The organism is Pandoraea capi, assembly GCF_902459735.1.
GTDB classification, from domain to species: Bacteria; Pseudomonadota; Gammaproteobacteria; order Burkholderiales; family Burkholderiaceae; genus Pandoraea; species Pandoraea capi.
Genome location: NZ_CABPRV010000003.1, coordinates 682,227 through 739,897 on the forward strand (window position 1 = coordinate 682,227; position 57,671 = coordinate 739,897).

49 protein-coding genes (2 of these 49 cut by a window edge) are annotated in these 57,671 nt (G+C 64.3%); 21 read left to right on the forward strand and 28 right to left on the reverse strand.

What is annotated here, in order from left to right:
* Positions 1–368, reverse strand: partial view of a tetratricopeptide repeat protein gene (locus PCA20602_RS09870; protein ID WP_150721034.1) — the start only. It extends 1,552 nt beyond the left edge of the window; only the first 368 of its 1,920 coding nucleotides appear in the window; the start codon lies at positions 366–368; the stop codon falls past the left edge of the window.
* Positions 369–447: 79 nt separating this feature from the next.
* Between PCA20602_RS09870 and mutM the strand changes: the two genes are divergently transcribed.
* Both mutM and mutY read left to right on the forward strand, forming a co-directional pair.
* Entirely contained in the window at positions 448–1,278 is an 831-nt protein-coding gene (mutM, locus tag PCA20602_RS09875) for a bifunctional DNA-formamidopyrimidine glycosylase/DNA-(apurinic or apyrimidinic site) lyase (protein WP_069340334.1), read from the forward strand.
* A gap of 93 nt (positions 1,279–1,371) precedes the next feature.
* Positions 1,372–2,532 carry an A/G-specific adenine glycosylase gene (mutY, locus tag PCA20602_RS09880; RefSeq protein ID WP_150721035.1) on the forward strand — a complete coding sequence of 387 codons (1,161 nt, stop codon included), beginning with the start codon at positions 1,372–1,374 and terminating at the stop codon, positions 2,530–2,532.
* A gap of 119 nt (positions 2,533–2,651) precedes the next feature.
* Here mutY and rapZ read toward each other — a convergent pair whose 3' ends face one another.
* From rapZ to PCA20602_RS09935, 11 genes are all read right to left on the reverse strand, one after another.
* On the reverse strand, positions 2,652–3,530 hold the full coding sequence (gene rapZ, locus PCA20602_RS09885) for an RNase adapter RapZ (protein ID WP_150721036.1): 879 nt from the start codon (positions 3,528–3,530) through the stop codon (positions 2,652–2,654).
* Between the two features lie 171 nt (positions 3,531–3,701).
* Positions 3,702–4,034, reverse strand: a complete 333-nt coding sequence (locus PCA20602_RS09890; RefSeq protein ID WP_150721037.1) for a PsiF family protein — start codon at positions 4,032–4,034, stop codon at positions 3,702–3,704.
* Between the two features lie 206 nt (positions 4,035–4,240).
* Complete coding sequence (gene hprK, locus PCA20602_RS09895; protein WP_039395509.1) at positions 4,241–5,206, reverse strand: HPr(Ser) kinase/phosphatase; 966 nt, start codon at positions 5,204–5,206, stop codon at positions 4,241–4,243.
* Positions 5,207–5,286: 80 nt separating this feature from the next.
* The gene (gene ptsN, locus PCA20602_RS09900) at positions 5,287–5,796 is read right to left on the reverse strand and encodes a PTS IIA-like nitrogen regulatory protein PtsN (protein WP_069340330.1); all 510 of its coding nucleotides are present in this window, start codon (positions 5,794–5,796) and stop codon (positions 5,287–5,289) included.
* 183 nt (positions 5,797–5,979) lie between these two features.
* Positions 5,980–6,336, reverse strand: a complete 357-nt coding sequence (gene hpf, locus PCA20602_RS09905; RefSeq protein WP_150721038.1) for a ribosome hibernation-promoting factor, HPF/YfiA family — start codon at positions 6,334–6,336, stop codon at positions 5,980–5,982.
* A 141-nt stretch (positions 6,337–6,477) separates the two neighbouring features.
* Positions 6,478–7,965, reverse strand: coding sequence for an RNA polymerase factor sigma-54 (locus PCA20602_RS09910; protein WP_069340328.1), 1,488 nt, complete (start codon positions 7,963–7,965; stop codon positions 6,478–6,480).
* A gap of 94 nt (positions 7,966–8,059) precedes the next feature.
* Positions 8,060–8,830 carry an LPS export ABC transporter ATP-binding protein gene (lptB, locus tag PCA20602_RS09915; RefSeq protein ID WP_069340470.1) on the reverse strand — a complete coding sequence of 257 codons (771 nt, stop codon included), beginning with the start codon at positions 8,828–8,830 and terminating at the stop codon, positions 8,060–8,062.
* Positions 8,831–8,867: 37 nt separating this feature from the next.
* Entirely contained in the window at positions 8,868–9,572 is a 705-nt protein-coding gene (gene lptA, locus PCA20602_RS09920) for a lipopolysaccharide transport periplasmic protein LptA (RefSeq protein ID WP_150721039.1), read from the reverse strand.
* The gene (lptC, locus tag PCA20602_RS09925) at positions 9,569–10,240 is read right to left on the reverse strand and encodes an LPS export ABC transporter periplasmic protein LptC (protein WP_150721040.1); all 672 of its coding nucleotides are present in this window, start codon (positions 10,238–10,240) and stop codon (positions 9,569–9,571) included. The genes lptA and lptC overlap by 4 nt, the downstream gene beginning before the upstream one ends.
* A 24-nt stretch (positions 10,241–10,264) precedes the next feature.
* Complete coding sequence (locus tag PCA20602_RS09930) at positions 10,265–10,819, reverse strand: KdsC family phosphatase (protein WP_150721041.1); 555 nt, start codon at positions 10,817–10,819, stop codon at positions 10,265–10,267.
* Positions 10,820–10,830: 11 nt separating this feature from the next.
* Positions 10,831–11,811, reverse strand: coding sequence for a KpsF/GutQ family sugar-phosphate isomerase (locus PCA20602_RS09935; RefSeq protein WP_150721042.1), 981 nt, complete (start codon positions 11,809–11,811; stop codon positions 10,831–10,833).
* A 214-nt stretch (positions 11,812–12,025) separates the two neighbouring features.
* Here PCA20602_RS09935 and PCA20602_RS09940 point away from each other — a divergent pair, with 214 nt between their 5' ends.
* The 7 genes from PCA20602_RS09940 to phnE all read left to right on the forward strand — a co-directional run bounded on the left by PCA20602_RS09940 (position 12,026) and on the right by phnE (position 19,704).
* A complete protein-coding gene (locus PCA20602_RS09940) occupies positions 12,026–14,008 on the forward strand; it encodes a monovalent cation:proton antiporter family protein (RefSeq protein ID WP_150721043.1) in 1,983 nt (660 codons plus the stop codon).
* Between the two features lie 105 nt (positions 14,009–14,113).
* On the forward strand, positions 14,114–14,665 hold the full coding sequence (locus PCA20602_RS09945) for an adenine phosphoribosyltransferase (RefSeq protein ID WP_150721044.1): 552 nt from the start codon (positions 14,114–14,116) through the stop codon (positions 14,663–14,665).
* A 172-nt stretch (positions 14,666–14,837) separates the two neighbouring features.
* A complete protein-coding gene (locus PCA20602_RS09950; RefSeq protein ID WP_150721045.1) occupies positions 14,838–15,452 on the forward strand; it encodes a LysE family translocator in 615 nt (204 codons plus the stop codon).
* A 114-nt stretch (positions 15,453–15,566) separates the two neighbouring features.
* Positions 15,567–16,322 (forward strand): DeoR/GlpR family DNA-binding transcription regulator, encoded by a 756-nt coding sequence (locus PCA20602_RS09955; protein WP_150721046.1) that lies wholly within the window; start codon positions 15,567–15,569, stop codon positions 16,320–16,322.
* A 528-nt stretch (positions 16,323–16,850) separates the two neighbouring features.
* Entirely contained in the window at positions 16,851–17,726 is an 876-nt protein-coding gene (phnC, locus tag PCA20602_RS09960) for a phosphonate ABC transporter ATP-binding protein (RefSeq protein WP_150721047.1), read from the forward strand.
* A gap of 105 nt (positions 17,727–17,831) precedes the next feature.
* Positions 17,832–18,800, forward strand: a complete 969-nt coding sequence (gene phnD, locus PCA20602_RS09965) for a phosphonate ABC transporter substrate-binding protein (protein WP_150721048.1) — start codon at positions 17,832–17,834, stop codon at positions 18,798–18,800.
* A 97-nt stretch (positions 18,801–18,897) separates the two neighbouring features.
* Entirely contained in the window at positions 18,898–19,704 is an 807-nt protein-coding gene (gene phnE, locus PCA20602_RS09970; RefSeq protein ID WP_150721049.1) for a phosphonate ABC transporter, permease protein PhnE, read from the forward strand.
* 70 nt (positions 19,705–19,774) lie between these two features.
* Here phnE and PCA20602_RS09975 read toward each other — a convergent pair whose 3' ends face one another.
* The 7 genes from PCA20602_RS09975 to phnG form a co-directional block, all read right to left on the reverse strand.
* Positions 19,775–20,920, reverse strand: a complete 1,146-nt coding sequence (locus PCA20602_RS09975) for an alpha-D-ribose 1-methylphosphonate 5-triphosphate diphosphatase (RefSeq protein ID WP_150721050.1) — start codon at positions 20,918–20,920, stop codon at positions 19,775–19,777.
* A gap of 17 nt (positions 20,921–20,937) precedes the next feature.
* Positions 20,938–21,642 carry a phosphonate C-P lyase system protein PhnL gene (phnL, locus tag PCA20602_RS09980; protein WP_246182111.1) on the reverse strand — a complete coding sequence of 235 codons (705 nt, stop codon included), beginning with the start codon at positions 21,640–21,642 and terminating at the stop codon, positions 20,938–20,940.
* A gap of 98 nt (positions 21,643–21,740) precedes the next feature.
* Positions 21,741–22,514, reverse strand: coding sequence for a phosphonate C-P lyase system protein PhnK (phnK, locus tag PCA20602_RS09985; RefSeq protein ID WP_150721134.1), 774 nt, complete (start codon positions 22,512–22,514; stop codon positions 21,741–21,743).
* A 38-nt stretch (positions 22,515–22,552) separates the two neighbouring features.
* Positions 22,553–23,509, reverse strand: coding sequence for an alpha-D-ribose 1-methylphosphonate 5-phosphate C-P-lyase PhnJ (locus PCA20602_RS09990; protein WP_150721052.1), 957 nt, complete (start codon positions 23,507–23,509; stop codon positions 22,553–22,555).
* Complete coding sequence (locus PCA20602_RS09995) at positions 23,506–24,825, reverse strand: carbon-phosphorus lyase complex subunit (RefSeq protein WP_150721053.1); 1,320 nt, start codon at positions 24,823–24,825, stop codon at positions 23,506–23,508. The genes PCA20602_RS09990 and PCA20602_RS09995 overlap by 4 nt, the downstream gene beginning before the upstream one ends.
* Positions 24,825–25,469, reverse strand: a complete 645-nt coding sequence (gene phnH, locus PCA20602_RS10000; RefSeq protein WP_150721054.1) for a phosphonate C-P lyase system protein PhnH — start codon at positions 25,467–25,469, stop codon at positions 24,825–24,827. The genes PCA20602_RS09995 and phnH overlap by 1 nt, the downstream gene beginning before the upstream one ends.
* Entirely contained in the window at positions 25,470–25,961 is a 492-nt protein-coding gene (gene phnG, locus PCA20602_RS10005) for a phosphonate C-P lyase system protein PhnG (RefSeq protein ID WP_083253537.1), read from the reverse strand. It abuts the gene before it with no gap.
* A gap of 93 nt (positions 25,962–26,054) precedes the next feature.
* On the opposite strand from phnG, the gene phnF reads away from it, so the two are divergent.
* The 6 genes from phnF (at position 26,055) to purU (ending at position 32,923) form a co-directional block, all read left to right on the forward strand.
* Positions 26,055–26,816, forward strand: a complete 762-nt coding sequence (phnF, locus tag PCA20602_RS10010) for a phosphonate metabolism transcriptional regulator PhnF (protein WP_150721055.1) — start codon at positions 26,055–26,057, stop codon at positions 26,814–26,816.
* A gap of 14 nt (positions 26,817–26,830) precedes the next feature.
* A complete protein-coding gene (locus PCA20602_RS10015) occupies positions 26,831–27,592 on the forward strand; it encodes a DUF1045 domain-containing protein (protein ID WP_174980943.1) in 762 nt (253 codons plus the stop codon).
* Positions 27,589–28,161 (forward strand): phosphonate metabolism protein/1,5-bisphosphokinase (PRPP-forming) PhnN, encoded by a 573-nt coding sequence (gene phnN / locus PCA20602_RS10020; RefSeq protein WP_150721057.1) that lies wholly within the window; start codon positions 27,589–27,591, stop codon positions 28,159–28,161. Before PCA20602_RS10015 ends, phnN begins: the two co-directional genes overlap by 4 nt.
* A 221-nt stretch (positions 28,162–28,382) precedes the next feature.
* Positions 28,383–30,890: a GcvT family protein gene (locus tag PCA20602_RS10025; RefSeq protein ID WP_150721058.1), complete on the forward strand. Its 2,508-nt coding sequence runs from the start codon at positions 28,383–28,385 to the stop codon at positions 30,888–30,890.
* 97 nt (positions 30,891–30,987) lie between these two features.
* Positions 30,988–31,839, forward strand: coding sequence for an NUDIX hydrolase (locus tag PCA20602_RS10030; RefSeq protein WP_150721059.1), 852 nt, complete (start codon positions 30,988–30,990; stop codon positions 31,837–31,839).
* Positions 31,840–32,050: 211 nt separating this feature from the next.
* A complete protein-coding gene (gene purU / locus PCA20602_RS10035) occupies positions 32,051–32,923 on the forward strand; it encodes a formyltetrahydrofolate deformylase (RefSeq protein ID WP_069340307.1) in 873 nt (290 codons plus the stop codon).
* Positions 32,924–33,176: 253 nt separating this feature from the next.
* Here the strand turns inward: purU and PCA20602_RS10040 are convergent, their stop codons facing one another.
* The 7 genes from PCA20602_RS10040 to PCA20602_RS10070 form a co-directional block, all read right to left on the reverse strand.
* Entirely contained in the window at positions 33,177–34,547 is a 1,371-nt protein-coding gene (locus PCA20602_RS10040; protein ID WP_150721060.1) for a DHA2 family efflux MFS transporter permease subunit, read from the reverse strand.
* Positions 34,548–34,920: 373 nt separating this feature from the next.
* On the reverse strand, positions 34,921–35,400 hold the full coding sequence (locus tag PCA20602_RS10045; RefSeq protein WP_150721061.1) for a DUF488 domain-containing protein: 480 nt from the start codon (positions 35,398–35,400) through the stop codon (positions 34,921–34,923).
* Positions 35,401–35,602: 202 nt separating this feature from the next.
* Positions 35,603–43,510 (reverse strand): autotransporter-associated beta strand repeat-containing protein, encoded by a 7,908-nt coding sequence (locus PCA20602_RS10050; protein ID WP_174980945.1) that lies wholly within the window; start codon positions 43,508–43,510, stop codon positions 35,603–35,605.
* A gap of 489 nt (positions 43,511–43,999) precedes the next feature.
* Positions 44,000–45,133, reverse strand: a complete 1,134-nt coding sequence (locus tag PCA20602_RS10055) for a 2-aminoethylphosphonate--pyruvate transaminase (RefSeq protein WP_150721063.1) — start codon at positions 45,131–45,133, stop codon at positions 44,000–44,002.
* 88 nt (positions 45,134–45,221) lie between these two features.
* Complete coding sequence (locus tag PCA20602_RS10060) at positions 45,222–47,018, reverse strand: putative 2-aminoethylphosphonate ABC transporter permease subunit (RefSeq protein ID WP_150721064.1); 1,797 nt, start codon at positions 47,016–47,018, stop codon at positions 45,222–45,224.
* Between the two features lie 5 nt (positions 47,019–47,023).
* Positions 47,024–48,118 carry a putative 2-aminoethylphosphonate ABC transporter ATP-binding protein gene (locus tag PCA20602_RS10065; RefSeq protein WP_150721065.1) on the reverse strand — a complete coding sequence of 365 codons (1,095 nt, stop codon included), beginning with the start codon at positions 48,116–48,118 and terminating at the stop codon, positions 47,024–47,026.
* Positions 48,119–48,205: 87 nt separating this feature from the next.
* Complete coding sequence (locus PCA20602_RS10070) at positions 48,206–49,246, reverse strand: putative 2-aminoethylphosphonate ABC transporter substrate-binding protein (protein ID WP_150721066.1); 1,041 nt, start codon at positions 49,244–49,246, stop codon at positions 48,206–48,208.
* A gap of 409 nt (positions 49,247–49,655) precedes the next feature.
* Between PCA20602_RS10070 and PCA20602_RS10075 the strand changes: the two genes are divergently transcribed.
* The 6 genes from PCA20602_RS10075 to PCA20602_RS10100 all read left to right on the forward strand — a co-directional run bounded on the left by PCA20602_RS10075 (position 49,656) and on the right by PCA20602_RS10100 (position 56,700).
* A complete protein-coding gene (locus PCA20602_RS10075) occupies positions 49,656–50,372 on the forward strand; it encodes a phosphonate utilization associated transcriptional regulator (protein WP_150721067.1) in 717 nt (238 codons plus the stop codon).
* A 165-nt stretch (positions 50,373–50,537) separates the two neighbouring features.
* Positions 50,538–51,791: a phosphonoacetate hydrolase gene (gene phnA, locus PCA20602_RS10080; RefSeq protein ID WP_150721068.1), complete on the forward strand. Its 1,254-nt coding sequence runs from the start codon at positions 50,538–50,540 to the stop codon at positions 51,789–51,791.
* Between the two features lie 109 nt (positions 51,792–51,900).
* Positions 51,901–53,355, forward strand: a complete 1,455-nt coding sequence (phnY, locus tag PCA20602_RS10085; protein ID WP_150721069.1) for a phosphonoacetaldehyde dehydrogenase — start codon at positions 51,901–51,903, stop codon at positions 53,353–53,355.
* Positions 53,356–53,692: 337 nt separating this feature from the next.
* A complete protein-coding gene (locus tag PCA20602_RS10090; protein ID WP_150721070.1) occupies positions 53,693–55,519 on the forward strand; it encodes a Na/Pi cotransporter family protein in 1,827 nt (608 codons plus the stop codon).
* Positions 55,479–56,027, forward strand: a complete 549-nt coding sequence (locus PCA20602_RS10095; protein ID WP_150721071.1) for a phosphonate degradation HD-domain oxygenase — start codon at positions 55,479–55,481, stop codon at positions 56,025–56,027. The genes PCA20602_RS10090 and PCA20602_RS10095 overlap by 41 nt, the downstream gene beginning before the upstream one ends.
* A 151-nt stretch (positions 56,028–56,178) precedes the next feature.
* On the forward strand, positions 56,179–56,700 hold the full coding sequence (locus tag PCA20602_RS10100; protein ID WP_150721072.1) for a hypothetical protein: 522 nt from the start codon (positions 56,179–56,181) through the stop codon (positions 56,698–56,700).
* A 127-nt stretch (positions 56,701–56,827) separates the two neighbouring features.
* Here the strand turns inward: PCA20602_RS10100 and PCA20602_RS10105 are convergent, their stop codons facing one another.
* Both PCA20602_RS10105 and PCA20602_RS10110 read right to left on the reverse strand, forming a co-directional pair.
* Complete coding sequence (locus PCA20602_RS10105; protein ID WP_150721073.1) at positions 56,828–57,226, reverse strand: RidA family protein; 399 nt, start codon at positions 57,224–57,226, stop codon at positions 56,828–56,830.
* Positions 57,223–57,671, reverse strand: partial view of a threo-3-hydroxy-L-aspartate ammonia-lyase gene (locus PCA20602_RS10110; protein ID WP_150721074.1) — the final stretch only. Its footprint extends 532 nt past the window's final position; the window shows 449 of its 981 coding nt (coding positions 533–981); the start codon falls outside the window, past its right edge — the gene reads right to left on this strand; its stop codon occupies positions 57,223–57,225. The genes PCA20602_RS10105 and PCA20602_RS10110 overlap by 4 nt, the downstream gene beginning before the upstream one ends.

Here is a 57,671-nt window from a genome sequence, read left to right on the forward strand (position 1 = left end):
AGGCTCAGTTCGGCGGCCAGCACTTCGAAGACGATCTCGCTGGTGAGCGCGACGTTCGGCAGCTTCTCACGGGGGACGTTTGCGTTCGGGGCGACGTCTTCGCTATCGACGTCGGCACTCGCACCGCTCGCAGCCTTCGGTGCGCTTGCCTTGGCCGGGGCCGCAGGCGCAGCAGCCGGCGCCGGCTGTGCGGTCTGGGCCAAGGCGTTCGAAGATGGCAGAAATGCCATGATGGCGCTGGCGCAGGTCACGCTGAGCGCCGTGGCTCCGGCCCACGCCCCGCGAGCCAGGGCGCCGCGCAGGCGCAAAACCACGGGTGCCGCAGTCTGGGCAGCGGCAGGAATGGACTGGAATCGGGTGTTCGGCATAGGGATCCACGGCAGGTTTCGAGCGATTGTAGCGCGCCCGATACAATAGAGTCTAAATCCTCAGCAAACGTTCGCAGGCATGCCTGAACTCCCAGAAGTCGAAGTCACCCGCCGCGGTATCGCGCCGCACGTGGCGGGCACTCGTATTGCGCGTATCGACGTTCGCAACGGCGCGTTGCGCTGGCCGGTACCCGACGGGCTCGATACCCTTTTGCGTGGCGAAACACTCGTCGGCGTGACCCGTCGCGGCAAGTACCTGCTGCTCGAATACGCGCCCGGCTGGCTGCTCGTGCACCTGGGCATGACCGGGACGCTGCGCGTCATGCCCGAGCCGATGTCGTTGCCGGCCGCCGGTGTGCACGACCACATCGATCTCGTCTTCGAGCGATGTGCGCTTCGCTATCGCGACCCGCGTCGTTTCGGCGCGGTGCTCTTCCATCCCCGTTCGGCGGGCGACGTGCTCGCGCATCCGCTGCTCGCCGGTCTCGGCGTCGAGCCGTTGACGGACGCCTTCGACGGCGCGCTGCTTTATGCGGGCACACGCGGGCGCACCGTTGCCATCAAGCAGGCGTTGCTCGCAGGCACGATCGTCGTGGGCGTTGGCAACATCTACGCCTCGGAGAGCCTGTTCCGCGCGGGTATCAACCCGCGCATGGCGGCAGGCAAGCTGTCTCGCCCGCGCGCCGAGAAGCTGGCGCAGGCTGTCAAGGTCGTGCTCGCGGCGGCGATCGAGAAGGGCGGCAGCACGTTGCGCGACTTCGTCGGGAGCGACGGCCAGAGCGGCTATTTCCAGCAGGAGTATTTCGTCTACGATCGTGCCGGTCAGCCATGTCGCGTCTGTGGCACGACGATCCGTCAGATCGTGCAGGGGCAGCGATCCACGTTCTTCTGCCCGCATTGTCAGAAATAATGCCAGCGTTCGCAGCGAGTTGAGTCGGCGCCATCTGCCCTCATCTTGCGCGTGACGCAACAAAATAGCGCCCCCAAAGCCCCCTATAACCCCATGAAAGACGCCTCCCACGACATCAAGACCGGCACGCTCGCGGACACCTTCGCCGAGCGCCTGATCGCCTGGCAGGCCGAGCACGGCCGTCATGATCTGCCCTGGCAGAACACGCGCGACGCCTATCGCATCTGGCTGTCCGAGATCATGCTTCAGCAGACGCAGGTCGCCACGGTGATTCCGTACTACGGACGATTTCTGGAGCGCTTCCCCGACGTCGCCGCGCTGGCCGGTGCGCCGCAGGACGACGTCATGGCGCTCTGGAGCGGCCTCGGCTACTACTCTCGCGCGCGCAACCTGCATCGTTGCGCGCAGGTCGTCGTCGCGGAGCATGGCGGACGTTTCCCGTCCGATCCGCAGACGCTCGCGACACTGCCCGGCATTGGCCGTTCGACGGCCGCCGCCATTGCCGCTTTCGCCTACGACGCGCACGCCGCGATTCTCGACGGCAACGTCAAACGAGTGCTCGCGCGGGTATTCGGCATCGAAGGATTCCCCGGCACGCCGAAGGTCGAGCGGGAGATGTGGGCACTGGCCGAATCGCTGCTGCCAGCGAGCGGATTGCCGGCTTACACGCAGGGGATGATGGACCTCGGCGCTACGCTGTGCGGACGCGGCAAGCCGCGCTGCGGCGAATGTCCGTTCGATGGCGATTGCGTCGCACATTCGACGGGACGCGAGCGCACGCTGCCGACCGCCAAGCCGAAGAAGGCGCAGCCGGAGCGCTATGTGGACGTGCTGGTCATTCGCGCGGGCGAGCGGGTGCTGTTCGAGCGGCGTCCCGACAGCGGCATCTGGGGTGGCCTATGGAGTCTGCCGGAGCTCACACCACCGACCGACGCGCGCGACGCCGACGATGCGTTGCTGCGCCAACGTCTGACGGGCCACGCGGCGGCGCTCGGCGCGAAGCTCGGTCCGGTGCAGTCGGTCATGCCGTTGCATGGGCTCACGCATGTCTTCACGCACTTCAAGCTTCACTTGCGCCCGTGGTTGGTGACGCTGTCGGTGTCGTCAACGCCAACGCTTGCGGACGATGCCAATCGTGCATGGCTGGATGGCGCAGGGCTGGCGGCGGCCGGTCTGCCGTCGCCGATCCGGAAGATCGCCGACGCGCTTTGCCTGCACACGTCGGACGACGGTCAGTTGTCTTTGCCGGCCTGATGCGTGAGCCGTACATCGCCGGCCGCTGACAATGGGCCCGCGAATCTGGATCGGGATTGGTGATCGGTCGAATCGGTCGAATCAGTCGAGTCGATTGAATCAGCGAATGCCGACGTCGCCTACGACTTCGCCTCGGAAGGCGGCGCGAGTTCGCGGTGACGCACGAGCACACTGGCCTCGTTGCGGAAGCGCTCGCCCAGCGTCTCGGAGATGAACACCGAGCGATGCTGACCGCCGGTGCAGCCGATCGCGACCGTCAGATAGCTGCGGTTATCGCGCATGTAACTCGGCAACCACTTGTGCAAATAGGCGGCGATGTCGTTGATCATCTCGTCGACTTCGGGGATGGCCGACAGGAAGTCGATCACCGGCTGATCGCGTCCGGTCAGCGGGCGCAACTGCAAGTCGTAATACGGGTTGGGCAACGAGCGAACGTCGAACACGAGATCGGCGTCGAGCGGCACGCCATGCTTGAACCCGAACGATTCGAACATCAGCGTGAGGCCGGTCTGATCGTGCTGAACGAATTCGCGAATCCAGCGGCGCAGCGCACTCGCGCGCAAATTGCTGGTGTCGATCTGGTGACCGAGTTCGGTCACGCTGCTCAGCATCTCGCGTTCTTTCTCGATGGCTTCGACGAGCGAGCCGGTCGCCGAGAGGGTGTCGTCTCCCGTTACCGATAGTGGATGCCGGCGACGCGTCTCCGAGAAGCGCTGCACCAGTGTCTGCGTGGTGGCATTGAGGAAAAGTACACGCACATCGTGGCCGAAGCGTCGCAGTCCGCCGATGATCGGCGGCAGTTCGGCGAGCGAACTACCGCTGCGCGCGTCGATGGCGACCGCGAGGCGTGAGTAATTCTGGGTGCCGAGGTAGATGGCAAGTTCGGGCAAGAAGCGCGACGGCAGATTGTCGACGCAGTAATAGCCTGCATCTTCAAGGACGTTGAGCGCGAGCGACTTGCCGGAACCGGAGACGCCGGTAATCAGTACGATCTTCATGACATTTCCCGAATACACCCATCATGGTAAGCGATTGTGTCGTTCGGGTGTCGAACCGCCAAAAACGAGAACGTTCCATTGAATTTCCCTGCGTTCTCGAGACATCAGGGCTTTTCAACGAAAACGGCGCCCGTTAAGGGCGCCGTCGGGCAATACGGAATGCGTGAAATCTCAGGCAGCCGGCGCATTCGACAGGCATTGCTTCATGAATGCCTTGCGATCGTCGCCCTTCTTGCCGGACGCTTGCGTGTTGCAGGTCTTCATCTTTTCCTGCTGGGTCTGCTTGGCTGCCGGGGCGGCACCGCCTGCCGACAGACACTGCTTCATGAACGCCTTGCGGTCGTCACCCTTCTTGCCGGTGGCTTGCGAGTTGCAAGCCTTCATCTTGTCCTGCTGCGAATTCGTTGCCTTGGGGGCGGTTGCCGGAGCGGCGGCCGTCTGGGCGAACACGGGTGATGCGAGCAGCGGGGATGCCAGGAGCAATGCAGCGAGTGCTTTCTTCATGATCGTCTCTCCATAAGGTCGTGACGCACGGGCACAGGGATGGACCGCGTAGCGATTACAACATGATAGAAAACGCGCCGCAATCACGCGGCGTTGACAGACAAACGCAAAAGTTGCGGTATACCCGGAGGGTTTGGGGCACTTCGACGGGAAACCGGGGGGGGGGCTCGACACCGGACTGCCGACGCACGCCACCCCGCGAGGAATCAGAGCAGCTTGCCCTGCATGCCGTCCGGGTCCTGCATGGCCTGGCGTTGGCGCTCCATGAAGTCCTTGAGCGTATCGATGCCGCGCAACTGCAAGATCGTGTTGCGCACGGCGGCCTCGACCAGCACGGCGAGGTTTCGCCCGGCCGCCACTTGCAGGATCACCTTGTTGATCGGCAGGCCCAGCACGTCGACCGTCTGCGCTTCGAGCGGCAGGCGCTGGAACTCGCCATCGGGGCGGCGCACCAGTTGCACGATCAGTTTGAGCTTCATTTTGCGGCGCACGGCCGTTTCACCGAAGATCGTCTTGATGTCGAGCAATCCCAGGCCGCGGACTTCCAGCAGGTTTTGCAGCAGCGGCGGGCAGCGACCTTCCACGAAATCGGGGCCAAGTCGCACGAAATCTACGGCATCGTCGGCCACCAGGCCGTGTCCACGGCTGATCAGCTCAAGGCCGAGTTCGCTCTTGCCCAGACCCGAATCGCCGGTGAGCAGCACGCCCATCCCGAGAATATCGATGAAAACGCCGTGCATCGTGCATCGCGGGGCAAACACGCGGGAGATATACAGGCGCAGGCTGTCGATGACCGACGCCGTGGACAGCGGCGTGGTGAACAGCGGCGTCGATGAGCGGGTACAGCGCAGGACCAGATCGGGCGGCGCTTCGAGACCGTCTGCCACCACGAGGAACGGCGGTTCCAGTGCGATGACTTCCCCCATATGACGCTTGCGGTTCTCGTCCGTGAGGCGCTGGTAATAGCGCAGCTCGGCCTCGCCGAGCACCTGAATCCGGTTCGGGTGGATGAGGTTCAGGTGACCCACGAGGTCGGCGCTGGAGGTGGCCGTAGCCACGCTCTCGGGCGTGAAACCGCGCTCCCACCCCTCATGGCCCGTGAGCCACGACAGACGCAGCGTCGCCGCGTTGTCGTCGAAAATGCTTTGCGCGTTGATGCCGGTCAGTTCCACCGCGTCGCCTCGTTCGGTTGGATGTGAGAGCTATTGAAGTCGTCTGTGTTCGCGGCGGTTCGTACCGGATGGCGCCTGGATCAGGGCTGCCAGTTCGCGAGTGCGGTATGGATCTCGTTCGCGCTTGGGGCGTTGATCAGTGTCTCGCGCATCGTGCGGTCGGAAAGCAACTGCGCAATTTCGGACAAGATCTCGAGATGCTGCTGCGTGGCCTGTTCGGGCACCAGCAGGAAAAACAGCAGGGACACCGGCTGGCCGTCAGGCGCTTCGAAAGGAATGGCTTCTTCGAGGCGGATGAATGCCGCCATCGGATGCTTCAGCCCTTTGATGCGGCCGTGCGGGATCGCGACCCCTTCGCCGAGTCCGGTGGAACCCAGACGTTCGCGGGCGAACAGGTTGTCAGTGACCGTAGCGCGCAAGAGCTGGGCATTCTTCTCGAAGAGAAGGCCGACTTGCTCGAAGACGCGCTTCTTGCTGGTGACGGACAGTCCAAGCAGGATGTTGGACTCAGGTAAGAGTTTGAATAAACGGTTCATCTTGTAATGCGGGCGAACGCTTAGTCGCCCTCCAACCCCCGATTGACCTCGCATTATAGACCACCCGCCGCCGTGCTCGCGGAGTGACACGGAACTGGGCCGAACCATACAAAAGGGGCCGTACTACGGCCCCGCGGTGGGTGATGCCAGACTTACGAGAGACGGATATTCGCTCGGGGGGTTCCTTGCGGGTTTTCGTCAGTGTCAGTCAATGCGACGACCACGCCTGAACCTGCTTTATTGCAGCGGCTCCGCTTCAGGAGGGAGTTGATGGTGCTTGATCGCCTCGCGACCGTGATCCTGAACCTTATCCTTGTACTGCACTACCTTGCGGTCGAGCATATCGATCAGCTTGTCGATGGCGGCATACATATTCTCGTCACAGTTCTCGACGAAAATTTCCTTGCCCTTGAGATTCACCGTGACGCTCGCGTTCTGGCGTCCCGCCTTCTCCTTGGACTTGTCGACAGAAAGGATCACCTCGACACTAATGACCTGATCGAAATGCCGCAACACGCGTTCAAGCTTGTTGACGACATATTCTTTCAGTGATGGCGTGACTTCGAGATGATGTCCACTGATCTGAAGATTCATAGCTGCTCTCCTTGCTGAAATGCCGAAGTGCACGCCGCGTCCTCGTTGACGCTGGCTGGCATGAGCGCGAGCCATTGACGTGACGCAATGTCGCACTGCGGCGTTATGCCCCAGCCGCCAACATGGCGCACCAGGACTGTCCTACAAAGATTTGCGCAAGTTCACTGCGGGGATTCGCATGGCCTCGCGGTATTTCGCGACGGTGCGCCGCGCCACCACAAAACCTTGCTCTGCCAGCAGTTCCGCGATTCGGCTGTCGGAAAGGGGGCTCTGCGGGTCTTCTGCTCCTATGAGTTGCTTGATGAGTGCGCGGATGGCGGTCGATGACGCAGCGCCTCCGGCTTCCGTTGCCACGTGTGAACCGAAGAAGTACTTGAGCTCGAAGGTTCCAAATGGAGTGAGCATGTACTTACTCGTTGTTACCCGTGAAATCGTGGATTCATGTAAACCCAGCGTATCAGCAATCTCGCGTAAAACCAAGGGCCGCATGCCGATTTCGCCATGCGTGAAGAAGTTCTTTTGACGCTCGACAATGGCCTGCGCGACCCGCAGGATCGTGTCGAAGCGTTGCTGGATGTTCTTGATCAGCCAGCGCGCTTCCTGCAACTGCTGTTGGAGGTTGCCGGTGCCCGGATCGTTCCGGTTGTTTCGCAGAATCCGCGCGTACATTTCGTTGATACGCAGACGCGGCATGACTTCCGGGTTGAGTTCGGCGGTCCAGCCGCTTCCCTGCTTGCGTACCAGCACGTCCGGCACGACGTAGTCGGCCTGCGGCGAGCCATACGCCGCGCCCGGGAACGGGTCCAGCGAGCGGATCAGTTGATGGGCGGCGCGCAGGCCATCCTCGGTCACGCCGAGCAGGCGGCGCAGGCGGGTGTAATCGCGCGCGGCTAGTAATTCCAGGTGATCGGTGACGATGCGAAGCGAGAGCGTACGCACGCTGCTGGCGGGCAGACGCTGAAGCTGCAACCGCAGGCATTCCGCCGGGCTGCGGGCACCCACGCCCGCCGGATCGAAGCTTTGCAGGAGGGCGAGCGCTGCGTTGATCTCTTCGGTCTCGAGCGCCAGTTCTTCGGGCATTTCCGCCTGAATTTCGTCGAGCAGGGAGCCGAGATAGCCGTCTTCGTCGAGCGACTCGATCAGAAACTCCACCAGCGCGCGGTCGCGCGGACTGGCCTTGGTCAGGCGCAACTGGGCCAGCAGATGTTCGCGGAGGTTGGGATGGTCGACGTGCAGTTGCGGGCGCGCGTTGTCGTCGTCGTCCGATGCGCTGCCCGAGCGGGCAAAGTCGTTCAGGCTCCAGTCGCTGCCGTTGTCCTGGGCGTTGTCGTCGAAGCGGGCCTCGCCGTCCAGCTCACGGGCTTCGTCGTGACCATTGGCGGGTTCCGCGCTGTCGTTCGAACTACTGGACGACGAACTCCGCTCGTTGCGCAGCGACCCGTCGGTGCCCACACGCACCGAGCCGGCGAGCCAATCGTCCTCGCGTTCGAGCATCGGGTTCTGGGTGAGGGCGTGCTCGACTTCCTGCTGAAGTTCGAGCGTCGACAGTTGCAACAACCGGATCGATTGCTGCAACTGGGGCGTGAGGGTCAGGTGCTGCGAGGTGCGGAGTTGAAGAGTCGGTTTCATAGCGTGTCTCGCCTTCATTGTAGAGGCTTTGTCACGCCAACGGAACCGGCCTGACCTCCTATCGGAGGCAGGGTTTACATGCGAAAAATTTGCTTTACATCCGGAAATTTTCGCCCAGATACACGCGACGGACGCTTTCGTCCGCGACGATCTGGTCAGGCGTGCCGGCGGCGAGCACCGAGCCTTCGCTGATGATGTAGGCGTGATCGCAGATGCCGAGCGTCTCGCGCACGTTGTGGTCGGTAATCAGGACACCGATGCCACGGTCCTTCAGGAAGCGCACGATGCGCTGAATTTCCAGCACCGCAATCGGATCGACGCCCGCGAACGGTTCGTCGAGCAAAATAAAACGCGGTTGCGTGGCCAGCGCACGGGCGATTTCCACGCGACGACGCTCTCCGCCCGAGAGCGACATGGCCGGATTCTCGCGCAGATGGCTCACCTGAAGCTCGTCGAGCAGCGATTCGATGCGGCGCTCGATCTCGTCGCGCTTGAGCGGCTTGCCGTTCGCATCGACCTGCAATTCGAGCACGGCGCGAATGTTGTCTTCGACCGTGAGCTTGCGGAATACCGATGCTTCCTGCGGCAGATACGACACGCCCATGCGGGCGCGCTCGTGAATCGGCAGTTCGCTGATGAGGTTGCCGTCGAGCTGAATTTCGCCGTCGTCGGCGGGCACCAGACCCACAATCATGTAAAACGACGTGGTCTTGCCGGCGCCGTTCGGTCCGAGGAGCCCGACGACCTCGCCGCTCTTCACGTCGAGCGACACGTCCTTCACGACGGTACGCGCGCCGTACTGCTTCTTGAGCGAGCGTACGACGAGTGCGCTCGGCTTGCCGGCGAGGCCCGCGCCCTGATTGATGGTCGAGGCGTTGCTGCTGGCGGTGCTGTTGGCAGAATTACTCACGCGGATTCCCGATGGACTTGGAGGGCGATAGCGGCGACATATCGCCCTTGGGGGCTGCGGCCGGCTTGCTCGCGCCAGGCGGCGTTGCCTGCGCACCCGTGGCATTGCGCGGGGCGAGGGTGGCGCGCACACGGCCGTTCGGATTGTTGGCGTTGACCTGATCCGAGCCGCTGTTGGCGGTGTAGACCTCATTGTAGGTGTCGTACGTAATCATGCTGCCGTGAATCTCGTCGAGCACTTTGGTACCGCCGGCCAGACGCTTGAGCGTGGCTTGCGTGGTGAGCGTGGCGACTTCGGTCTTGCCGTTGTAATAGATCGTCTGGCCCCACCCGTCGATGTATTCGTCCGTGCCGTCGCGCTTCTGACGCATGTAGGCGAGCGGGCCGCCCGGCTTGTAGTAAGCCGTGGCGTACTGATAGCCCTCCGGATCCTGAGTCACTTCGACGCGATCGGCCTTGAGGAGAATCGTCCCCTTGGTCATCGTCACGTTGCCCGTGAAGATGTTGACCTGCTTGAGGTCGTCATAGCTCATGTGATCCGACTCGATGTTGAGCGGCTTGTCGCGGTCGGCGCGTTCGGCGTGGGCGAGCGGCGAGGCCAGCGCGCCGAGAACGGCGAAGGCGGCGGCCAGCGCGCGCAGGGCACGAAGCGTACGCAGGGACGAGAAGGCGGGTCGCAGGTGAAGGCGATCGGTCATGGGGTCTTGGAGCCCTGTTTAGTCTGAGGTGGCGCGCTCGGCGCGGTGGGCGCAGCGGACTGACGGGGAGGCGGTTTTCCGCCCAGCTCCGCCGGCTGGATCGTGCCGTGGACATTGCCGAGCAATTGTACGGCGCGCGTGATGTTATTGAAAATCATGCCATCGCCGTACATCACGGATGCCCCGCGGAACAACTGCACGGGCTTTTCGGTACGCACGATGTCTTCATTCACGAGCACCTGAAAGTGCTCGGAGAGCGCGCGCATTTCCGGGTCGCGCGGTCCCGGCTGACGCACCACGACAGCGTCGTCGTAGAGATCGACGATCGACATGTCAGCGTTGAGCGTGCCGCGCTTGCCCGTGGCGGTCACCTCCGGCTGATCCGGGGTAAAGGCGCGCACGGCCGGCATCGTCATGGCCGTCGTCTGATCGTCTTCGAAGTGCGTCATGTGAACGGCGTTGACACGGTACTGCGTCGTGCCGTTCGGCGACAACATGGAGATCACCATGTCGTCGGCATAGTAGTCGGGGATGTGTTGCTTCACGTACGGCGCGCGATCGGCGTCCGAGGGCAGCGTGCGCTGCACCAGCCAGTACGTGCCCGCTGCCAGCCCCGCCAGAACGACGATGGCAAGCAGCGTAGACGGAGAGACGCGTTGAATGGCCATGAGTGGATCGGTTCCCTCGACGCGTCAGGCGAGCGCTTCGGCGAGCAGGGCGTCGTAACGCCCCTGCGCGCGCAGGATGAAGTCGCACAGTTCTCGCACGGCGCCTTCGCCCCCGCGCGTGTCGGCGATCCAGTGGCAGCGCGCCTTCACTTCGGCGTGCGCATTGGCCGGGCAAGCCGCGAAGCCCACGCGCGTGAGCACCGGCAGATCGGGCCAGTCGTCGCCGATGTGGCCGCACACGTCGGCCGTCACGGACACCTTGGCGCACAGGTCCTCGAACGCGGCGCGCTTGTCGTGCACCCCTTGATAGACGTGTGCCACACGCAGATCCGACGCGCGTTTGGCGACGATGTCGGATTGACGTCCGGTGATGATCGCCGTGACGATACCGGCTTCGGCGAGCAGCTTCAGGCCGTGCCCGTCGAGCGAATCGAACGTCTTGATGACTTCGCCTGCCGGGCCGTAGCGCAGGCCGCCGTCGGTGAGGACACCGTCGACGTCGAACACCATGACGCGCAGACGCGCCGCCCGTGCGGTGGCGTCGTTAGCGTCGAATGGCGTGGTGCTGGGATGACTCATGGACGGGAAACTCACACGACCTTGGCGGCGAAGAGGTCGTGGACGTTCAGCGCACCGACGAGGCGGTCGTTCTCGGTCACGAGCAGTTGCATGATGCCGAAGCGCTCCATGAGCTCGGCGGCTTCCGCGGCGAGATGATCCGGGCCGATGGTACGCGGGCCGGCCTTCATGACGTCGGCCAGCTTCAGCGAAGTGAAATCGAGCGTACGCTTGAACAAACGACGCAAATCGCCGTCGGTAAAGATACCGACGACGCGGTCATCGGCGTCCACGATCGCGGTCATGCCGAGGCCCTTGGCGGTCATCTCGATCAGCGCGTCGGAGAGATTGGCGTCGGAGCGCACGCGGGGAATGGCGTCGCCGGTGCGCATGACATCGCGCACGAACGTGAGCAGACGCCGGCCGAGCGCGCCGCCCGGATGCGAGCGGGCGAAGTCCTCGGCGCCGAAACCGCGTGCGTCGAGCAGCGTGACGGCGAGGGCGTCGCCCAGCGCGAGGGCTGCCGTGGTGCTGGCCGTGGGCGCAAGACCAAGCGGGCACGCTTCCTTCTCGACGTGGGCGTCGAGATGCACGTCGGACAGGCGCCCGAGGCTGGAGGCGGCGTTGCCTGTCATGGCGATGAGCTTGGCGCCGATGCGCTTGATCATCGGCAGGATACTGACCAGTTCACCCGTTTCGCCCGAGTTCGACAGGGCGACGACGACGTCGTCGGCCGTAATCATGCCGAGGTCGCCGTGGCTGGCCTCGGCCGGGTGTACGAAGAAGGCGGGGGTGCCGGTGCTGGCGAAGGTGGCGGCAAGTTTGCGGCCGATATGGCCCGACTTGCCCATCCCGGTGACGACCACGCGTCCCTTGCAGGCGAGCAGAAGCGAGACCGCTTCGAAGAAGCTGTCGTCGAGGTGCGCGGACACGCGTTCGATGGCGTCGGCTTCAGTGCGCAACACCTCCCGGGCGACCTCTAGTGCCCGGCCTGGATTGATTTTCGCTATCATGCGCGGAGTATATCAAAACGGACGTGGCGTCGAAGGACAGCCGCGCCACGCCTGGCCCAGCGCCTTTCGGGACATCGCCTGAAGCGGCAAGGTTTCCGCTCCAGGCGTGACATCCAGACGTAATCTGGCATGTGTCTTGCATGAGATGTGCCAGACCCATGCACGACAAAACACCCCGCTGACAACGTATCGCTCAGGAAACCGACCCTAGCTGATGGCATCGCCGCTCGAACTCACTCTCGTCCTGTTGTTTGCCGCCTGCGTCGGGGTGGTGCTGTTTCGCATGCTCCATCTGCCGCCGATGCTGGGCTACCTCAGCGTGGGCATCGTCATCGGCCCGCATGCGCTGGGTCTGGCCTCGGATTCGCAACGCGTGCAGTACCTGGCGGAGTTCGGCGTCGTGTTCCTGATGTTCTCCATCGGCATCGAGTTTTCCTTACCGAAGCTCAAGAGCATGCGGCGGGTGGTCCTCGGGCTGGGCGTGTCTCAGGTCCTGGGCACATTGCTCGTGGCCGTCGGGCTGGGCGCGCTCGTCAACCTCTTCTGGTCGTTTTCCTGGCAGGCGTCGGTGGCGCTGGGCGGCGCACTGGCCATGTCTTCGACGGCCATCGTCACGAAAATGCTGGCCGAGCGGCTCGAACTGGAGACGGAGCACGGCCGCAACATCATGGGCGTGCTGCTGTTTCAGGATCTGGCCGTGGTGCCGCTGCTGATCGTGATCTCCGCGCTCGGCGGCAACTCGAAGGCGCTGGTGCTGGCGCTGTCGCTCGCGGCGCTCAAGATCACGGGCGCGCTCGCGCTGCTGCTGTGGTTGGGCCAGAAGCTGGTCGGCCGCTGGTTCCACATCGTGGCGGCGCGCCGCTCGCAAGAGCTGTTCATGCTGAATCTGCTGCTGCTCACGCTCGGACTGGCTTACATCACGGAGCATCTGGGGCTGTCGATGGCGCTGGGCGCATTCATCGCGGGCATGCTGATCGCGGAGACGCCGTTTCGCCATCAGGTGGAAGACGACATCAAGCCGTTTCGCGACGTGCTGCTCGGCCTGTTCTTCATCACGACGGGCATGCTGCTCAACCCGACCATCGTGCTCAAGCAACCGTTGCTCGTGCTGCTGTTCTTCGTCGGGCCGCTGATCGTCAAGTTCACGCTCATCGCCGGTCTCGCGCGTTTGTTCGGCAGCCCGCCGGGCACGGCGATCCGCACCGGTCTCGGGCTTGCGCAGGCGGGTGAGTTCGGTTTCGTGCTGCTCAATCTGGTGATCGATCGCAACTTGCTCGACCCGTCGCTCTCGCAGGCGGTGCTCGCCGGCATGCTGCTCTCGATGCTGTGCGCGCCGTTCCTCATCATCAACGCCGATCGCATCGCGCTGCGCTTCGTCGCGAACGAATGGATGATGCAATCGTTGCAGATGACGAAGATCGCCACGCAGAGCATCAAGACCTCGGGCCACGTCATCATTTGCGGTTACGGCCGATGCGGTCAGAACCTGGCGCGCATGCTCGAACAGGAGGGCATCGGCTATGTGGCGCTCGATCTGGACCCCGACCGGGTGATGGAAGCCGCCAGTTCCGGCGAAACGGTCGTGTTCGGCGATGCGGCAAGGCGCGAGGCGCTTGTCGCGGCGGGGATTCACCGCGCAGCGGGGATCGTGGTGACGTACGACAGCACGCCGGCGGCGCTCAAGGTGCTCGCCCAGGTGCAGGCGCTGGAGCCGACGCTGCCCGTGGTCGTGCGTACCGTCGACGACACGCATATCGACGACCTGATCGCGGCCGGGGCGACCGAAGTCGTGCCGGAGATCGTGGAGGGCAGTCTGATGCTCGCGTCGCACGCGCTGGTGCTCATGGGGGTGCCGATGCGCCGCGTGTTACGCCGTGTGGCACAGGCCCGTAACGAGCGCTACAGCCTGCTGCGCGGCTACTTCCATGGGCTGGATGACGAAGACGAAGACGGCGAGCGCGAGCAGGTGCGTCTGCAATCGGTGCCGCTCACGCTCAATGCCGAAGCGGTCGGCCGCACGCTCGGCGAGCTTCGTCTCGACAAGCTTGGCGTGACGGTCACGGCGATCCGCCGGCATGGCATTCGCGGCGTGGAGCCGGTGGCGGAGACGCGTCTGATGGCTGAGGACATCGTCGTGCTGCGCGGCTTGCCCGACAAGCTCGTCGAAGCGGAAATGCGCTTGCTCGGGCGGGAATAGTCAGCAATCGTCGGTAATCGTCAGCAATACGGGAATCGATAGGGACATCGGGCCTTTTTGGCATAATGTGGCGTGTTCCCTATCAGTACCCAAAGAAGGATCCCCGTGCAGATCGACGAGTCCCCTGCCGCCTATATCAAAAGCCAGATCCGCACCGTGCCGGACTGGCCCTCGCCCGGCGTGCAGTTCCGCGACATCACCCCGTTGCTCAAGAACCCGCGCACCTTGCGGGTGCTCATCGATGTGTTCGTGCATCGCTACATGGCGCAGCGGCCTGACTACATCGCGGGTCTCGACGCACGCGGCTTCATTCTCGGCTCGATCCTCGCGTACGAGCTGAACATCGGATTCATCCCCATTCGCAAGAAAGGCAAGCTGCCGTATCAGACGGTTGCCGAAGAGTACGAGCTGGAATACGGCAGTGCGACGGTCGAGATTCATGCCGACGCGTGCGGCCCCGGTGACCGCGTGTTGCTCATCGACGATCTGGTCGCCACGGGCGGCACGATGCTCGCGGGCAAGAAACTGCTGGAGCGGCTCGGTGCCACGGTCATCGAAGGCGCGGCCATCGTCGACCTGCCGGAATTAGGCGGATCGCGCCTGATTCGCGACGCCGGTCTGGAGCTCTTCCTGCTGTGCTCGTTCGAAGGGCATTGAGTCGTGCCTGCCCCGGCCATGGCCCGGGTCATGCCTTGATCATTGCCCGGGAACGCCTTGGTTATCGCCGCAGTTATCGCAATACCCAACCCAGACGCTGTCTCCTGAAACTGCCGCCGGCTTGCGATTTCGCTGCCGAACTCGCCTCCGGCCCCACGATCTGAACGCTCCGATGCCCAATCTCTGGTTGTTCCTGCTGACCTCGGTGGCGATCACGCTCGCGCCGGGCCCCGACAACATGCAGGTCATTGCGCGCGGCATCGCTCAGGGGCGTCGTGCGGGTCTGGCGGCGGCTGCCGGTTTCACGTTCGGCTGCCTCTTTCACACGACGATTGCTGCCGTCGGTCTGGCAGCCGTGCTGCGCTCATCGCCGTGGGCATTCGAGGCGATCAAGCTGGCCGGCGCGGCGTACCTGATCTGGATCGGCATCAAGGCATTGCGCGCGCGCGGCGCACTGGCGCTCGCGAACGACGCCACGCCGCAGCCGCTCATGGCCGTGTTTCGCCAGAGCGTGTTCGCGAACATGCTCAATCCGAAGGTCACGCTGTTCTTCCTCGTATTCCTGCCGCAGTTTGTCAGTGCCGATGCGGTCCATCCGGGCTGGCAGATGCTGTTGCTCGGCCTCGTGTTCATGGGGCAGACCATCGTCGTGTTCAGCGCATACGGCTGGTTCGCAGGCGTGCTGGGCACGTGGCTCAAGCGTCGCCCCGGCGCGGGGCGCTGGCTCGATCGCGTGGCCGGTGCGATCTTCATCGGTCTGGGCCTGCGCGTCGCGTTGCAGGGGTAAGCCGGTGTGCGCCCGCACTCGCGACGCATCTGTCGCGTCTGCCGGATCTCCCGGGTGCTGAAGTCCGGTCCTCAAGAATTCGCAGTTCAATCGTTTCACTGACATTGTCCGATCATGCTCGCCGAACAACGCCAACAATACGTGCTTGAACAACTCGCCAAGACCGGCGCGCTCGCCATCAGCGATCTGGTGCGGGAGTTGGGTGTCTCGCGCGAGACCGTGCGACGCGACCTCAACACGCTCGCCGCCCGTGGATTGCTGCTCATGACGCACGGCGGCGCACTGGCGGCCGATCGCAGCGAGCCCGACTGGACGCTGCGCGAGAACGTCAACGCCGTGGGCAAGCGCGCCATCGGCGTGCGCGCAGCGGAGCTGGTGCCCGACGGTGCGTCGGTGATCATCGACTACGGCACGACCACCCGTGCCGTGGCGCAGGCGCTGCTCTCGAAGCATCGCCTGCGCATCTACACGAACGACTGGCAGATCGCGCGTTTGCTCGGCCGTCATCACGACAACCGCGTCACGCTGCTCGGCGGCGAGTTGCAGGACAACGAAGACGCCGTGCAGGGCTGGGACGCCATCAACCAGATCGCCCAATACCATGCCGACTTCGCCTTCATCGGTGTCGGTGGCTTGACGGAGGACGGTGGCATCACCGACTTCAACCGGGCTGCGGCCGAACTGCGTGCGCGCATGTTGCTGTGCGCGAACGTTGCCGCCGTGGTCGCGGACCACACCAAGTTCGGACGTGTCACCCCGGTGCGCATCCGCCATTTCGAAGCCGCGCGCTACCTCATCAGCGACGCCGCGCCGCACAAGAGCATGCTGGCCCAACTGCGTGCGCGCGGTCCGGAACTGCTGATCGCCTGACGCTGGCCGACGCGCACCAACGCGCCGCAACCCGCCAGAATCTCGGCATCGGGGAGCGCGCCATACGTCGCCACACCACGCCACACGTCGCCAAGACGTGTGCGCTTCACCGCAAAAGTCTCGTCGTCTATACCTTTTGGGAAGCCTTGCGGCGCGGCCTTTTGCTGCCGTTTCTCCAGTCAATACACGTGCGGCGGTTTTTCAAAAATATGTAGACAAAGTGCCTTCGTCGCTCGACGAACGGTGCCGCACAATCTCATCCCTCCTGACGGTCCCGTCGGCGTTGCGAAGTCCCTCGTGCGCCCTGAAACATTGGCAACTCGTTGAGTAGATAAGGGTTTTCGCCATCCCGGAAAAAGCTGATCGATTGTCACTGTGTTGTCATCCGCGCTTTTTAGACTGCGTTCACTTTTGGCACAAATTGCCACAAAACAGCTAGTCGAGCGATGCGGCACCGACACCCCGGGTGGGGATGTCGCCAGCCACCGGGCATCGGGGCCGACCGGCAATCTGACTGACAGGTGAACCGTGGACGAAGCGATTCGAATCGAGCGACTGACCAAGACTTTCGGCAGCGGCCGCCGTGCTCTGGACGAAGTGGCACTCAAAGTCATGCCGGGCGAAATGGTCGCCCTGATCGGGGCGTCGGGCTCGGGCAAGTCGACGCTGATGCGTCACATTGCGGGCTTTGTCCCGGCCGACCAGCAGCCGGGCAGCATCGAGATTCTCGGTCGCCCGATTCAGCGCGACGGACGCATCGTGCGCGAAGTGCGTCAGATCCGCCGCGACATCGGCTTCGTCTTCCAGCAGTTCAACCTCGTTGGCCGTCTGCCGGTCATCACCAACGTGCTGACGGGCCTGCTCGCCCGCGTGCCGCTGTGGCGCAGCCTGATGTTCCGCTTCACGTCGGCCGAGCGTCAGGCCGCACTGACAGCGCTCGCAGAAGTCGGCATCGCCGATCTGGCGTTCCAGCGCGCGAGCACGCTCTCCGGCGGTCAGCAGCAGCGCGCGGCGCTCGCTCGCACGCTCGTGCAGGGTGCAAAGATCATTCTCGCGGACGAACCGATTGCGTCGCTCGATCCGGAGTCGGCACGCAAGGTGATGGACATGCTCGCGCGCATGAATCGCGATCACAAACTCACGGTCGTGGTCTCGTTGCACCAGGTGGACGTGGCCATGCGTTACTGCGTGCGCACCGTCGCGCTGCATCAGGGTCGCGTGGTGTACGACGGTCCGTCGTCGGCGCTCACGCCGGACCTGCTGCGTCGCCTGTACGGCGTGCAGGCGAGCGAGTTGCTCAACGAATCGACGGACGAAGCGGAAGGCGCCGCCGTCGACGCCAGCGCGAAGCCGGCCGAGGCCGAAGCCCCGTTCCTGACGTCGATGTCGCTGAGCCTTTCCTGAACCTCGCGCACGACTCACCCATTTCGTCTCAAACCGTCTCAAACCGCCTCAAACCGTCGTACTTAAGCCTTAACCAAGGCCTTATCTGACCAGGAGCTTGCTCTCATGAAATTGTGGAAATCCCTGCTGGCCGGCGCGGCCATGATCGCCTCGGTGGCGGTGGTACACGCGCAGGAAATCAACTTCGGCATCATCTCGACCGATTCCAGCGCCGCGCTGCGTCAACGCTGGCAGCCGCTGATCGACGACATGGAGAAGCAAACGGGTCTGAAGGTGACGCCGTTCTTTGCCACCGACTACGCCGGCGTGATCGAAGGCATGCGCTTCAACAAGGTGCAGCTCGCGTGGATGGGCAACAAGGGCGCGATGGAAGCCGTGGACCGCTCACAAGGCGAAGTCTTCGCGAAGATCATGTACGCCGACGGCACCGAAGGCTACTACTCTCTGCTGATCTCGAACGCATCGAGCCCGTACAAGACGCTCGAGGACGTGATCAAGAACGGCAAGAAGATCAACTTCGGTCTGGGCGATCCGACCTCGACGTCGGGCACGCTGGTGCCGGGTTACTACGTCTTCGCCAAGAACAACATCGATCCGCGCACGTACTTCAAGACGGCGCGCAGCTCGAATCACGGTGCGAACCTGATGGCGGTCATCAACAATCAGGTGGACGTGGCGACGAACAACACCGAAGAGCTCAACAAGCTCGAAGCCACACAGCCGGAGAAGGCCAGGCAGGTTCACGTGATCTGGAAGTCGCCGCTGATTCCGTCAGACCCGCTGCTGTGGCGCAAGGACCTGCCGGACGGCACGAAGAAGAAGATTCGCGACTTCTTCCTCGCCTACGGCAAGGACGCGCACGAGAAGGAAGTGCTCAAGAACATTTACAACTACGGCGGCTTCCGTGCCTCGTCGGATGCGCAACTGCTGCCGATCCGTCAGCTCGAACTCTTCAAGCAGAAGGTGCAGCTTGAGCAGGACGCCAATGTCGATGCGGCCAAGAAGAAGACGCAACTGGCCGATCTCGACGGCAAGCTGGCAGCGCTCGACAAAGAACTGAACAAGACGAAGTAAGCAAGGCTTGTGGTGGCAGACGGTCGACCGGCAACGGTCGGCCGTCTTAATTTCCTCACCGGCGGCTACCGAGCCGGTACGACTCGTGGTACTCGACATGAACACCAGCGCATCTATTACTGCCAATGGCCGACTGCCGGGCGAGCCGCCCAAGCGTTCGTGGCTCTCCCTCATCAGCTGGGGCATCTTTTTTCTGGTCCTGGTGTGGTCGTGGAGCGGCGCCGACATGCGTCCGCTCGATCTGATTCGCGATTCGGGCAACATGAGCCAGTTCGCGCACGATTTCTTCCCGCCCGACTTCCACGACTGGCGGGTGTACGTCCACGAGATGATCGTAACGATTCACATCGCAGTCTGGGGCACGGCGCTCGCGGTGGTGTGTTCGATTCCGATGGGGTTGCTCAGCGCGTCGAACATGGTGCCGGCGTGGGTCTACCAGCCGGTGCGTCGCGTGATGGACGCTTGCCGCGCGATCAATGAAATGGTGTTCGCGATGCTCTTCATCGTGGCCGTCGGTCTCGGTCCGTTCGCCGGTGTGCTCGCGCTGTGGGTGCACACGACGGGTACGCTCTCGAAGTTGTTCGCCGAGGCGGTCGAAGCGATCGATCCGCGTCCGGTCGAAGGCGTGCGTGCCACGGGCGCTCGCGCCATCGACGAGATTCTGTACGGCGTGCTGCCGCAGGTCATGCCGCTGTGGATTTCGTACACGCTGTACCGCTTCGAGTCGAACGTGCGCTCCGCGTCGGTGGTGGGCATGGTCGGCGCCGGCGGCATCGGCGTGGTGCTCTACGAAGTGATCCGCAGCTTCCAGTACGCGCAGACGTGTGCGGTGATGGTCATCATGGTCATCGTCGTGACGTGCATCGACATCTTCTCGGCGCGCGTGCGCAAGATGGTGATCTGACGTTTCGCAAGTGGTGTCGTAACGAAAAAGGCCGCATCAGCGGCCTTTCTCATGAGATGACGTACGGGGCTCAGGCGATGCGCTGCCCGACCATATACGTCTCACGCGGAATCGGCGGCATGCCGGGGCGGGTGGCCACGCGCACCATGTCGGCGCGCAGACCCGGTGCGATGCCGCCGCGATCCGTCAGGCCGGCCGATTGCGCCGGGTTCCACGACACCGTGCGCATGGCCTTCGACAGGGTCCAGCCGCAGTCGGCATGATCGTTGTGCAACTGGAACGCCGCTTGCAGCAGACTCGCCGGCACATAGTCCGACGACAGGATGTCGAGCACGTCGTTGCGCGCGAGTTCCGCGGCCGCCACGTTGCCCGAGTGCGAGCCGCCACGCACCACGTTCGGCGCCCCCATGATCACGCCGATCGACTTCTCGTGCGCTGCGCGGGCTGCCACCAGCGTCGTCGGGAATTCGGACAGCGCCACGCCGTCGCGCTCGGCCTCTTCCACATGTTCGAGCGACGTATCGTCGTGGCTCGCGAGCGGCAGGCCACGCGCACGGCTCATCTCGACGATGGTGCGACGATGCGGGATCGCATACTTCTCCTGCTGCGCCTTCAGATCGGCGAGCATCGCGTCCCATTGCGCGTCGGGCACCTTGCCGTTGCGCTCGTGATATTGACGATGCAGCACCGGATCGTGCCACTGACGCTGACCCGGCGTGTGATCCATCACCGACACGAGACGCAGCAACGGGTGATTGCACATGTCGGCGAACGTGTCCGCCGCGTCCTGCGTGGCGATCTCGCAGCGCAGATGCAGAAAGTGATCCGCACGGAAGAGCCCGGCGGCAATCGTGTCGAGCAGCGCCTGACCGCACTCCGCCTGCACCTTGCGGCTGCGCAGACCGGAGGCGTCGCGCTCGCCGATCACCAGCGAATCGAAGACGGTGGTGATGCCGGCGGCTGCGACCTGCGCGTCGTGAATGGCGAACGCGGCGTGCGTGTTCCAGTACACCCCGGGGCGCGGCGCCAGATGCTTTTCCAGGTTGTCGGTGTGCAACTCGACCAGACCCGGCACCAGATAGTCGCCTTCCCAGTCGATGGCCTCGGCGGCCTGCGTGGTGCCTTCTTCGGCCGAGTGGATGAGACCCTCGCGCACTTCTACGACCCCTGTGAAGGTGGTATCGGGCGTGACGATGCGAGCGTTCTTGATAAGCATGGACAAACTCCGGGGGATCAATGAGCGGGACGAAGCACGGGACGCATGGCGAGCGTGCGCGTCGCCACTTCGTCGCGGGTCGCCTCGTCGTGGAAGATGCCCACGATGGCGCTACCTGCGGCACGGGCTTCGGTAATCAGTTGCGAGACCACGGCGCGGTTCCGGGCGTCGAGCGACGCGGTCGGCTCGTCGAGCAGCAGCACGGGGGCGGCGGCAATCAGCCCGCGCGCGATGTTGATGCGCTGTTGTTCGCCGCCCGAGAACGTCGCCGGCGCGAGCGTCCAGAGGCGCTCGGGAATGTTCAGGCGCGCGAGCAGGTCGCGCGCACGTCCCGTTGCATCGGCTTCGCCGTGGCCCAGACGACGCAGCGGTTCCGCCACGATGTCCAGCGTGCTCACGCGGGGAATCACGCGCAGAAACTGGCTGACGTAACCGAGCGTCGAGCGACGCACGGACAGGACTTCGCGCGCGGTGGCGGTCGTGATGTCGACCCAGCGCTCGCCCTGACCGGTATCGTGACGAATCTCGATGCGGCCCTCGCCGGCGAGGTAGTTGCCGTACAGACAGCGCAGCAGCGTGCTCTTGCCCGAGCCCGAAGGGCCGACGAGCGCGACACATTCGCCGCGCCGTACCGTCAGATCGATACCTTCGAGCGCGGGAATCGCGGCGCCGCCCTGCGCGTGCAGGCGGAAGGTCTTGTGCAGACCGTGCGCGCGCAGCATGACGTCGTCCTCGCGCGTGCCGGGCGTGAGCGCTGCATCACCGAGTGAAGTTGCCGAAGTGGTCGAGGTGGCCGACGGCGTGAATTGAGTTCCGGAGTTCATACGGGCAGCACCGAGGAGACCAGCAATTGCGTATAGGGATGTTGGGGATCGTCGAGAACCTGATCGGTCAGCCCGGCTTCGACCACGCGGCCCGCCTGCATCACGATGAGACGGTGCGCAATGAGTCGCGCCACACCGATATCGTGCGTGACGATGATGGCGGCAAGATGAAGGCGCTCCACGAGCGAGCGCAGCAGGTCGAGCAGACGTGCCTGCACCGAGACGTCGAGACCGGCGGTCGGCTCGTCCATGAACACCAGACGCGGTTCGGTGACCAGATTGCGCGCGATTTGCAGACGTTGTTGCATCCCGCCGGAGAACGCGCCGGGCATTTCGTCGACCCGTGACGGATCGAGTTCGACCTGCGCCATCCAGTGACGCGCCTTCTCGCGAATGTCGCCGAAGTGACGTGCGCCGACGGCCATCAGACGGTCGCCGATGTTGCCGCCGGCGGAGACGTTCATGCGCAGTCCGTCACGCGGGTTCTGCTCGACGAAACCCCACTCGGTGCGCAGCAGGCGGCGCTTGTGCGCTTCGTCCAGCGCGCACAGATCGTGCAGCGTGCCGTCGGTGCCGCGATAGTGCAGCGAGCCTGCGTCGATCTCGTGGCGCAGGGCGAGCGCGTTGAGTAGCGTCGACTTGCCCGAGCCGGACTCGCCAACGACACAAACCACTTCACCCGGCCACAGATCGAAGCTCACGTCGGCGCAGCCGATGCGATCGCCGTAATGCTTGCCCAGCCCTGCGACCTGGAGCAGCGGCTCGTCCATCGGCGCCGCAGCGCGCAGCGCTGTATCAATGACCGCGTTCATGCGTTCTCCTTTGCGGCTTTCGACGCGTGGGCGGCATGGGCGGCATGCGCGACGTCGGCCATGCTGGCCGAAGCACGATCGCCGCAGTAATCGCTGTCCGAGCACACGTACATGCGCGAGCCTTCGTCGTCGGTGATGACTTCGTCGAGGAAGCTGTCGGTCGCACCGCACAGGGCGCAGTGCGCGTCCCACTTCTGGATCTCGAACGGGTGATCGTCGAAGTCGAGACTCTCGACCGACGTGTACGGCGGAATCGCGTACAGACGTCGTTCGCGTCCCGCGCCGAAGAGTTGCAGCGCCGGGTTCATATGCAGCTTGGGGTTATCGAATTTCGGAATCGGTGACGGCGACATCAGGTAACGGCCGTTGACGATCACCGGATAGTCATAAGTCGTGGCGATCGCGCCGTGACGCACGATGTCTTCGTACAGACGTACGCGCATGAGGCCATACTCGCCGAGTGCGTGCAGCTTGCGCGACTCGTTGATGCGCGGCTCCAGGCGATACATGGGTTCGGGCATCGGCACCTGAAACACGAGGATCTGACCGTCGTGCAGCGCAACTTCGGGAATGCGGTGACGGGTCTGGATGACGGTGGCTTCCGACGTCTTCGTCGTGGTGGCCACGCCCGCCGTGCGCGCAAAGAAGCGGCGGATGTTCACGGCGTTGGTCGTGTCGTCTGCGCCCTGATCGATGACCTTGAGCGTGTCGTCCGAGCCGATCACGGCGGCGCTGACCTGAATGCCGCCCGTGCCCCAGCCGTAAGGCAGCGGCATCTCGCGGCTGCCGAACGGCACCTGATAGCCGGGAATCGCCACGGCCTTGAGCAGGCTGCGGCGAATCATGCGTTTGGTGTGCTCGTCGAGGAACGCGAAGTTGTAGCCGTCGGTGGTGGTCGATGCGCTCCGGGTCGCGGTGTCGGGGGTGTCGTGCAATGTGGCGGCGGGGTTCATGCTGCCTCCTGAGTGTTCTGGACGGCAGGCGTGGTGACGCTGCCCTCGGTCCGGGTTCCTTCGGTGCCGGTGCCGGTGCCCGTGTCGTTGGCATCGCCTGCGTCGGCACGGCTTCCATCGACATGGCTGCCGTCGATCTGCGTGCCGTACTTCGCCGCGTGCTCGGCGCGCAGGCGGCGCACCAGTTCCAGCTCGGCCTGAAAGTCGACGTAGTGCGGCAGTTTCAGGTGCTGCACGAAGCCCGACGCCTCGACGTTATCGCTGTGGTACAGCACGAATTCCTGCTGCTGCGCGGGCGAGTTGGCTTCGTCGCCGAGTTCCTTCGTGCGCAGCGCACGGTCGACGAGCGACATCGCCATTGCCTTGCGCTCGTTGTGACCGAAGGCCAGTCCGTAGCCTTGCGTGAACTGGGGCGGCGTTTCCTGATTGCCGCCGAACTGCGTGACCATCTGGCATTCCGTCACGGCGATTTCACCGATGTCGATGGCAAAGCCGAGTTCTTCCGGCTCGATTTCAAGCGAGACGTGGCCCAGACGAATCTCGCCCGCGAACGGGTGGTCGTTGCCGTAGCCGCGCTGCGTCGAGTAACCGAGCGCGAGCAGAAAGCCTTCGTCGCCGCGCGCGAGGTTTTGCAGACGCGCCGTGCGCGATGCCGGCGTGAACAACGGCGAATGCACGAGGTCGTGCGGTTCGGGATCGCTGCTGTCGGTGCTCAGCGCTTCGAGCAGGCCGTCGCGCTTCATGATGTCGGTGATGCGCGTCGTGGCGGCGATGGGCGGCACGTCGGGGATGTCCGGCGCGTTACCCGCATTCCCCATGGCAGCCGGTGCTTCGGTCGCGACACGCGAGGGGGCTGACGTCGTCGCGCTCGTCATGTCTCCCGGCAGCAGGGCGTCCGACGTTTCTCCTTCCGCCAGCAAGGCGAAGTCGAGCAGACGTTGCGTGTAGTCGTATGTGGCGCCGAGCACCTGACCGCCGGGCACGTCCTTGAACGTGGCGGAGATGCGGCGCGACAGGCGCATCGCGGCCGTGTCGATGGGCGTCGTGGTGCCCAGGCGCGGCAACGTCGTGCGATAGGCGCGTAACAGGAAGATCGCTTCAACGAGATCTCCCGCCGCCTGCTTGATCGCGAGTGCCGCAAGCGTTTCGTCGTACAACGCGCCTTCGCTCATTACGCGGGAGACGGCAAGACGCATCTGTTCACGGATTTGCGTCACCGTGAGCGCGGGGACGTCGGGATTGCCGCGTCGCGCTTTGGCGAGCAGGTCCCACGATTGTTCGATGGCGCGCTCGCCACCTTTGACTGCGACGTACATCAGCAAACCTCCACGTGCGTAGTGCGCGGCAACCCGAGCACCGAGTCGCCTGCGACGATCAGCAGATCGAGACCGGCGGGAAAGCGCGGTGCAAGGGCGGCGCGGGCCTGCCAGAAGGCCGCCGTCAGTCCGCCGACGGTGACGTCCGCATGTGTCTGAATACCGGGGCCGCGCAGGCGCAGACGCAGCGCGTCGTTATTCGTGTCGCCTTCATGACCCTCATGAAGCGCGGGCACATCGACGATCAGCGTGGCGCTGTGCTCCGGCGACTCGGCCGTGCCGAACGCGAAGCGCTCCAGCGCCGGGCAGTTCGCGGGATCGGTGAGTAAAGCGAACTGGGCCGTTGCCGGCCCTGCTTCGTCGCCGAGCAGCGGGGCGCCGGTGTGAAAGCGCAGCGCGCTCGACACTTCGCCGAGCGGCGCCTGCAACCACACCGGCGTCGTGGCGTCTGCCAGCGCAAGGAGGATGGCGCGTGCCGCGATGCTGGCTTCGTCACAATGGGCGAGCCGCCCGCCGACACTGCGCAACTGGCCGGGGCGCGCGAGCGCATCGAGCACCGCGCGGAAGACGCCCTGCGCGTCGTGGACCGGATCGTCGAAACCGGGTTGCAGATCCGACCAGTCGGGAATCGTTGCCGTCAGCATTCAGGCCTCCCGGACCATGGTGAAGAATTCGACACGGCTGGCAGCGGCGTCGGCATCGTTTTGCGCTGCGGTGGCAGCCAGACGTTCGGAGATGGCGGTGAGCGCACCGGCCGCGAGCACACTGCGGTGCTGGGGCATCTGCATGAGCGCGTCCAGACGCGCCACGCGCACCGCGCGTTCCGCATCGCGGCCGAGCACGTAACCCGTGCCGACCACGCCATCCTGCTGACGTAGCGTGCAACGCGTGACGGTTGTCTCGCCGAGGTTGAAACGGTCGCCGCTGCCGCCTACGCGGCCCTGCACCAGCACCAGGCCGGTCTGCGGCGCACGCAGCCAGATGAAGGACGGGGCGTCGGGGCAACGGGCGATAGCGGCGTCGAGTTCGTCGCGCGTCGCGCGTGCAAACAACGCGAGCCACTTGGCGCGGTCGGTCCGCTGTTGCGGGGCGCCGCCGTCCTCGTCACGCGTTGTGTCGGAAGATGTGATTGGCATAATTGTCTAGTCGTATAGACGTGTGTATGATCGCAATAACTTCGATGGGGTACTGCTCGCGGCCTCATTACAACTTTCCGGGGTGTCAATTTGATGACAGCACAACTCGAACGGGGCGGCGGCGTTGCGGTCTGGCGGCAGATCGCGCAGATTCTTGCCACAGAGATCGGCGAGCGCCGTTACGGCGAAGGCTTGCCTGATGATCGTCTACCGAGCGAGACGGATCTCGCGGTCCGTTTCGGTGTGAATCGCCATACCGTGCGACGCGCCATCCTCGGGCTCGCCGAGCAGGGGTTGGTCAACGTCGAACACGGCCGCGGCACGTTCGTGCAGGCGGCCGCGATCGGTTACGTGATCGGGCGGCGCACGCGCTTTACCGAGAACCTCTCGCAGAACAACCTGAAGACGGCGCAGCAGATCGTCTCGGCGTACAAGCTCAAGGCCGAGGGGGCCGTGGCGAAGGCGCTCGGGCTGCGTGTCGGCGCTCCCGTCTATCGACTGGAACTCACGCGGCGCAGCCTCGACCCGCAAGGCATCGAACTGCCGCTCGCGTACAGCGAGAACTGGTTTCCCGCGACGCGCCTTCCCGATTTTCCCGATGTCTTCGCGCAGCATGAGTCGATCAGCGCCGCGCTCGCCGTCTTCGGTGTGAAGGACTACACGCGTCGCGAGAGTCGCATCGGCGCACGCATGCCCGATGCGGACATCGCGCGGCACCTTGGGATCAACCGTCAGCAACCGGTGCTGAGCGTGGAAAGTACGGATGTGGACGAAGCGGGCAACCCGATCAAGTACGGCATTGCCTACTTCCCGGCAGACCGCATGCAACTCGTAGTGCAAGGAGGGACCGAATGAGCGAGGTGAGCGCCATGACAAGCGCAATGACCGAACAGGAGCGGGGCGCGCTCGACCTGAACGTCGCGCGCTTTGCGGTGTACTACGCGCCGCCACCGGGCTCGTGCTGGTGGAACGAAGGCAGTCGCTGGCTCGGCCGCGACGCCATCACCGGGCGCGAACTGCAAGCGCCGAACGTCCCCGGCCTCTCTCGCGCGCTGCATGACCTGAGCGTCGACCCGCGTCGCTACGGCCTGCACGCCACGCTCAAGGCGCCGATGCGACTCGCACCGCAGGCGCAATTGAGCGATCTGGCGGGCATCGCCACGGCGGTGGCCGCACGTCACGCGCCGTTCGATCTGGTAGTCCATACGGACGTGATCGGCACGGAGAATGGCAAGCGAGCGGGGTTCGTAGCGTTGCGTCCGAAAACCGGGAGCGATGGCGAGAAGGCGGTCAACGCCGTGGCGGCCGACTGCGTCGAAGCGTTCGACGCCTTGCGTGCGCCGCTCACCGACGCTGAACTGGCGCGACGCAATCCCGAATTGCTGACGTCCCGGCAACGCGAATACCTCGCGCAATGGGGCTACCCGTACGTGTTCGACGAGTTTCGTTTTCATGTGACGTTATCGGATCGCGTCGATGCCGCCGATGCCAACGTCATCACCGACTGGTGGCAACCTCGCGTGGACGCCCTCGGACCGATGCGCGTCGATAGTCTCGCCATCTTCGTTCAGCCGACGCCGGGCGAGCCGTTCCACGGCTTCGAGCGTTTCGCATTCGGGAAAGCCGCATGAATCACGCACGCCTGTACTACGTGATGGGGCCGTCCGGCGCGGGCAAGGATTCGCTGCTCGCGTATGCGCGCGCACGTCTGGACGGCGCGTCGACGAGCGACGTGCCGGTGCTCTTCGCGCATCGTTACATCACGCGCCCCCCGTCCGAAGGCGAGAATCACGTCGCCTTGTCGCACGGCGAGTTTGCGTTGCGGCATTCGCTGGGATGCTTCGCGCTCGACTGGGAGAGCCACGATTGCCGATACGGCATCGGGATCGAGATCGATGCCTGGCTGGCTGCGGGGGCGAACGTCGTGGTGAACGGCTCGCGTGCGTTTCTCACGCAGGTCGTGGCCCGCTACAGCGAGCGGTTGCATCTGGTGGAGATTCGCGTCGATCCGGCGGTGCGCGCCATGCGTCTGGCCAGCCGGGGGCGCGAGACGGGCGATGCGCTCGACAAGCGGGTTGCGCACAGCGTGTCGTGGACACCGCCCGACGGCATCCCGTTGTCGGTGGTCTCCAACGACGGGGCGCTGGCTGAGGCGGGGGATCGTCTTATCGGTTTGTTGACGAAGCAGCACATCGGCTGATGACGAGACCGGCATAGAGGGTGGGGCGCAATGCCCCGTCCGCCGGGCGTGTCGCTTCCATGACGGTGATGTGAATGTGGCATCATGTGTCGTTATTTTGCAAATTATTGCAAAGTGCGCACACTTTGCGTAACCTTCACTTCACCGCATACGACATTGCCCGACCGGCGCGCTGCGACGTCACGTTCCGCCGCTGGCACGGGCGCCTCCCGGAGCCTTCCATGTCATCAGTTCTGCCCACTCGTGCCCGCGTCGTCATCGTTGGCGGCGGCATCGTCGGTTGTTCCGTCGCGTATCACCTTGCCAAGCTAGGCTGGTCGGATGTCGTGCTGCTGGAGCAGGGGCAGTTGTCGTGCGGCACGACGTGGCACGCCGCGGGGCTCGTCGGTCAACTGCGTTCGCAGGAAAGCATGACGAAGCTCATCCGCTATTCCACGAAGCTCTACAGCGAGCTGGAAGCCGAGACGGGGCTGGGAACGGGCTGGAAACAATGCGGTTCGCTGTCGGTGGCGCGCAGCCACGAGCGCATGACGCAACTCAAGCGCACGGCGGCCGTGGCGCGCGCCTACGGTGTGCAGTGCGACGTGATCTCGCCACGCGAAGCCGGTGAGCTGTGGCCGGTGATGCGCACCGACGATCTCGTCGGCGCCGTATGGCTGCCCGGAGACGGCAAGGCAAATCCGACCGATCTCACACAGGCGCTCGCGCGCGGTGCGCGCAGCCGTGGCGTGCGCATTGCCGAGAACACCTGCATCACGCAGATTCATACCGCGTCGCCGAATGGCATTCCCACGGCGACCGGCGTGTCGTGGCGCAACAAGGCGGGCGAGAGCGGACGCATCGACGCCGAGATCGTCGTCAACTGCGCGGGACAGTGGGCGAAAGCCGTGGGGCGCATGTGCGGCGTGACCGTGCCGCTGCATTCGGCCGAGCACTACTACATCGTGACGGAGCGGATCCCGGGCGTGCACACCGACCTGCCGGTCATGCGCGATCCGGACGGCTACATCTACTTCAAGGAAGAAGTCGGCGGTCTCGTGATGGGCGGTTTCGAACCGAACGCCAAACCGTGGGGCATGAACGGCATTCCCGAGAATTTCGAGTTTCAGTTGCTGCCCGACGACTGGGATCAGTTCGAAATTCTCATGGAGAACGCGCTGATCCGCGTACCGGCGCTGGAGACCGCGCAGATTCGCCAGTTCTACAACGGCCCGGAATCGTTCACGCCGGACAACAACTTCATTCTCGGTGAAGCCCCCGAACTGCGGAATTTCTACGTGGGCGCGGGCTTCAACTCGATGGGCATCGCCTCGGCCGGCGGGGCGGGCATGGCGCTTGCCGAGTGGATCGTCGCGGGCGAGCCGACGATGGATCTCTGGCCTGTCGATATCCGCCGCTTTGCGGGATTCAACGGCAACGACACATGGCTGCACGATCGCGTGAAGGAAACACTCGGCCTGCATTACGCGATGCCGTGGCCGAATCGTGAGCTGGATACCGCACGACCGTTCCGTCGCTCGCCGCTCTATGCGACGTTGCTCGCGAAGGGCGCATGTTTCGGCAGCAAGATGGGATGGGAGCGGCCGAACTTCTTCGCGCCGTCGCCCGAGCAGGCGACCATCGAGTACAGCTTCGGTCAGCAGAACTGGCATCCATGGAGCGCGGCGGAGCACCGGGCGTGTCGGGAGGCTGTCGCGCTGTTCGACATGAGTTCGTTCTCGAAGCTGCTCATCAAAGGCCGCGACGCAGAGCGTGTGTTGCAAACACTGTGCAGCAACGATGTCGCCGTGCCGCCGGGACGCACCGTCTACACCGGCATGCTCAACGAGCGCGGCGGCTACGAATCGGATTTCACGCTGACGCGGCTTGCGCCCGACCGATACCTGCTCGTGACCGGATCGGCGCAAACCACGCGCGACATGGATTATCTGGAGCGTCGCATCGAGGGGATGGCCGGCGCGGCGGGCATCGATGGCGATCCTCATTGCACCGTCGTCGATGTCACGGGCCAATACGCCGTGCTGGCGCTCATGGGGCCGCATTCGCGCGCGTTATTGCAGCAAGTCTCGAAGGCCGACTTCTCCAACGAAGCCTTCCCGTTCGGCACCAGCCGCGAGATCGATCTCGGCTACGCCACGGTGCGCGCGACCCGTCTGACTTACGTCGGTGAACTCGGCTGGGAGTTGTACGTGCCGGTCGAATTTGCCGTCGGTGTCTACGAGACGCTGCATGCGGCGGGCAAAGCGTTCGGATTGAAAGACGCGGGCTACTACGCCATCGACTCGCTGCGCATCGAGAAGGGTTACCGCGCGTGGGGACGGGAACTGACGCCGGACACGAATCCCGTCGAAGCCGGGCTGACGTTCGCATGCAAGCTCGCGAGCGGCATTGCCTTCACCGGACGCACGGCCGTCGAACTTGCCAAATCCAAGGGCGCGCGACGCCGGCTTGTCAGCGTGGCCCTGGACGAGGCGGGCGACAAGATGCTGTGGGGCGGGGAGGCGGTGCTGCGCGACGGGCAACCGGTCGGGTTCATCTCCTCGGCGGCATTCGGTCACACGATCGACGCGCCCGTCGGCCTGGCGTTCCTCACGAACCCGGACGGACCGGTGACGGCCGATTACGTCGAGACCGGCCGGTACCAGGTCGATCTCGCGGGAGAACTGCTCGACGCGCGGGTGCAGTTGCGTGCGCTGTACGATCCGAAGGGCGAGCGCGTGAAGGCGTAGACCTCTGCCACAGGCGCACTCGCCGCCGCTTCTGTAAAATGCCGCTTTTGCCTCGTTTTCGCGCGCCGGGGTCTGGCGCGCGTCCGGTCTCTGACGTATGTCTTTTGCTTGTATTGCGGCGGCGCGCCGCTTCGACGACCGAGCGCATCTGCCGCTCGTGATCGGCTCGCAGCGTTATGGGTGGATTCGCCGTAGCGACGTCGAGTCGCTGTGCCGTTGGCCCGACGTGTTCGAGATCAGCTCGCTTGCGGTGCGGATTCATCCGCGACACGACTCGTGCGAGGCCCGCACGGCGGCGCTCGCACCCGTGATCGAGACGCTGGCCGCCGAAGGCCGCATCACCGGCTGGCGCAACGAGCGTTACGCCATTCGGCAGCGTCTCTACGACACACCGCTCGCCTGGATCGAGCGGGCTGCCTCGCGCTTTTTCGGCACGCGCACGTTCGCCGTGCATGTGAACGGCTACGTGCCGGCGCGGTTCGTCGGCGAAGCGCCGAAGATGTGGATTGCGCGACGCAGCGTGCTCAAGGCGACCGATCCCGGCTGTCTCGACAATGCGGCGGCGGGCGGAATCGGCAACGGGATTGGCGTGGGCGACACGCTCGTCAAGGAGTGCTGGGAAGAAGCGGGCATTCCGGCATATCTGGCGAACGAAGCGCGGCCGGGCCGCACACTGCACATCCTCGCGGAGATTCCGGAGGGCGTGCAGTCCGAGCAGATTTTCGTCTACGATCTTGCGCTGCCGCGCGGCTTCGTCCCCGAGAATCAGGATGGCGAGGCGAGTGCGCACTGGTTGTGCTCGGCGGGGCGCGTGCGCGAGGTGATCGCCAGCGGCAAGATGACCGTCGATGCGAGCCTCGCGAGTCTCGACTTCCTGTTGCGTGAGGGCACCATTCGCGCGAAGGATTGCGCCGGGATCGAGGCGCTGTTCAAGCCAGCGGACGAGTAGCGGGACAAAGATAGCGGCGAATGCGGCGAGGTCCAGCGGGAGATCACCACGTCGCCTGATGGGCTGTCGTGTCTCGCGATGCCCCGACAAGTCCTGACGAGTATGGCGTCGGCAGCGGGGACCGTCTGAACCTGCCGGCCATCGACCGAATTCAGGAATTTACGAATTTCAACACTGCAACGACATTGCAAGCCTTTGCCCAGGAGCAATCATGGCACCGATCGAAAATAGCTACATTCTGAAGTTGTCCTGCCCGGACCGTCCCGGCATCGTCCACACGGTGGCCGGTTTCCTGGTCGAGCGCGGCGGCAACATTCTCGACTCGGCGCAGTTCAACGATCGCTTTACCGGCGGCTTCTTCATGCGCGTGCATTTCCAGCAACTGCCGGGACAAACCGATCTGGCGACGTTGCAGCGCGACTTCGCACCGCTCGCCGAGCAGTTCGAGATGCAGTGGGAACTGGTCGACGCGTCGATCAAGCCGCGTGTGCTGCTCATGGTCTCGAAGATCGGTCACTGCCTGAACGATCTGCTGTTCCGTTACAAGACCGGCCAGCTCAACATCGAAATCCCGGCGATCGTCTCGAACCACAAGGATTTCTATCAACTGGCAGCGAGCTACAACATTCCGTTCCATCATCTGCCGCTGATGAATTCGACGCCGGAATCGAAGGCCGCGCAGGAAGCCAAGGTGTTCGAGCTGGTCGAGGACAACAACATCGACCTCGTGGTGCTGGCGCGCTACATGCAGGTGCTCTCGAGCGATCTGTGCAAGAAGCTCGCAGGCCGCGCAATCAACATCCACCACTCGTTTCTGCCGAGCTTCAAGGGGGCGAAGCCGTACTATCAGGCGTTCGACCGGGGCGTGAAGCTGATCGGGGCGACGGCGCATTACGTGACGTCCGATCTCGACGAAGGTCCGATCATCGAGCAGGAAGTCGAGCGCGTGGATCACACGATGGACCCCGAGCAACTGACGGCCATCGGTCGCGACGTGGAATGCGTGGCGCTCGCGCGTGCCGTGCGCTTCCATGCCGAGCACCGCATTCTGCTCAACGGCCACAAGACGGTGATCTTCCGTTGAGGATGGCGAGGCCGCGTGGCGTGACGTAGAACGCCGCCTGACCTCATGGCGCATAAGCGAGAACGCCCGGGATGTCATGTCCCGGGCGTTCTTGTTTTATGGACGTGAGGCGTCCGATGATCGACGTCAGGAGGCGATCAACCTCATCGCTGTGCCAGTACGCCACTACGTGGCGAGTGAATTCAACGCTGCGGGACGTGTGATAGAGGACACCTAGCGGTGTGATGTTCGCAGGTGACGATCTTGCTGCGGGTTACGTCCGCTGCGCCAGTTCGCTACCTGCATCGCGCGACAGACGTGCAATCGAGATCGTCGAACTGACGGCAACGAGCCCCACGACAAGGAAGGCCCACGGGAAGTCGACGTTGGTCACATGATCGCGCCCATGCAGCCACGACGACGTCTGCAACACCGCGGCGCCGATCGTAATGCCGAGCGTGAGCGACACCTGCTGCGCGACACTGGCAAGGCTCGTCGCCTGACTCATGCGATGCGCCGGTACGTCGGCGTAGGAGATTGCGTTCAGACTCGTGAATTGCAGCGAGCGGAAGCAGCCGCCGAAGAGCAGCGTGCCGAGAATCACCAGATGCGAGGTCTGCGCGGTGAAGAGACCGTACCCGCCGATGGTTGCCGCCGCGATGAGCGCGTTCGTCATCAACACGCGACGGAAGCCCCAACGCTTCAGAATACGCAGCGAGAGCGTCTTCATGAACATCGCCCCGGCCGCAGAAATGAAGGTCAGTGCGCCGGACTCCAGCGGCGTCATGCCAAAGCCGAGTTGCAGCATCAGCGGCAGCAGAAACGGCGTTGCGCCTACACCGATACGAAACAGCGTGCCGCCCGCGACACCCGCACGGAACGTGGGAATACGGAAAAGATCGAGCCGCAGCAGCGGGTGCGCAAGCCCCTTCGCGTGACGCAGATACGCCGCGAGCAACGCCGCACCGACCGCGACGAGTGCAAGCGCCAGCGGCGTCGGAATCAGGTGGCGACCGATGGTCGACAGTCCGAGCATCAGGATGGAAAGACCGAAGCCCGACAGCAGAAAGCCCTTGACGTCGAGCGGCGGTACCTCGTCTTCATAGAGATCGGGGATGAACTTCGTCGCCAGCACGAAGCCGAGTACGCCGATGGGAATGTTGATGAAGAAGATCCAGCGCCAGTGCCAATACGTGGTGATGAAGCCACCGAGCGGTGGCCCGAGCACCGGGCCGACGAGGGCGGGGATCGTCAGATAGTTGAGCGCGCGCACCATGTCGCGCTTCTCGACGGACTTGAGCAGCGCCAGCCGCCCCACCGGCACCATCATCGCGCCCCCGATACCTTGCACGAAGCGCGCAATCACCAGTTCGGGCAGATTGGTCGAGATGCCGCAGCAGATCGAGCCGAGCACGAAGACACCGATGGCGGTGCGAAAGACATTTCTCGTGCCGAAGCGGTCAGCGATCCAGCCGCTGACGGGAATGAAGACCGCGAGGCTGATGAGGTAGGTCGTCAGCGCGAGCTTGAGCGTGATCGGACTCTCGCCGAGATCCTGCGCGATCAATGGCAACGAGGTGGACAACACGGTGGAATCCATGTTCTCCATGAACAGCGCACAGGCGACGATGAGCGGAACGAGCATGAGGCATGATGTCGCCATCGCGGCGACGGGAGTAAACGGGTGACAAACGAAGCCCGCCCGAAGGCGGGTATGGACAACGGCAGGTAGACCGTCAGTCGGCCAATCCACCGGGCAATCAGACAATCAGACAATCGGCCGGACAGCCAGTCGTACGGTCCGTGGAACCGTCGGTCGAACAAAACGAGCGGGAAGGCTTACGAGCGTTATAGCAAATTTCAATTCCGCTCGTCTCGTCCACGCGCAAAGCCAGAAAGCATGCGGTTTCCCGAGGCGTGCCTCTCGTCCCACGTCGTTTTGAGAGGCGGAATACCGTGTTGCGTTGCGATACCTTGTTGTGTCTGGCGAACCCGTGGGGGGTAACGGTCGGTGACGGTCAGTGCGATTCGAGAAAGTCGCGCAGGACATGCAGATGCGTTGGCGTGTCGTCGTCGACGAGACGATGCGCAGCAGTGAGCAACGTGACGGGGCCCTGGGCGAGACGTTCGCGCAATTCCGTGAGCATCGCATTGTGTTGGGCGTCGAGTGCCGCAAGCTCGTCGAGAAAGCGCTGACGGAACTCGTCGAACTGCTCGGGGTGCTGGTGAAACCACTGCCGCAGGGGCGTGCTCGGGGTGACGTCTTTCGCCCAGAAATCGATCTGCGCCTTCGCCTTGGCGAGTCCGCGCGGCCACAATCGGTCGGCGAGTACGCGTTGCCCGTCAGCGGGATCCGGCGCGTCGTAGGCGCGCTTCAGACGGATGTCCAGACGCCTGGCGCTGCGCTTGCGCGCGGGCTTGGCGGTCGCCGCAGCCGTCGCGGTCGTGGTCTTGGCCTTGGCCGATGATGCGGTATCAGTCGCTTTCGATGACGGCATGAGGGGGGCAGCCTCCGGATGGGGCGCGCGTTGTGATGTTAAACCCGGGTATGAAACCCGTGCGTAACACCGGTGTGCGATATCCGCGCGCGACACCCGCAAGCTTACCGGAGGCCGCCGACGCAAGCGAGCGCCGGCCCTTTTTCTGCGTCAATGGTTCACATCAACGGTCCACGTCAATGGACTGCGTCAACGGCCTGCGTCAAAAGCGCCAGTTGACGTTGCCGAACACCGAGTTGTCGCTGACCTTGCCGCCGAACTGTCCGGCATAGCTCACGCCGAGGGTCACGGCGCGGCCAACGAACGCATCGACCCCGGCGCTGACGACCGCCGCGTCTCGCGCTATCGGCACGCCCGCCACCGTAAAGCCCGCCGAAGTGCCCGAGAACGCCAATCGCATGTCCGGCGCATTCGCCCCATAAGCGTGACGCCACCCCGCCGACAGGCGCAGCCGACCCGAGGCGGCGACGCCCATCCCGATGCCGAACGAGACTTCCCCGCGCAGGCCCGCCGTCGAGAACGTGATGCCCTGCGTCTGCTCGTCGGCATGCAGCGCGGCGATGCTGCCGGACTCGTCGAACGCGTCGGTGCGCACGCGGGCATAAGCGACATTCGCGAACGGCTCGACGCTCACACGTCCAGCATCCATACGCCACGCCGCTTCCCCGAAGACTTGCCACACGGCAGCGTCATATTTCGCGCGGGCCGTTTGCGCGACGGCACCAATCGCGATGGCACGCTGCGAACTGATTTGCTGCCAGCCATAGCCGCCTCCAACCGTGGCGCCGAGGCGCCCGAAGCGACGGCTCACATAAGCGCCGATCTGCGCATCGTTGCTGCTGCCCGAGGCGCTGGCGCCGGTATTGAACGTGCTGTGCCCCAGACCGCCGAAGGCGCCCGCGCGCCATGCGTCGGCGAACGGCGCATCGACCCCGGCCAGCACGCCCATGCCGCGTCGATGCAGCGTTGCGGCGCCTGAGCCGCCGTCGGCGACGGATTTGTTGCGCATCTGGCCGTCGTTACCGTAGATGGATGCCCAAGCCTGTGTCGCACGACGTTGCGACCGGCAGGCGCTGCTGCCGTCGCGGCTGGCTCCCGACGATGGCGATGCGTCGTTGGCGTCATCGGGCATACGGTCGCCGCCTGTCGAAGACGTCTCGCAGTCCAGCGAAAGCGAAAGACCGTCGCGTAACCGCTGTGAGACGGCATCGCGCGCGATTTGCGTTTGTCCCAGCAGCATTGACGATATCGACGCGTGCAAGCTTCCATCGAGACTCTCGAACGCGGCAGGCGCGGTGGCGGCCGTGAGGCCAAGCGCGGCCTGATACAGCGTGTTGCCGGTCCCCAGTGACGAGACGGCGGTGGCCACAGCCCGCTGATTGGGTGTCACGGCGCCGGCGGGCAATGGTGTACCGTTAGGCGCAAGCGTCAACAGGACGGAGCTCGGCGTGTAGCTGATCCGCGGCGTGAGATAGAGAAGATTGGTCGACGTTGCCGCAAACTGGCCGGAGACGCCCCCGGTCGCCGAGACGATGACGGCATTGACGGCATCTGCCGGTTGCGTTCCCGGCGCGGCGTTCACGATGAGATTGCTGCCACTGACTGAGGCACTCCCCGTGGCATTGACCTGACTCGGGGCGGTGCCGGGTGCGGCGTTGACTTGCAGGGTGGCGCCCGGTTGAAGCGTCAGATTGCCGCCGACCCCCAGCGTCGCGCCGGGGGCGCTGACCACGATCTGGCTGCCACCAGCACCTGTCAGCGGCCCTGTCTGCGCGCCGTCACCCGTGCCACCGGCGCTGGTTGGGGGCGGTGTTGTCAATGTAGCCCCGGTTTGCACCGTCACGGGAGAGTTGGGCAGACCACCGATGTTCAGCGTGCCGCCCGCCACGGTCGTCGGCCCGGTCAGCGGATTTTGCGTCCCTAACGTCAGTGAGCCGCTGCCGGTCTTGATGAGTCCGCCTGAGCCGGACACGCTGCCGGGGAAATTGCCTGAGCCCACCGACACCGAGCCGCCGTTGACGGTGAGGCTGCCTTGCGTCGTGCCGTTCAATGAGGGCAGCACGACGTTCACGCCCTGCGTTGTCACGTTCCCTTGCGAGAGGGTCAGGCCGCCACCGGAAGGGCTGCCGAGGCCTGTTGGCGAGGTCACGGTCACGTTGCCGCCGTTCACCGCCGTGCCGCCGGTATGGCTGTTGTTGCCACCGAGCGTGATGCCTCCCGGGACACCGGTGCCGTTCAGCGAGATTGCACCGCCGCCAGAGATGGGGCCGTCAAGCGTGAGCGGTGTCGTCCCGGCGATCGTGAGCGTTGTGCCATTGCCTACGGCGATGCCGTTGCCAAGCGTCACGGATGCGCCGACCGGCGACGTCGCAGACAGCGTGCTGTTCCCCCCAACGGTCAGCCCGCCAGTGCCGAGCGCGGTGCTGCTGCCCACGGTCAACGTGCCCGCGTTCAATGTCGTGCCACCGGTGAACGTGTTCTGTCCACTCAGCGTTTGCGTGCCGCTGCCTTGCTTGACGATACCTCCCGTACCGCTGATCGTGCCGCTCACGACGTGACTCGACGCATCGCCGAATGTCAGCGTGTTGTTTCCCAGCGTGACGTTGGTCCCTGCCTGAGAGGTGAGTGCGCCGATGGTGCGATCGCCGTTCGCGCCGGAAATGTCGAGCGTCGCCCCCGCGTTCTGCAAGGTGACGGCGCCCGACGGCGCCAGCGTTCCGGCACCGCCCAGCGCCAGCGTGCCCGCCTGCACGACGGTGCCGCCGGTGAAGGTGTTCGTGCCGGTCATCGTTTCTATACCGGTCCCCACCTTCACGAGGCTGCCGGTGCCCATCACACCGCCGCTGTAGGTTTCGTCGAGTCCGCTCGCGCCGACCTCCAGCGTATTGCTGCCCATATTGATCGCGCCGCCTCCGGTCAGCGCGCCAAAGGTCTGTGTGCCGTTACCCGCTGACAGATCGAAGACCGCGCCGGTATGGACATCGACGACACCCGCCGCGTTGAGGCTCGCGCCGGCGCCGAGCGCGAGCGTCCCGGCGTTGACGTTGGTTGCGCCCGCGTAGGTGTTTTGCCCGTTGAGCGTGAGCGTCGCGCCGCCGTTCTTCGAGATGCCGCCCGCACCGCTGATGGCGCCATTGAGTGTGAGATCGCGGGATCCCACGACATCGAGGTCGCCGCCTAGCGTGATCTGGTTGCCGAGGGTCGTCGCTTGCGTCGCATCCAGCGACGTGCCCCCTGCAAAGCTCACCGTGCCGGTGCCCAGTGACGTGTTGCTGCCGACAGCGACGCCGCCCGCCTGCACGCTCACGCCCCCCGTAAAGTCGTTGTTGCCCGAGAGCGTCTGGACACCGCTGCCAAGCTTGACGAGGCTGCCGCCCGCGCCGTGAATGTCGGACGCTAACGCACTGCCTGAGGCATCCGCCAGCGTCAGCGTCGTATTGCCGAGATTGATCGCGCTGCCGGCCACGCCGGCGATCGTCGCGGCGGTCTGACTGGGGCCGGTCGAAATATCGAGCACCGCTGTTGCACCGGTGAGCGCGGCATTCTTGCCACCCAGTTGTGTGCCGTTGCGCAATGCGAGCGTGCCCGCGTCAAGGCTCACATCGCCGCCCAGCGCCGCACCGCCACTCAGCGTTTGCGTGCCACTCCCCTGTTTGACGAGATTTCCTGTGCCGTTGATCGCACCGCTGAATGTCGCATCGGCCGCACTGCCGAAGGTGAGCGTTTGCGTGCCGATGTCGACAGTGCTGCCCGCTGCTCCGGCGAGCGAGCCGATGACAGGCGTCGTGGCGGCGCTGACGTCGAACGTGGCGCCGGAGGCCAGCGTCACGTCATTGGCGATCGAGAGTGTGCCGCCATTGCTCAGCGCGAGCGTGCCGCTGTTCACACCGACGTTGCCGGCAAACGTGTTCTGCGCACCCAGCGTCAGCTTGCCGCTGCCGTCCATGATGAGCGAGCCGGTGCCCGAGATTGCGCTGGCGAGCGTGGCGTTATCGCTGTTGCCGACGGTGAGCGAACTACCGCCGCCGAGCACGACGCGGCCCCCGGTGCCTGAAAGATGGCCCAACGACTGATTGCCCGCCGCACTCAGATCGAACACCGCCCCGGCCCCGGTCAGCGAGACGTTGCTGCCCGGCGCGAGCGTCGCGTTCGCGCCGAGGGCCAGCGTGCCGTCGGCAATCGTCGTTGCACCGGTGTATAGCTGCGCGCCGAGTAACGTTGTCGTTCCACTGCCTTGTTTGACGAGACCGCCACTGCCACTCACGATGGCCGCGACGCTGTGACTGGTCGCATCGCCGAACGTCAGCGTGTTGGTGCCGAGCCGAATCTGTGTGCCGGCGTCGGCCGTGAGCGCACCGATGGTTCTCGCACCATTGGCGCCCGAGACATCGAAAGTCGATCCGGCATTGGCGAGCGTGACGGCACCCGTCGGGGCAAGCGTTCCGGCACCGCTGAGCGCCAACGTTCCTGCCTGGATGACGGCGCCGCCGGTATAGGTGTTGAGTCCCGTAAGCGTCTCGGTGCCGGTGCCGATCTTTACGACCGAGCCGGTCCCCGTGAGGCTGCCGCTGAAGGTGTCGTTGCCCGCACCGCCGATTTCGGTGACGAGTGCCCCGATGTTCACCGTGCCCGCGCCATTGATCGTACCGATCACTTGCGTTCCATTCCCGGCGGACAGGTCCAGCGTTGCGCCGCTCGCGACATTGACCGACCCGGACGCATTCAACGACGCGCCCGCGCCCAGCGCCAACGTACCCGCGCTGATCGATGTCGGCCCGGCGTAAGTATTGCTACCGCCAAGGGTGAGTGTCGCCGTACCTGATTTGGTGAGGCCGCCCGCGCCGGAGAGTGCGCCGTTCAGGGTGAGGTCATGCGTGCCGAGTACTGACAGCGTTCCGAGCAAGTTAACGTTGTTGCCGAGCGTAACGGCTTGTGTGCTGTCCAGCGTGGCGTTATTGCCGAATGTGGCAGTCCCCGCCCCCAACGCGAGATCGTTGCCGACGACCAGACCTCCCGAACCGACGCTGACGCCGCCGGAGAAATCGCTTGCTCCCGCGAGCGTTTGCACCCCAGGGCCTGAGACGATGAGCGCGCCGGTGCCGTGAATCGCGCCGGCGAATGCCGCGTTGGTGGCGTTGTTCAGCGTGAGCGTCTGTCCGCCCAGCGAAATCGCGCTCCCCGCCACCCCGTTGAGCGTCCCGAGGGTCGACGCGCCACCGCTGCCGATATCGAACACGCTGTTCGCGCCGCTGAGCGTCAGCGCATTGCCGCCTTGCAGTGCTGCACCACCGCCCAATGCCAGCGTGCCATCGGCGATGTCGATACCCCCGGCGTATGTCGACGTTTGCGTCAGGGTCTGCGTGCCAGCCCCTTGCTTGACGAGGTTGCCTGTCCCCGTGATCGTGGCGCTCAACGTCTGGTCGGTACCGTCGCCGAACGTCAACGTGTTGGTGCCGAGCGCGAGCGTGCCGCTGCCCGACAACGCCCCGATCGTCTGCGCAGCAGACGCGCCACTGATGTCCAGCGTCACCGCCGGACTGTTCACGCCGTTCAGCACAACGGCACCTTGCGCCGCGAGTGAGCCGCCGCTGCCGATGGCGAGCGCGCCGTCGTTGATCGTCGTGCCGCCGGTCCAGTTGCCCGAGCCATTCACGGTCAGCGTCGCCGGCCCCGACTTCTGCAATGCACCGCTGCCTGTCACTGCGCCGGTCAACGTCAGATCGGCACTGCCGAGAATGGCGGATGTGCCGCCAAGCGTGATGTTGTTGCCGAGGGTCAGGGCTTGCGTGGTATCGAGCGTGGTCTGATCGCCGAGGGCGAGGGTGCCCGTGCCGATGGCGCTTGCATTGCCCAACTGCAAGCCACCGGCGGTGACTGTGACCCCGCCCGTGAAGTCGCTCGCCCCGCCGAGCGTCTGCACGCCGCCGCCTTGCTTGATGAGTGCGCCGGTGCCGTGAATGCTGCCGTTGAACGTTTCGCCCGTGCTGTCGCCGAACGTGAGGGTGTTGGCACCGAGCTGGACCTGCGCAGCCCCGCCGCTAAGGGATCCGATGGTCTGTGCATCGGCGGCGCTGATGTCGAACGAGGTCGAGCTATCGCCGAGCGTTACCGCGTTCTGCGACGACAAACCGCCACCCGCACCGATCACGAGAGCGCCGCCGCCGACTACGATGCTGCCGGTGAATGTCTGCTGCGCGGTAATGGTCTGGGCGCCCGCGCCGAACTTGACGATGCCGCCCGTGCCGCCGATCGTGCCTGCAAACGCACTTCCGGTGTTGCCGCCAAGCGTGAGATTGTTGCCGCCAAGTGCGATCTGCGTGTTGCCGACACCGGCAAGCGTCGTGATCGTTCTGCCGCCATTCGCGCCCGACATGTCGAAGACCGCGCCCGCTCCCGATAGCGTGAGTGGCGTGCCACCGGTTTGCAGCGTCCCGGCGCCTGCCAGCGCGAGCGTGCCCGCCACCACGTTGACGCCGCCGCTGAACGTATTCGCTCCGGTCAGCGTGACCGTCTGTGCGCCTTGCTTGGCCAGACTGCCGCCGCCGCTGATTGGCCCGGACAACGTAAGTGCGGCACTTCCCCCGAGCGTCAGGGTGCTACCGCCACCGATGGCCATCGCGTTTGCGAGCGTGACCGGCGCACTGGCATCCAGCACACCGGTCGCACCGGACACCTGAACCGCGCCACTGCCCAACGCGGCGTTGCTGCCAGCAACCAGCGTACCGCCGGTGAGCGAAGTCCCGCCCGCATAGTCGTTGGTGCCCGAAAGCGTCAGGCGTGCGGTACCCGAGAGCGATACGCCCCCTGTGCCGGTGACCGTGCTGCCCAATGTCAGGGGATTGGTGCCGGAGACCGCCAAACCGTTGGCACCGAGTGTGGTCGGCAGCGTAATCGTCAGTCCTGCGCTGGCAGCCTGCATGGCGCCGCCGTTGACGGTGAGCGTCCCCGTGCCGAAGCTACCGGCATTGTCGAAAATCGCGAGACCGCCGTTGAGGGTGGTCGACGTGACGGACAGTGGCCCTTGAAGCGTCCAGGTGCCGCCGTTCACTGTCGCACGTGAGAAGTTCAGGTAACTCGCGCCGCTCAGTGTTCCGGTGCCTGTCGTCGTCGCGTTGTTCGCGGAATTGCGAAGCACCAGCGAGTTGTTGCCGCCTGCACCGCCGTCCACGACGCCCGTTGCCGCGAAACCCAGATTGAATCCGGTGACGGGGAGGGCGCCGAGGCCGGGGCTTCCGCCGTCGTTGAACGTCGAACCGGTGACCGCCGTATAGGTGTTGGTGCTGTTGGCGCCGAGCGAAACGCTGCCACTCAAGGTGCCTTCGTTGCTGAACGTGTTCCCCGCGCCTGCCGTGCCGTTCGGCGCAAACGCGACCCGTCCGAGCACCGTGCCGGTGTTGGAGAAGTTGACGGCCGCACCGCCATACGTGGCAGCGACCGGCGCGCTGCCATTGCCGGTGAGCGACACGCCGAGAATCGGCGTGGCCCCGAGCGTGCCGTTGTTACTGATGTTGGTGGTGCCGCCGGTCGCGTTCTGCACCGTCAGCGCGAGTCCCGTCAGCCCGGGAAGATTCACGCCAAGCACACCGACCGTGCCGCGCATGATCGCGTTGTTCGTCACCGTCTGCGTGCTGCCCCCCGCGCTTCCATTGCCGACGACGGTACCCGTCGCGAGAAGTCCGATGCCACCGAGCAACGAGGGATCGATGGTGCCGCCGTTGATCAGCGTGACGTTGCTTCCGGTGAGTGTCAGCGCCGTACCGCCCACCCCGAGCAACACGCCTACGCCCGCACCACTGTTCACGTTCACCTGCAAGTTGCTGGCCGAGTTGGCGTACGACGGCGCCAGCGGATTCGCGGCGCCGCTGCACGTCACCACATTGCCCGCTGCCGAGCACGCCGCCCATGACGACGTGGAAGACAGCGCCCCCAGTAACGCAATGCACGCGAGGCATACGCGAGTGAGCGAGACCGACATGGACGCGCCGTTACGGCCACCGGCCCGGCGCACGCGCGAGGCCGGCGCGCCAGTGCTTTGCCGCGCCGTTTCCGGCACAGGGACGACGTCAATGCGGCAATGCCGCCAGACCAATCGATAGAGATGCTTGTTCATCGTGCTCCGGTTCCCAAAAGGCGTGGAGTGCAGAAAGGGCGGGGCGCGCGATGGCGGCACACCCATGGCTGGCGGCATTCGGGGGGAGACGATGGCGGCGGTGGCTCGTGCGATCGAGGCTTCAGGCGGACGCCGTCGATCACCGTTTTCCAACGCCTGGCCAGGCGCTAATGCACGGCAAATGTGCGGGCCATTCTAGGAAGCACGATGGGAAATTGCCCGTGCGCCGGACGTGACGAGCTGCATCGAGTGACAAACATCGACGCCGGATTTGGCAGGGGAATCAAGGCCGTGCGCGACCTTGTCGTGACGGAGACGACGCCCTTGCGGCGCCGGGAGAATCGCGAAGTTTCGGACGATTCCCTAAAGCACTTGAACCGTCCAAAGAGGCGATGGCGAGTGACATCGCAGGTCACTCGCCATGCATCGATGATCGATGACGTCGTACTGCGCGTCGCACTGTAGACGCGTCGCGGTCTACCGCGTGCGCTACGCCGCTCGCGTCAGCGGCGCCACCTGACGAATGCCGAGCGACGCCAGCGACTGTGCGATCGCCGTGACGACATTGCGCATCTCGTTGTCGTCGATGGCGCCGATGCATCCCACGCGGAACGTTTCGATCTGCGTGAGCTTGCCCGGATAAAGGATGTACCCGCGCTCGCGCACTGCTGCATAGAACGCCTTGAAGTCGTACTTGCTGTCGGCTGGTGCGTGAAACGTCACGATGACCGGCGCTTGCACTTCCGGCGCGAGAAACGGCCGGAACCCGAGCGCGGCCATGCCGTCCACCAGCGTGCGGCAGTTCGCCCGGTAGCGCTCACCGCGTACCGGTTGTCCACCCTCGGCGAGGAATTGATCGACGGCGGCACGCAGCGCCGCGACCACGTGCGTGGGCGGCGTGAAGCGCCATTGCGTCGTCTTCTGCATATAGACGTACTGGTCGTGCAGATCCATCGCCAGCGAATGGCTGTTGCCGCCGCTCGCCTCCAGCACTGACTTCTTCACGATCACGAAGCCCATGCCGGGCACGCCTTCGAGGCACTTGCCGCTCGCGGCGATGAGCGCGTCGAACGGCATCGACCGGGCGTCGATCTCCACCGCGCCGAACGAACTCATTGCGTCGACGATCAGCCCCTTGCCGTGCTTCTGGCACACGCGCGCGATTTCCGTGAGCGGGTTGAGCACCCCGGCGCCGGTTTCCAGATGCACCTGCGCCACGTGCGTGATCGACGGATCGCGCGAGAGCGCTTCGTCGATGGCGGCGGCACTGGCGGCCTGATCTTCGGGGATGGGGAGGGCGACGGCGTCGCGTCCGAGATAGCGACAGATCTTGAGGATGCGCTGGCAGTACGCGCCGTTGTCCGGCACCAGAATGCGGGCGCTGCGGGGCGTAAGCGTGCCGATGGCCGCTTCGACCGAGAACGTCCCCGAGCCTTGCAGCGGCACGCAGACATAGTCGTCGCCCCCATGCACCACGCCCACGAGGTCGCGGCACAACGAGGCGGTGATCTGGTTGAACTGGGCGTCCCACGACCCCCAGTCGCGCAGCATGGCCTGTCGTGTAGCCGGCGACGTGGTGAGCGGGCCGGGGGTGAGCAGAATCGGTTCCTGACCGAGAATCATGACCGTCTCCTATCGAACGAATGATGAAACCAATGAAACGAGTTGGCGAAACATCGGATGTGCAAAAAATTTCACGACGACACCGGCATCAATGCCCCTTGCGTGAGGTCATGCCCGAAGGCCGCCGCCACGCCTGCGTGTAGCGCTCCACGATGATCTGCATGCCGTGATAGAGCAGACACACCAGCATCGAAGTGAGTACGACGAGCGTGGCCATCGCCGCCGCAGGGCCAATGGAGCCGGTCTCGTCCATGTTCACGATGGCGACCGACGCGAGCGAGGTATCGGCCGAGTAAAGGAACACGACCGCAGAGACCGTCGTCATGGCGTTGACGAACAGATACCGGCTGATGTCGATGATCGACGGCAGGCAGATCGGTGCGGACACGCGCCAGAACGTCCGGTAGAACGGGACCTTGAGCGACGCCGACACATACTCGAATTCCGGATCGATCTGCTTGAGAGCCGTCACCGCCGTGAGATGGCTCGACGAGTAGTAATGCACGACGTTGACGATCACCAGAATGGCCAGCGTGCCGTACAGGTTGTGCAACGGATTCGCCTCGGAGACGAAAAAGAAGATGTAGCCCAGACCGAGCACCAGCCCGGGCACGCCCATCGGCAGCACGGCCATCATGCGGATGAAGCCGCGTAGCCATGCCATGCCGCGCGTCTTCTCCAGCAGATAGGCGATCACGAAGATGGCGGCCGTGCCCCAGACGGCGCACCAGAATGCCATCTGCAAGCTGTTGACGTACGAATCCACGGCGCCGCTTTCGATCAGGCCGAAGCGGTAGTGGCCCAGCGACAGGCTGAAGTTGTACGGCCAGAACTTCACGAACGACGCGTACACGGCCATGCCGAGAATCGCGAGCATGATCGCGGCCATGCCCCAGCACATCGTCGCCATCAGCCAGTCGAAACCGCGCGACGGCTTCGGCACGTAAGGCACGGCGCGCGCCGAGAGCAACGCCTGTTGCTTGCGTTGCACGACAGCGTCTACCAGATACGTGATGCCCACGGGCACCAGCAGCACGAGCCCGACCACGGCCCCCTTGGAGAAATCCTGCTGGCCGATCACCAGTTTGTAGATGTCGGTGGCGAGCACATTGAAGTCGCCGCCGATGACCTTGGGAATGCCGAAATCGGAAATCGCATACGTGAAGACGATCATCGCCGCGCTGATGACACCGTACTTCGCGCCCGGCAGCGTAATGGTGAAGAAGCGTCGCACCGCGCGTGTGCCGAGGGCGTCCGCCGCTTCGTAGAGCCGGGCGTCGGTGAGCGAGAGCGCGGTGATCAGAATCATCAGCGCGTGCGGGAACGTGGCGTTCACCAGCGACATGACGATGCCCAGCGGTCCGTAGATATCGATGTCGCCCATGAACGGACGCAGCAGCCCCTGATTGCCGAACCAGAAAATGAACGAGATCGCAGGCAGCAGCGTGGGGCCGAGAATCGGAATCAGCGCGATGTTGCGCAGCAGCGTCTTGTGACGGATGCAACTGCGCGTGAGCGCGTACGCGAAGATGAAGGCGAGCGGCACCGTGATGCATGTCGTCACCATGGAGATCCACACGCTGTTCCAGATGGAGCCGAACAGGGCGGGGGAATGGAAGTACTCGCGAAAGTGCCGCAGGCCGACGAAGTGCCCGTCGTTGTCCTGCACGCTCTTGACCAGAATTGCGGCCATCGGCGCGAGCAGGAAGAGCACGCCGGCCGCCGCCGCGATCAATAGCAACGCCTGCGCGAGACGATCGGTCCAGTGCGAGGCGAGCCGCACCGGGCGCACCGCCGAGGGCGGCGGCCGGTCGGCCGTCGTGGGTGATGCGCATGAAGCAGGCGTTTGCGGCGCGCCGGTCAATGTCGAGGATACGGAACTCATCGTGGCTACCCCTGACGGAAGACGCGCACGGCGGCGCTCGGCACCGCGAAGCGCAGCGCGCCGCCGGTGGCCGGTTGCAGGGCCTGCATGTCCGCAGGCGAGAGGTCGGCATAGAGCGGGTGATCGCAGGCCTGCATGCGCAACGTCACGCGCGAGAATGCCCCGAGGAATTCGATCTTCTCGACGGCGCCGTCGAACAGATTCGCATCGTCGTCGAGGTCGTCCAGATCGCGCACGCGCACGTCCTCCGGTCGGAAGAAGACACGGATGTCCTCACCGGCACGGCATCCGTTGAGCGTGCCGCACGTCAGTTCGAATTGCCCGACGCGCACGCGTCCTGCGTCGCCAAGTCGCGCGGGCAGGATGTTGGTCTTGCCCACGAAGTCCGCGACGAACGGCGTTGCCGGATGCTGATAGATCTCGCCGGGGGTGCCGACCTGTTCGATCACGCCCTGATTCATGACGACGATCCGGTCGGCCATGGACAGCGCCTCTTCCTGATCGTGCGTGACGAGAATCGTGGTGATGCCGAGCCGCTGCTGCAACGCGCGGATCTCGCTGCGCAGACGCACCCGCACGCGCGCATCGAGCGCCGAGAGCGGTTCGTCGAGTAACAGCAGGCCCGGCGACGTGGCGAGTGCGCGTGCGATGGCGATACGTTGCTGCTGGCCGCCGGATAGCTGGCCGGGGAACTTGCCGCCGGCATCGGGCAGCCCGACCATCGTCAGCAACTCGGCCACACGCGCATCGCGCTCGGTGCGAGGCACCCGGCGATTCGTCAGGCCATAGGCCACGTTCTGCGCCACGCTCAGATTCGGAAACAGCGCGTACGACTGGAAGACGATGCCGTAATCGCGCTGCATCGGCGGCAGCCGCGAGATGTCCCGGCCGTTTTGCGACAGCGTGCCCTGCGTTTGCGCTTCCAGCCCCGCAATGATGCGCAGCAGCGTGGTCTTGCCGCAGCCCGACGGGCCGAGGAAGCAGAGCATCTCACCGCGTCTCACGGTGAGGTGAATGTCATGCAGCACCACGGTGTTGTCGAACCGCTTGTGGATGCCGGCGAGACTCAGATACGTACTTTGGCGAGGATCGTCGCTCATTCGGGGGACCTCCTGCGTTGTCACGTGAGTGAGGGGCGTTCGTTTGCGCTGCCGCGCAAGGCAGTGCGGGCAGCGCGACGCCAGACGTCACTTCTTTTCCGATTTCGCGCCGTAGCGCTTCTGCCACTCGGACAGCACCGACTCGCGGCTCTTGGCGATTTCCGTGAAGTCGTTCTTCACCAGCAGATCGGGGTAGTTCGCAGGGATCGTCTCGAACTTCCTCGCGACGCCCGGGTACGCCACGATCGCCCAGTCTTTCGCGTACATCTCATTCGCTTCCTTGCTGGCGAGCCAGTCCATGTAGCGCTTGGCGGCATCGAGCTTCTTAGTCGTCTTCACGATGCCCGCCGCTTCGATGTCGTAGCCGAGACCTTCCTTCGGGAACACGAGATCGATGGGGGCGCCGGCGGCTTTCGTGCGATGCGCGTTGAATTCGAACGAGATGCCGATGGGGTATTCGCCCGCGCCGGCATCGCGGCAGGGCTTGGAGCCCGAGTGGGTGTACTTGACGATGTTCTTGTCGAGAGCGTCCATGTACTTCCAGCCGCCTTCCTTGCCGAACATCTGCAACCACGCGGTCACATCCAGGAACCCGGTGCCGGACGTCGCCGGATTCGGCATCACGATCATCCCTTTGTAGATGGGCTTGGCGAGGTCTTCCCAGGACGTCGGCTTGGGCAAATTGCGCTTGGCCGCTTCGACCGTGTTGAAGCAGACCGTGGCGCCCCACACGTCGAGGCCGACCCACGACGGCGGATTCGCCTTATCGCTGTACGCACGCGTGAGCTGATCGAAGCCCTTCGGTGCGTACGGCGTGAGCAAACCTTCCTGCTTGATGAGCTCCAGACTCGACGCGGCGAGCCCGGCAATCACGTCCGCCTGCGGGTTGGCCTTCTCCGCGAGGACCTTCGCCGTGACCACGCCGGTGGAGTCACGCACGTACTTGATCTCGATGTCCGGATTCGCCTTCTGGAACGCCTCGGCGTACGGGCGCATCACTTCGACTTCCCACGCCGTGTAGACGGTCAGCGTGGTCTTGGCGAACGCATGACCGGCCTGTACGGCACAGACGAGGCCTGTTGCGAGAACAGCGGCGGCGCGCATGGCACGGCGCAAGGATGAGTTCATGGATGGCTCCTGTGGGTCGCGATCACGGTCGCGTTGTGAGTACGGGCAAAGCCTTCTTTGAGGCGATTTTTTGCATTTTATTGGCAAATTATGTCGTTTTCTTGAAACCCTTAGCTTTTGTCATCTGTTCGTCAAATACCTCCAATAGTATGGAAATCGTTGATTCAGATAGGGTTTTGTCGTTGCCGCAACCGACTCACCCCGACGGTGTTGCAAAATCTGTCTGCAAAGTCGGATGTGTTTTGTTGACAATCTACAAATCGCTGTGCTTGAATGTCAATAACAAAAATAATCACGTGATGCCACAAATTGCCACGCAGCGCTATCCGGCGAAGCGATGGCGAAGGATGCCCCCGAAGTGCCGGGCGTCGCGTGATGGCGCAAGCGTTCAGAGATAAGGAAGATCGGTATGACCCCGAAGCCCACGTCGCCCACGGCGATCGAGTTGTTGCAGAGCCAGTCGCTCACCACGCTCGTCCAGCACGAGATCGAGCGCCAGATCATGGCGGGCACGCTTACGCCGGGTACCAAGCTCAACGAGATCGAGGTGGCAGGAAGTCTCGGCGTGTCGCGTGGTCCCGTGCGTGAGGCGTTTCGCGCGCTCGAAGAGGCCGGGCTGCTGCGCACCGAGAAGAATCGCGGCGTGTTCGTGCGTGTCATTTCGCTCGAAGAGGCCGAGGAGATTTACGCGCTGCGCGGCGTGCTCGACGAATACGTCGCGCGCACCCTGGCGGAGTCGATTACGTCCGAACAACTCACGCGGCTGCGCGAGTCGGTGGAAGCCATGCACCACGCGGTGGAAGCGGGCGACAGCGAGGCTTATTACCAGTTGAATCTGGCGTTCCACGACACGCTCGTCGAGATGGTCGGCAACCGCAAGTTGCTCGAGACCTACCGGCGTCTCGTGAAGGAGCTGAGCCTGTTCCGTCACGAAGCGTTGACGGGCGATTCGTCCGCGCCGCCGAAGTCGGAGCGCGAGCACCGCGACATCGTGAGCGCGATTGCCTCGCGCGATCCGGAGCGGGCCACGCAGGTCACGCGCGATCACCTGGTGCGCGGCCGCACGCGGATTCGCGAGATGCTGGCCCGCGCGCCGGGAACGAGCACGCAGGCGAAGGCCGGTTGAGTGGGACTAAGCGTGACTGAGGGTGATTGAGCGTTCGACGCCAACGCTCTCGAAGATTTTGCAGGTTTCGCAGATTGCATGACTGATATTCCGGCCGCACGCGGCGTGTCGCCAGACGCGCAACGCCCGCCACGGTCAATCGAGTTGTTCTTGAGGAGAACCGACGTGAACCAGCCCGCACAGATTCAAGTGAACGGCCGTCAATACCGCTTGCCGCAGCAGCCGACCGTCATCGTATGCGTCGACGGCTGCCAGTTCGAGTACATCGAAGCTGCCGCCGCTGCCGGCGTCGCCCCTTATCTGAAGCGCCTGCTCGCCGAGGGCGCCGTCTTCAAGGGCGATTGCGTCGTGCCGTCGTTCACCAACCCGAACAACCTGTCGATCGTGACCGGCGCGCCCCCCGCCGTGCACGGTATCTGCGGCAACTACTTCTTCGATCCGTCGGCCGACGGCGGCCGCGGCGCGGAAGTCATGATGAACGACCCCGCCTATCTGCGCGCCGGTACGGTGTTCGCCGCAGCCGCCGACGCGGGTGCGAGCCTTGCGGTCGTCACGGCCAAGGACAAGCTGCGCAAGCTGCTCGGCTACCGCATGAAGGGCATCTGCTTCTCGTCGGAGAAGGCCGATCAGGTCACGCTCGAAGAGAACGGCATCGAAGACGTGCTCGGTCTGGTCGGCATGCCGGTGCCGGACGTCTACAGCGCCGAACTCTCGGAGTTCGTGTTCGCAGCGGGCGTGCGCCTGCTGGAGACGCGTCACATCGACCTGATGTATCTCTCGACGACGGACTACGTGCAGCACAAGTGGGCGCCGGGCACCGAGGGGGCGAACGCCTTCTACGCGATGATGGACAAGTACCTCGCACGCATGGACGAACTCGGCGCGGTCATCGGCCTCACCGCCGATCACGGCATGAACGCCAAGCATGATCCGAAGACCGGCCAGCCCAACGTCATCTATTTGCAGGATCTGCTCGACGACTGGCTCGCCAAGGGCGTGGAAGCGGGCGGGGCGCGCGTGATCCTGCCGATTACCGACCCGTATGTCGTGCACCACGGCGCACTGGGTTCGTACGCCACCATCTATCTGCCCAAAGACACGGACCGCGACGCGATCCGTTCGCGCATCGCCGCGCTGCCGGGTATCGAAGTCGTGCTGACCAACGCCGAAGCCTGTGCGCGCTTCGAGCTGCCGCCTGATCGCGTGGGCGACCTCGTGGTGGTGAGCGATCAGTCGGTCGTGCTGGGCACGAGCGCGAGTCGTCACGATCTGTCGGGTCTCACGGTGCCGCTGCGCTCGCACGGCGGCATCTCGGAGCAGACCGTGCCGTTGCTCTTCAATCGCAAGACCGACGGCATTCCGGGCAAGGCGCGACTGCGCAATTTCGACATCCTCGACGTTGCCCTCAATCACGTCTGATCGGATGTCGGCCCGAATGCAATGAAATGAGAGCCAGGGGCGCGCGAAACCCGCAAGGCGTGCGCCGCCCGGCCCCTGTCCAGTCGTTGGAGACGTTGTGGAGAACCCCATGAACGCGCCGCACAAGCTGCATCCCGAGTTCCGCGCCGAAGCCCTTCGCATCGGTGGCGAGAAAGTGACCCGCGAACGGATCATCGAAGTGTTCAATCCGTATTCGGGCGATCTGGTCGGCACCGTGCCGAAGGCGTCGCTCGACGACGTGCGTCGCGCGTTCACGATCGCCAAGCAGTACCGCTCCACGCTCACGCGTTTCGAGCGCGCCAATGTGCTCGATAAGGCCGCGGCGTTGCTGCGCGCCCGCACGGCGGAAGCGGCCGCCATCATCACGATGGAGTCGGGGCTGTGCAAGAAAGACGCCGTCTACGAAATCGGCCGTGTGGCCGACGTGCTCGGTTTCGCGGCGGGCGAGGCGCTCAAGGACGACGGACAGGCGTTCTCCTGCGATCTCACGCCGCACGGCAAGAAGCGTCGCGTGGTGACGCAGCGCGAGCCGCTGCTCGGGGCGATCTCCGCGATCACGCCGTTCAATCACCCCATGAATCAGGTGGCCCACAAGGTGGCCCCCTCGATTGCGACGAATAACCGGATGGTGCTCAAGCCGTCCGAGAAAGTACCGCTCTCGGCTTACTACCTGGCGGACACGCTGTACGAAGCCGGCCTGCCGCCGGAAATGCTGCAAGTCATCACGGGCGATCCGATGGAGATTGCCGACGAGATGATCACTAACGAGAACATCGACATGATCACGTTCACGGGCGGCGTGTCGATCGGCAAGTACATCGCGTCGAAGGCGGGCTATCGCCGTATCGTGCTGGAGCTGGGCGGCAACGATCCGCTGATCGTGATGGAGGATGCCGATCTGGAGCGCGCCACCGACCTCGCAGTGCAGGGCTCTTACAAGAATTCCGGGCAGCGGTGTACGGCCGTCAAGCGCATGCTCGTGCATCGCGATATTGCCGCGCAGTTCACCGAACTCGTGGTGGAGAAGACCCGGGCGTGGAAGTATGGCGACCCGGCGGACGGCGACAACGACATGGGCACCGTGATCGACGAGGCAGCCGCCCGTCTGTTCGAGGCCCGCGTGAACGAAGCCGTGGCGCAGGGCGCGCGTCTGCTCGTGGGCAATCAGCGCGATGGCGCCCTGTATTCGCCGACGGTGATCGATCGCGTCGATCCGAAAATGACGGTCGTGCGCGAGGAAACCTTCGGCCCGGTCTCGCCGATCCTGACCTTCGGCAGCATCGACGAGGCCATCGCCATGTCGAACGGCACCGCGTTCGGTCTGTCGTCAGGGGTATGCACGAACCGGCTCGACTACGTGACGCGTTTTACCAACGAGTTGCAGGTCGGTACGGTCAACGTCTGGGAGGTGCCCGGATATCGCATCGAACTGACGCCGTTCGGGGGGATCAAGGATTCGGGTCTGGGCTACAAGGAAGGGGTTCAGGAGGCGATGAAAAGCTTCACGAACACAAAGACCTTTACGTTGCCATGGGGAATCTGAGGCGGATTGCCCTCGGACCGGGAGCGGATGCGGCGGCGGTGGCGGCGGCCGAAAAGCGATGGCTGTCGGGGCGTCGGCCGCGTCTGTTTCCCTTATGCAACAAGGCTTAGCAGAAGGCGCGCAAAAATTGTGACAAATTCATGACACGATTGTTGCGCTGGTCAATTTGGTGTACGGTGTACCGATTGGGGATACGCATGACGCGCGAACTTCATACGCATCCCGACGCCAGTGTTGGACTGACGCGGGATGCCGGTTCGGCAAACCACAGCTCGCGTCATGTTGGCGGCGCGAAGCGCTGCCTGTCCCGTCGACAATAAGATCACCTAACACTGGCATGCTGACACTGCTCAATCTACTTTCCGGCGTGGCGATGCTGATCTGGGGTACGCACATCGTGCGTACCGGGGTCCTGCGCGTCTACGGTGCCGATCTGCGACGCATTCTGTCGCACAGCATTTCGAATCGCTTCCTTGCGTTCGCGGCGGGTGTGCTCGTCACGGGCCTGGTGCAGAGCAGTAACGCGACGGCGCTCATCGTGTCGTCGTTCGGTGCGCAGGGTCTCATCGCGTTGGCACCGGCCCTGTCCATCATGTTGGGCGCCGACGTCGGCACCGCCCTCATGGCGCGGATCCTGACGTTCGACCTGCACTGGCTGTCGCCGCTGCTGATCTTCTTCGGCGTCATCTTCTTCCTGTCACGCAAGCAGACGCGCGCTGGCCAGCTCGGCCGCGTGTCCATCGGCCTTGGTCTCATCATTCTGGCGCTGCAACTGATCGTGGGCGCGACCACGCCGATGACCGAAGCGGCGGGCGTGAAAGTGCTGTTCGGCTCGCTCACGGGCGACGTGATGCTCGATACGCTGATCGGCGCGCTTTTCGCGATGATCTCGTACTCCAGTCTGGCGGCTGTGCTGCTGACGGCCACGCTCGCGTCGTCTGGCGTGATCTCGCTCAAGGTGGCCCTGTGCCTCGTGATCGGTGCGAATCTGGGCAGCGGCATGCTGGCCATGCTGACGTCGGCGGGACAGAACGCGGCGGGTCGTCGTGTGGTGTTCGGCAGTCTCATCTTCAAGCTGATCGGCTGCCTGCTCGTGCTGCCGTTCGTCGACTATGCGCCGATGCTCGTGAGCTGGCTGTCGGACGCACCGGCACAAGCCGTCGTCAACTTCCACGTGCTGTACAACCTGGTGCGCTGCGTGGTGAGCCTGGCATTCACTGCGCCGATGGCGCGCCTTTGCGTGCGTCTGCTGGCCGAGAAGCCGGAAGCCGACGGTGTCACGCGCCCTCGCCATCTGGACGAAAGCGCGCTGGAGATGCCGTCGCTGGCGCTGGCCAACGCCACGCGCGAGACGCTGCGCATGGGCGACATCATCGAGCAGATGCTCAATGGCTTGCTCGACGTCATCAAGAGCAATGACGTGGCGCGCGCTCGCGAGACGCGACGACTGGACGACGACGTCGACCACCTCTACACGGCGGTGAAGATGTACCTGACGCGCGTGTCGCGCGAGAACCTCAGCGAGCCGGACAGCCGCCGCTGGACGGACATCATCTCCCTCACCATCAATCTGGAACATGCGGGCGACATCATCGAGCGCATGGTCGTCGAAGTCGAAGAGAAGAAGATTTCGCACAAGTTGTCGTTCTCCGAGGCGGGGTTGCAGGAGATCTGCGACATGCACGCGCGGCTGGTGACGAACCTGCAACTCGGGCTGTCCGTGTTCCTGAATACCGACCTCAAGAGCGCGCAGCGCCTGATGGCGGAGAAGGAGAGCTTCCGGGATCTGGAGCGCGCGTATTCGTACACGCACCTGAACCGTCTGGCAGGTCAGTCGGTGCAGAGTATCGAGACGAGTTCGCTGCATCTGGACATCATCAGCGACATGAAGCGCCTGAATTCGCTGTTCTGCTCGACGGCTTATCCGGTGCTCGACGATGCCGGCGCGCTGCGCAAGAGCCGCATGCGCGACAAGCCGAAGGACGGCAAGGACGCGAAGGAAAGCAAGGATCTGAAGGCGCCGAAGGAAGCCAAGGCGTCGAAACTGGCGGCGCTTGCCGAAGTCGCGACGGCCGCCGCCGGCTCAGCAGCAAGTTCTCGCGACGACAACGAGAGTTCTCACGATGGCCCTGAGCCTGCCGGACATCCGCACCCTGTTCGATAAATTCGGTTCGATCGCTTACAGCGGCGAGCCTGTCACCCAACTGGAGCACGCGCTGCAAAGCGGCGCGCTTGCCGAGAGCGAGGGCGCCGACGAGGCGCTCGTCGCCGCCAGTTTCCTCCACGATCTCGGCCATCTGCTCAATCTTCAGGGCGAAACGCCCACCGAGCGCGGCATCGACGATCTGCATCAATACTTCGCATTGCCCTTTCTGAGGCCGCTGTTCGACGACGCGGTGCTCGACCCGATTCGTCTGCACGTGGACGCCAAGCGGTGTCTGTGCGCGATCGATGCCGATTACTACGGCAAGCTGTCGGCGGATTCGGTACGCAGTCTGGCGTTGCAGGGCGGGGTCTTCACCGACGAAGAAGCGCAGACGTTCCTCGCGAGCGAGCATGCGCCGGCGGCGCTGCGACTGCGTCGCTGGGACGACCGTGCAAAGATCGCCGGCATGCAGACGCCATCGCTGGATCACTACATGAAGGTGCTGGAGCGGGTGACGTTGCAGTAGGCATTGATGGGCCGTAACCCAACCGTGCCAATGGGAAATTCCCGTTCCTGGTCGAGCGCACTTCGGATTCGAAATCTCTCCGGATGTTTCGCAAAGTGATGCGACTGATGAGTGACAGACTGAAGTCTCCTATCGTTGATGGAGGCTTACCATGAAGTGCGACCCCCAGACGTCGGCAGCCGCTGCAGTACCACTCCAGCCGGAACCCTCGGCACCGCCCGCTGCGACAGCTACGGACGGCTTTGCGGCGATGCTGGGCACTACCCAAAACATCACGGGCGGTATTCCCTGGGACAGCGATGGTCCGGAAGACTCACCACCCAGGGTGGAAGATGCATGGCCCCGTTGGGACGACAATCCCCGTAGCGATCAATGGGACCTCGTTCTCGCGAGTGAAAATCGTTCCGAGGCGTGGTCCAACCTTGTCTCGACCGTTGAGCAGACGCTCAACATGGATTCTCATTACGCGCTGGCGCTGGATGTCCGGAGCATGGAACCCGCGTCGAATCGTCTGCTCGCATGGGAGAGGTTGCTGAGTGACGTATGCTGGGCAAGTGCCGTCGCCGCCAGAAAAATCTGGACGGAATCACCGCCACCGGGGTTCTTCGACATTGGGGACGTGGCGCAGGCGCTGTCACTGCTGGAGGCGGCCGAAGCGCGGCATAACGGCTAAAGGCATTGCCTGCGAATGAGATGGGCATCTTCAGGCACCTTCGGCATCTTGTCATTGTGTCGGCGTAGACCCATCAAACGACGAGGGCCACCCGGGCAATGTGCCGGGTGGCCCTCGTGCTATCCGATTACCCCGCCAGCGCCATCGCCTCGATCTCCACGGCAACGCCATGACTGAGTGCCGGCACGGGGACCACGCAACGTGCCGGTTTGGCGTCGCCGGCCCATGCCGCATAGACCTCGTTGAAGGGGCCCCAGTCGTCGACGTTCGTGATGTACACGCGCACTTGCACCAGAAGGCTGATGCTCGATCCGCAGGCCGTCAGGATCGTGGCCACGTTGTCCAGCGCCTGCTTCGCCTGTACCGCGAACGGCGCGCCCACGAGACGCTCGCCCTCCGGCGTGATTGGCAACTGGCCCGACACGAACACGAAACCATTCGCACAAACGCCATGCGAATAGTGGCCGCGCGGCGGTTGCAAGGTCGGCACGATCACCGATTCGATACCTCGTTCCTGCGTGCTCATACGGTCTCCCCGAGCGTAAGTTTGGCGAAGCGCGCCAGATCGACGTTGCCGCCGGACAGAATGACGCCCACACGTTTGCCGCGAACGTCGACCTTACCCTGCAATGCCGCCGCCGCCGCGAGGCATCCGGTCGGCTCCACCACGATCTTCATGCGGCTCGCGAAGAACGTCATCGTCTTCACGAGTTCGTCATCGGTCACCGTGAGGATGTCGTCTGCCAACGCACGGATCACCGGGAACGTGTACTGGCCGAGATGCTGTGTCTGTGCGCCGTCGGCAATCGTGCGGGGCGTGTCGATGTGCACGATCTCGCCCTTGCGCAAGCTCTGCTGGCCGTCGTTGCCCGCCTCCGGCTCCACGCCGTAAATCTCGATGTTCGGGTTCAGGGCGCGCGCCGCGACCGCACATCCCGACAGCAATCCGCCACCGCCGACACACACGAGCA

Coding starts and splice junctions, on each gene's coding strand:
- mutM (WP_069340334.1), top strand. CDS start 448: ATGCCTGAACTCCCAGAAGTCGAAGTCACCCGCCGCGGTATCGCGCCG.
- mutY (WP_150721035.1), top strand. CDS start 1,372: ATGAAAGACGCCTCCCACGACATCAAGACCGGCACGCTCGCGGACACC.
- rapZ (WP_150721036.1), bottom strand. CDS start 3,530: ATGAAGATCGTACTGATTACCGGCGTCTCCGGTTCCGGCAAGTCGCTC.
- PCA20602_RS09890 (WP_150721037.1), bottom strand. CDS start 4,034: ATGAAGAAAGCACTCGCTGCATTGCTCCTGGCATCCCCGCTGCTCGCA.
- ptsN (WP_069340330.1), bottom strand. CDS start 5,796: ATGCGAGGTCAATCGGGGGTTGGAGGGCGACTAAGCGTTCGCCCGCAT.
- hpf (WP_150721038.1), bottom strand. CDS start 6,336: ATGAATCTTCAGATCAGTGGACATCATCTCGAAGTCACGCCATCACTG.
- PCA20602_RS09910 (WP_069340328.1), bottom strand. CDS start 7,965: ATGAAACCGACTCTTCAACTCCGCACCTCGCAGCACCTGACCCTCACG.
- lptA (WP_150721039.1), bottom strand. CDS start 9,572: ATGACCGATCGCCTTCACCTGCGACCCGCCTTCTCGTCCCTGCGTACG.
- lptC (WP_150721040.1), bottom strand. CDS start 10,240: ATGGCCATTCAACGCGTCTCTCCGTCTACGCTGCTTGCCATCGTCGTT.
- PCA20602_RS09930 (WP_150721041.1), bottom strand. CDS start 10,819: ATGAGTCATCCCAGCACCACGCCATTCGACGCTAACGACGCCACCGCA.
- PCA20602_RS09935 (WP_150721042.1), bottom strand. CDS start 11,811: ATGATAGCGAAAATCAATCCAGGCCGGGCACTAGAGGTCGCCCGGGAG.
- PCA20602_RS09940 (WP_150721043.1), top strand. CDS start 12,026: ATGGCATCGCCGCTCGAACTCACTCTCGTCCTGTTGTTTGCCGCCTGC.
- PCA20602_RS09950 (WP_150721045.1), top strand. CDS start 14,838: ATGCCCAATCTCTGGTTGTTCCTGCTGACCTCGGTGGCGATCACGCTC.
- PCA20602_RS09955 (WP_150721046.1), top strand. CDS start 15,567: ATGCTCGCCGAACAACGCCAACAATACGTGCTTGAACAACTCGCCAAG.
- phnD (WP_150721048.1), top strand. CDS start 17,832: ATGAAATTGTGGAAATCCCTGCTGGCCGGCGCGGCCATGATCGCCTCG.
- phnE (WP_150721049.1), top strand. CDS start 18,898: ATGAACACCAGCGCATCTATTACTGCCAATGGCCGACTGCCGGGCGAG.
- PCA20602_RS09975 (WP_150721050.1), bottom strand. CDS start 20,920: ATGCTTATCAAGAACGCTCGCATCGTCACGCCCGATACCACCTTCACA.
- phnL (WP_246182111.1), bottom strand. CDS start 21,642: ATGCTGCGCGCGCACGGTCTGCACAAGACCTTCCGCCTGCACGCGCAG.
- phnK (WP_150721134.1), bottom strand. CDS start 22,514: ATGGACGAGCCGCTGCTCCAGGTCGCAGGGCTGGGCAAGCATTACGGC.
- PCA20602_RS09990 (WP_150721052.1), bottom strand. CDS start 23,509: ATGAACCCCGCCGCCACATTGCACGACACCCCCGACACCGCGACCCGG.
- PCA20602_RS09995 (WP_150721053.1), bottom strand. CDS start 24,825: ATGTACGTCGCAGTCAAAGGTGGCGAGCGCGCCATCGAACAATCGTGG.
- phnH (WP_150721054.1), bottom strand. CDS start 25,469: ATGCTGACGGCAACGATTCCCGACTGGTCGGATCTGCAACCCGGTTTC.
- phnG (WP_083253537.1), bottom strand. CDS start 25,961: ATGCCAATCACATCTTCCGACACAACGCGTGACGAGGACGGCGGCGCC.
- phnF (WP_150721055.1), top strand. CDS start 26,055: ATGACAGCACAACTCGAACGGGGCGGCGGCGTTGCGGTCTGGCGGCAG.
- PCA20602_RS10015 (WP_174980943.1), top strand. CDS start 26,831: ATGACAAGCGCAATGACCGAACAGGAGCGGGGCGCGCTCGACCTGAAC.
- phnN (WP_150721057.1), top strand. CDS start 27,589: ATGAATCACGCACGCCTGTACTACGTGATGGGGCCGTCCGGCGCGGGC.
- PCA20602_RS10025 (WP_150721058.1), top strand. CDS start 28,383: ATGTCATCAGTTCTGCCCACTCGTGCCCGCGTCGTCATCGTTGGCGGC.
- PCA20602_RS10030 (WP_150721059.1), top strand. CDS start 30,988: ATGTCTTTTGCTTGTATTGCGGCGGCGCGCCGCTTCGACGACCGAGCG.
- purU (WP_069340307.1), top strand. CDS start 32,051: ATGGCACCGATCGAAAATAGCTACATTCTGAAGTTGTCCTGCCCGGAC.
- PCA20602_RS10040 (WP_150721060.1), bottom strand. CDS start 34,547: ATGCTCGTTCCGCTCATCGTCGCCTGTGCGCTGTTCATGGAGAACATG.
- PCA20602_RS10045 (WP_150721061.1), bottom strand. CDS start 35,400: ATGCCGTCATCGAAAGCGACTGATACCGCATCATCGGCCAAGGCCAAG.
- PCA20602_RS10050 (WP_174980945.1), bottom strand. CDS start 43,510: ATGAACAAGCATCTCTATCGATTGGTCTGGCGGCATTGCCGCATTGAC.
- PCA20602_RS10055 (WP_150721063.1), bottom strand. CDS start 45,133: ATGATTCTCGGTCAGGAACCGATTCTGCTCACCCCCGGCCCGCTCACC.
- PCA20602_RS10060 (WP_150721064.1), bottom strand. CDS start 47,018: ATGAGTTCCGTATCCTCGACATTGACCGGCGCGCCGCAAACGCCTGCT.
- PCA20602_RS10065 (WP_150721065.1), bottom strand. CDS start 48,118: ATGAGCGACGATCCTCGCCAAAGTACGTATCTGAGTCTCGCCGGCATC.
- PCA20602_RS10070 (WP_150721066.1), bottom strand. CDS start 49,246: ATGAACTCATCCTTGCGCCGTGCCATGCGCGCCGCCGCTGTTCTCGCA.
- PCA20602_RS10075 (WP_150721067.1), top strand. CDS start 49,656: ATGACCCCGAAGCCCACGTCGCCCACGGCGATCGAGTTGTTGCAGAGC.
- phnY (WP_150721069.1), top strand. CDS start 51,901: ATGAACGCGCCGCACAAGCTGCATCCCGAGTTCCGCGCCGAAGCCCTT.
- PCA20602_RS10090 (WP_150721070.1), top strand. CDS start 53,693: ATGCTGACACTGCTCAATCTACTTTCCGGCGTGGCGATGCTGATCTGG.
- PCA20602_RS10095 (WP_150721071.1), top strand. CDS start 55,479: ATGGCCCTGAGCCTGCCGGACATCCGCACCCTGTTCGATAAATTCGGT.
- PCA20602_RS10100 (WP_150721072.1), top strand. CDS start 56,179: ATGAAGTGCGACCCCCAGACGTCGGCAGCCGCTGCAGTACCACTCCAG.
- PCA20602_RS10105 (WP_150721073.1), bottom strand. CDS start 57,226: ATGAGCACGCAGGAACGAGGTATCGAATCGGTGATCGTGCCGACCTTG.